53 protein-coding genes and 2 pseudogenes (1 of these 55 running past the window's edge) are annotated in these 57,671 nt (G+C 57.5%); 34 read left to right on the forward strand and 21 right to left on the reverse strand.

The genetic code is table 11. The annotated features are described in order from the left end of the window. On the forward strand, positions 1 to 519 hold a 519-nt coding region (locus FHT29_RS32130; RefSeq protein WP_168600992.1), incomplete at its 5' end, for a hypothetical protein. Between the two features lie 670 nt (positions 520 to 1,189). Here FHT29_RS32130 and FHT29_RS32135 read toward each other — a convergent pair. Then, entirely contained in the window at positions 1,190 to 2,200 is a 1,011-nt protein-coding gene (locus FHT29_RS32135) for a zinc-binding alcohol dehydrogenase family protein (RefSeq protein WP_168600993.1), read from the reverse strand. A gap of 156 nt (positions 2,201 to 2,356) precedes the next feature. Further along, positions 2,357 to 3,493, reverse strand: coding sequence for a mannitol dehydrogenase family protein (locus FHT29_RS32140; RefSeq protein WP_168600994.1), 1,137 nt, complete (start codon positions 3,491 to 3,493; stop codon positions 2,357 to 2,359). Between the two features lie 493 nt (positions 3,494 to 3,986). Between FHT29_RS32140 and fba the strand changes: the two genes are divergently transcribed. Then, a complete protein-coding gene (fba, locus tag FHT29_RS32145; protein WP_168600995.1) occupies positions 3,987 to 5,051 on the forward strand; it encodes a class II fructose-bisphosphate aldolase in 1,065 nt (354 codons plus the stop codon). Positions 5,052 to 5,061: 10 nt separating this feature from the next. Here fba and FHT29_RS32150 read toward each other — a convergent pair whose 3' ends face one another. The 7 genes from FHT29_RS32150 to FHT29_RS32180 all read right to left on the reverse strand — a co-directional run bounded on the left by FHT29_RS32150 (position 5,062) and on the right by FHT29_RS32180 (position 13,800). Then, the gene (locus FHT29_RS32150) at positions 5,062 to 6,804 is read right to left on the reverse strand and encodes a glycerol-3-phosphate dehydrogenase/oxidase (protein WP_168600996.1); all 1,743 of its coding nucleotides are present in this window, start codon (positions 6,802 to 6,804) and stop codon (positions 5,062 to 5,064) included. A 61-nt stretch (positions 6,805 to 6,865) separates the two neighbouring features. After that, a complete protein-coding gene (locus tag FHT29_RS32155; RefSeq protein WP_168600997.1) occupies positions 6,866 to 8,395 on the reverse strand; it encodes an FGGY-family carbohydrate kinase in 1,530 nt (509 codons plus the stop codon). A 53-nt stretch (positions 8,396 to 8,448) separates the two neighbouring features. Continuing rightward, on the reverse strand, positions 8,449 to 9,291 hold the full coding sequence (locus FHT29_RS32160; RefSeq protein ID WP_037201257.1) for a DeoR/GlpR family DNA-binding transcription regulator: 843 nt from the start codon (positions 9,289 to 9,291) through the stop codon (positions 8,449 to 8,451). Positions 9,292 to 9,475: 184 nt separating this feature from the next. Then, complete coding sequence (locus tag FHT29_RS32165) at positions 9,476 to 10,423, reverse strand: D-ribose ABC transporter substrate-binding protein (RefSeq protein ID WP_037201256.1); 948 nt, start codon at positions 10,421 to 10,423, stop codon at positions 9,476 to 9,478. A gap of 104 nt (positions 10,424 to 10,527) precedes the next feature. After that, positions 10,528 to 11,580 carry an ABC transporter permease gene (locus tag FHT29_RS32170; RefSeq protein ID WP_037201255.1) on the reverse strand — a complete coding sequence of 351 codons (1,053 nt, stop codon included), beginning with the start codon at positions 11,578 to 11,580 and terminating at the stop codon, positions 10,528 to 10,530. Between the two features lie 22 nt (positions 11,581 to 11,602). Continuing rightward, positions 11,603 to 13,147, reverse strand: coding sequence for a sugar ABC transporter ATP-binding protein (locus FHT29_RS32175; protein WP_037201253.1), 1,545 nt, complete (start codon positions 13,145 to 13,147; stop codon positions 11,603 to 11,605). Continuing rightward, complete coding sequence (locus tag FHT29_RS32180; RefSeq protein ID WP_168600998.1) at positions 13,144 to 13,800, reverse strand: DUF2291 domain-containing protein; 657 nt, start codon at positions 13,798 to 13,800, stop codon at positions 13,144 to 13,146. The genes FHT29_RS32175 and FHT29_RS32180 overlap by 4 nt, the downstream gene beginning before the upstream one ends. 921 nt (positions 13,801 to 14,721) lie before the next feature. On the opposite strand from FHT29_RS32180, the gene FHT29_RS32185 reads away from it, so the two are divergent. The 7 genes from FHT29_RS32185 (at position 14,722) to FHT29_RS32215 (ending at position 22,012) form a co-directional block, all read left to right on the forward strand. Beyond that, a complete protein-coding gene (locus tag FHT29_RS32185) occupies positions 14,722 to 16,272 on the forward strand; it encodes an FGGY-family carbohydrate kinase (protein WP_168600999.1) in 1,551 nt (516 codons plus the stop codon). A 68-nt stretch (positions 16,273 to 16,340) separates the two neighbouring features. Beyond that, positions 16,341 to 17,852: a glycerol-3-phosphate dehydrogenase gene (locus tag FHT29_RS32190; protein ID WP_168601000.1), complete on the forward strand. Its 1,512-nt coding sequence runs from the start codon at positions 16,341 to 16,343 to the stop codon at positions 17,850 to 17,852. A 31-nt stretch (positions 17,853 to 17,883) separates the two neighbouring features. Continuing rightward, positions 17,884 to 18,816 carry a TIM barrel protein gene (locus FHT29_RS32195; protein ID WP_168601001.1) on the forward strand — a complete coding sequence of 311 codons (933 nt, stop codon included), beginning with the start codon at positions 17,884 to 17,886 and terminating at the stop codon, positions 18,814 to 18,816. A gap of 127 nt (positions 18,817 to 18,943) precedes the next feature. After that, positions 18,944 to 19,882: a sugar-binding transcriptional regulator gene (locus FHT29_RS32200; protein ID WP_168601002.1), complete on the forward strand. Its 939-nt coding sequence runs from the start codon at positions 18,944 to 18,946 to the stop codon at positions 19,880 to 19,882. A 119-nt stretch (positions 19,883 to 20,001) separates the two neighbouring features. Then, complete coding sequence (locus FHT29_RS32205; protein ID WP_168601003.1) at positions 20,002 to 20,778, forward strand: DeoR/GlpR family DNA-binding transcription regulator; 777 nt, start codon at positions 20,002 to 20,004, stop codon at positions 20,776 to 20,778. Further along, entirely contained in the window at positions 20,775 to 21,545 is a 771-nt protein-coding gene (locus FHT29_RS32210; RefSeq protein ID WP_168601004.1) for a triose-phosphate isomerase, read from the forward strand. The genes FHT29_RS32205 and FHT29_RS32210 overlap by 4 nt, the downstream gene beginning before the upstream one ends. A gap of 11 nt (positions 21,546 to 21,556) precedes the next feature. Further along, positions 21,557 to 22,012 carry an RpiB/LacA/LacB family sugar-phosphate isomerase gene (locus tag FHT29_RS32215; protein ID WP_047639603.1) on the forward strand — a complete coding sequence of 152 codons (456 nt, stop codon included), beginning with the start codon at positions 21,557 to 21,559 and terminating at the stop codon, positions 22,010 to 22,012. Positions 22,013 to 22,099: 87 nt separating this feature from the next. On the opposite strand, the gene FHT29_RS32220 is transcribed toward FHT29_RS32215, so the two are convergent. Then, positions 22,100 to 22,978, reverse strand: coding sequence for a glycerophosphodiester phosphodiesterase family protein (locus FHT29_RS32220; protein ID WP_168601005.1), 879 nt, complete (start codon positions 22,976 to 22,978; stop codon positions 22,100 to 22,102). A 370-nt stretch (positions 22,979 to 23,348) separates the two neighbouring features. Continuing rightward, complete coding sequence (locus FHT29_RS32225) at positions 23,349 to 23,558, reverse strand: helix-turn-helix transcriptional regulator (RefSeq protein WP_168601034.1); 210 nt, start codon at positions 23,556 to 23,558, stop codon at positions 23,349 to 23,351. 350 nt (positions 23,559 to 23,908) lie between these two features. Here FHT29_RS32225 and FHT29_RS35125 point away from each other — a divergent pair. The 5 genes and pseudogenes from FHT29_RS35125 to FHT29_RS32245 all read left to right on the forward strand — a co-directional run. After that, positions 23,909 to 24,025: pseudogene (locus FHT29_RS35125) on the forward strand (helix-turn-helix transcriptional regulator); the annotation flags it as partial. Positions 24,026 to 24,031: 6 nt separating this feature from the next. Continuing rightward, positions 24,032 to 24,322: a hypothetical protein gene (locus tag FHT29_RS32230; RefSeq protein WP_234903897.1), complete on the forward strand. Its 291-nt coding sequence runs from the start codon at positions 24,032 to 24,034 to the stop codon at positions 24,320 to 24,322. A 38-nt stretch (positions 24,323 to 24,360) separates the two neighbouring features. Further along, on the forward strand, positions 24,361 to 24,552 hold the full coding sequence (locus FHT29_RS32235; protein WP_047639680.1) for a hypothetical protein: 192 nt from the start codon (positions 24,361 to 24,363) through the stop codon (positions 24,550 to 24,552). A gap of 469 nt (positions 24,553 to 25,021) precedes the next feature. Further along, entirely contained in the window at positions 25,022 to 26,149 is a 1,128-nt protein-coding gene (locus FHT29_RS32240) for an ROK family transcriptional regulator (protein ID WP_168601006.1), read from the forward strand. Between the two features lie 143 nt (positions 26,150 to 26,292). Further along, positions 26,293 to 26,832 carry a hypothetical protein gene (locus FHT29_RS32245; protein WP_246703198.1) on the forward strand — a complete coding sequence of 180 codons (540 nt, stop codon included), beginning with the start codon at positions 26,293 to 26,295 and terminating at the stop codon, positions 26,830 to 26,832. Positions 26,833 to 26,947: 115 nt separating this feature from the next. Here the strand turns inward: FHT29_RS32245 and FHT29_RS32250 are convergent, their stop codons facing one another. Further along, entirely contained in the window at positions 26,948 to 27,913 is a 966-nt protein-coding gene (locus FHT29_RS32250; RefSeq protein ID WP_168601007.1) for a DUF1402 family protein, read from the reverse strand. 146 nt (positions 27,914 to 28,059) lie between these two features. On the opposite strand from FHT29_RS32250, the gene FHT29_RS32255 reads away from it, so the two are divergent. After that, entirely contained in the window at positions 28,060 to 28,449 is a 390-nt protein-coding gene (locus FHT29_RS32255) for a hypothetical protein (RefSeq protein WP_348644915.1), read from the forward strand. Here FHT29_RS32255 and FHT29_RS32260 read toward each other — a convergent pair. Further along, entirely contained in the window at positions 28,437 to 29,108 is a 672-nt protein-coding gene (locus tag FHT29_RS32260) for a transglutaminase-like cysteine peptidase (RefSeq protein ID WP_168601008.1), read from the reverse strand. The genes FHT29_RS32255 and FHT29_RS32260 overlap by 13 nt on opposite strands. A 732-nt stretch (positions 29,109 to 29,840) precedes the next feature. On the opposite strand from FHT29_RS32260, the gene FHT29_RS32265 reads away from it, so the two are divergent. Genes FHT29_RS32265 through FHT29_RS32310 form a run of 10 tightly spaced genes read left to right on the forward strand, consistent with a single transcriptional unit; the run spans position 29,841 to position 40,534 of the window. After that, positions 29,841 to 30,920 (forward strand): class I SAM-dependent methyltransferase, encoded by a 1,080-nt coding sequence (locus FHT29_RS32265; RefSeq protein WP_168601009.1) that lies wholly within the window; start codon positions 29,841 to 29,843, stop codon positions 30,918 to 30,920. Positions 30,921 to 30,933: 13 nt separating this feature from the next. Then, positions 30,934 to 31,851 (forward strand): hypothetical protein, encoded by a 918-nt coding sequence (locus FHT29_RS32270; protein WP_168601010.1) that lies wholly within the window; start codon positions 30,934 to 30,936, stop codon positions 31,849 to 31,851. 9 nt (positions 31,852 to 31,860) lie between these two features. Beyond that, positions 31,861 to 33,033, forward strand: a complete 1,173-nt coding sequence (locus FHT29_RS32275) for a glycosyltransferase family 1 protein (protein WP_168601011.1) — start codon at positions 31,861 to 31,863, stop codon at positions 33,031 to 33,033. A 24-nt stretch (positions 33,034 to 33,057) separates the two neighbouring features. Then, on the forward strand, positions 33,058 to 34,353 hold the full coding sequence (locus FHT29_RS32280; protein ID WP_168601012.1) for a glycosyltransferase family 4 protein: 1,296 nt from the start codon (positions 33,058 to 33,060) through the stop codon (positions 34,351 to 34,353). Next, positions 34,350 to 36,029, forward strand: a complete 1,680-nt coding sequence (locus FHT29_RS32285; protein WP_168601013.1) for a hypothetical protein — start codon at positions 34,350 to 34,352, stop codon at positions 36,027 to 36,029. The genes FHT29_RS32280 and FHT29_RS32285 overlap by 4 nt, the downstream gene beginning before the upstream one ends. 48 nt (positions 36,030 to 36,077) lie before the next feature. Further along, entirely contained in the window at positions 36,078 to 36,845 is a 768-nt protein-coding gene (rfbF, locus tag FHT29_RS32290) for a glucose-1-phosphate cytidylyltransferase (protein ID WP_037199665.1), read from the forward strand. Between the two features lie 2 nt (positions 36,846 to 36,847). Next, positions 36,848 to 37,924, forward strand: coding sequence for a CDP-glucose 4,6-dehydratase (gene rfbG, locus FHT29_RS32295; protein ID WP_210255614.1), 1,077 nt, complete (start codon positions 36,848 to 36,850; stop codon positions 37,922 to 37,924). Further along, positions 37,921 to 38,472, forward strand: coding sequence for a dTDP-4-dehydrorhamnose 3,5-epimerase (gene rfbC / locus FHT29_RS32300; protein ID WP_168601014.1), 552 nt, complete (start codon positions 37,921 to 37,923; stop codon positions 38,470 to 38,472). The genes rfbG and rfbC overlap by 4 nt, the downstream gene beginning before the upstream one ends. Further along, the gene (locus FHT29_RS32305; RefSeq protein WP_168601015.1) at positions 38,469 to 39,695 is read left to right on the forward strand and encodes a class I SAM-dependent methyltransferase; all 1,227 of its coding nucleotides are present in this window, start codon (positions 38,469 to 38,471) and stop codon (positions 39,693 to 39,695) included. Before rfbC ends, FHT29_RS32305 begins: the two co-directional genes overlap by 4 nt. After that, positions 39,692 to 40,534 (forward strand): NAD(P)-dependent oxidoreductase, encoded by an 843-nt coding sequence (locus tag FHT29_RS32310; protein ID WP_168601016.1) that lies wholly within the window; start codon positions 39,692 to 39,694, stop codon positions 40,532 to 40,534. The genes FHT29_RS32305 and FHT29_RS32310 overlap by 4 nt, the downstream gene beginning before the upstream one ends. A gap of 86 nt (positions 40,535 to 40,620) precedes the next feature. On the opposite strand, the gene FHT29_RS32315 is transcribed toward FHT29_RS32310, so the two are convergent. Together FHT29_RS32315 and FHT29_RS32320 are read right to left on the reverse strand one after the other, a co-directional pair. After that, positions 40,621 to 41,364, reverse strand: coding sequence for an ABC transporter ATP-binding protein (locus tag FHT29_RS32315; RefSeq protein WP_168601017.1), 744 nt, complete (start codon positions 41,362 to 41,364; stop codon positions 40,621 to 40,623). 37 nt (positions 41,365 to 41,401) lie between these two features. Further along, on the reverse strand, positions 41,402 to 42,223 hold the full coding sequence (locus FHT29_RS32320; protein WP_245297543.1) for an ABC transporter permease: 822 nt from the start codon (positions 42,221 to 42,223) through the stop codon (positions 41,402 to 41,404). A gap of 310 nt (positions 42,224 to 42,533) precedes the next feature. Between FHT29_RS32320 and FHT29_RS32325 the strand changes: the two genes are divergently transcribed. Continuing rightward, positions 42,534 to 45,005: a glycoside hydrolase family 3 C-terminal domain-containing protein gene (locus FHT29_RS32325; RefSeq protein WP_168601018.1), complete on the forward strand. Its 2,472-nt coding sequence runs from the start codon at positions 42,534 to 42,536 to the stop codon at positions 45,003 to 45,005. Between the two features lie 45 nt (positions 45,006 to 45,050). Here the strand turns inward: FHT29_RS32325 and FHT29_RS32330 are convergent, their stop codons facing one another. Next, the gene (locus FHT29_RS32330) at positions 45,051 to 47,129 is read right to left on the reverse strand and encodes a bifunctional diguanylate cyclase/phosphodiesterase (protein WP_168601019.1); all 2,079 of its coding nucleotides are present in this window, start codon (positions 47,127 to 47,129) and stop codon (positions 45,051 to 45,053) included. Positions 47,130 to 47,664: 535 nt separating this feature from the next. Here FHT29_RS32330 and FHT29_RS32335 point away from each other — a divergent pair. Further along, entirely contained in the window at positions 47,665 to 48,930 is a 1,266-nt protein-coding gene (locus FHT29_RS32335) for a pilus assembly protein TadG-related protein (protein ID WP_168601020.1), read from the forward strand. A gap of 365 nt (positions 48,931 to 49,295) precedes the next feature. Here FHT29_RS32335 and FHT29_RS32340 read toward each other — a convergent pair whose 3' ends face one another. After that, positions 49,296 to 49,703, reverse strand: a complete 408-nt coding sequence (locus FHT29_RS32340) for a helix-turn-helix transcriptional regulator (protein ID WP_113119592.1) — start codon at positions 49,701 to 49,703, stop codon at positions 49,296 to 49,298. Positions 49,704 to 49,950: 247 nt separating this feature from the next. Continuing rightward, a complete protein-coding gene (locus tag FHT29_RS32345; RefSeq protein ID WP_168601021.1) occupies positions 49,951 to 50,862 on the reverse strand; it encodes a LysR family transcriptional regulator in 912 nt (303 codons plus the stop codon). A 133-nt stretch (positions 50,863 to 50,995) separates the two neighbouring features. On the opposite strand from FHT29_RS32345, the gene FHT29_RS32350 reads away from it, so the two are divergent. The 5 genes and pseudogenes from FHT29_RS32350 to FHT29_RS32370 form a co-directional block, all read left to right on the forward strand. Then, positions 50,996 to 52,102 (forward strand): aldo/keto reductase, encoded by a 1,107-nt coding sequence (locus FHT29_RS32350; protein ID WP_168601022.1) that lies wholly within the window; start codon positions 50,996 to 50,998, stop codon positions 52,100 to 52,102. Positions 52,103 to 52,271: 169 nt separating this feature from the next. Next, positions 52,272 to 52,982, forward strand: a complete 711-nt coding sequence (queC, locus tag FHT29_RS32355) for a 7-cyano-7-deazaguanine synthase QueC (RefSeq protein WP_113108449.1) — start codon at positions 52,272 to 52,274, stop codon at positions 52,980 to 52,982. Continuing rightward, positions 52,982 to 53,338: a 6-carboxytetrahydropterin synthase QueD gene (queD, locus tag FHT29_RS32360; RefSeq protein ID WP_037199635.1), complete on the forward strand. Its 357-nt coding sequence runs from the start codon at positions 52,982 to 52,984 to the stop codon at positions 53,336 to 53,338. Before queC ends, queD begins: the two co-directional genes overlap by 1 nt. Further along, positions 53,335 to 54,063 carry a 7-carboxy-7-deazaguanine synthase QueE gene (queE, locus tag FHT29_RS32365; RefSeq protein WP_168601023.1) on the forward strand — a complete coding sequence of 243 codons (729 nt, stop codon included), beginning with the start codon at positions 53,335 to 53,337 and terminating at the stop codon, positions 54,061 to 54,063. Before queD ends, queE begins: the two co-directional genes overlap by 4 nt. Before the next feature lie 285 nt (positions 54,064 to 54,348). Continuing rightward, positions 54,349 to 54,620, forward strand: a pseudogene (locus FHT29_RS32370) (response regulator); the annotation flags it as partial. A 119-nt stretch (positions 54,621 to 54,739) separates the two neighbouring features. On the opposite strand, the gene FHT29_RS32375 reads toward FHT29_RS32370, so the two are convergent. Beyond that, positions 54,740 to 55,093, reverse strand: a complete 354-nt coding sequence (locus FHT29_RS32375) for a metalloregulator ArsR/SmtB family transcription factor (RefSeq protein WP_051964083.1) — start codon at positions 55,091 to 55,093, stop codon at positions 54,740 to 54,742. A 334-nt stretch (positions 55,094 to 55,427) separates the two neighbouring features. On the opposite strand from FHT29_RS32375, the gene FHT29_RS32380 reads away from it, so the two are divergent. Further along, on the forward strand, positions 55,428 to 55,661 hold the full coding sequence (locus tag FHT29_RS32380) for a hypothetical protein (RefSeq protein WP_037199625.1): 234 nt from the start codon (positions 55,428 to 55,430) through the stop codon (positions 55,659 to 55,661). Between the two features lie 135 nt (positions 55,662 to 55,796). Here FHT29_RS32380 and FHT29_RS32385 read toward each other — a convergent pair whose 3' ends face one another. Next, positions 55,797 to 56,687: an SMP-30/gluconolactonase/LRE family protein gene (locus tag FHT29_RS32385; protein ID WP_168597795.1), complete on the reverse strand. Its 891-nt coding sequence runs from the start codon at positions 56,685 to 56,687 to the stop codon at positions 55,797 to 55,799. A 90-nt stretch (positions 56,688 to 56,777) separates the two neighbouring features. On the opposite strand from FHT29_RS32385, the gene FHT29_RS32390 reads away from it, so the two are divergent. Further along, positions 56,778 to 57,197: a heme-binding protein gene (locus FHT29_RS32390; RefSeq protein WP_113108452.1), complete on the forward strand. Its 420-nt coding sequence runs from the start codon at positions 56,778 to 56,780 to the stop codon at positions 57,195 to 57,197. 62 nt (positions 57,198 to 57,259) lie between these two features. Here FHT29_RS32390 and FHT29_RS32395 read toward each other — a convergent pair whose 3' ends face one another. Further along, positions 57,260 to 57,671 carry the 3' end of an L-idonate 5-dehydrogenase gene (locus tag FHT29_RS32395; RefSeq protein WP_168601025.1) on the reverse strand. Its footprint extends 620 nt past the window's final position, so the window shows 412 of its 1,032 coding nt (coding positions 621-1,032); its start codon lies off the right edge, out of view — the gene reads right to left on this strand; it ends in the stop codon at positions 57,260 to 57,262.

The following is a 57,671-nucleotide window of genomic DNA, read 5'->3' on the forward strand; positions in this document are numbered from 1 at the left end:
CGCTATCCCACGACATCCGATATCGATCTCATCGCCTTGCGCCGCGAGCTCACGCGGGTGAGACAGGAAAGACAGACCGCAGCGGAAGATGTCGCAGCGCTTTCCAATGATGTTGCAAGGCTCTCCCAAGAGCTTTCATCAAAAATACAGGAAAAGGAACTGCTGTCCGCGACAAACGCAAGCGCGGCCTTACAATTTAGCAACATGGAGGCAGAGGTGCAGCGTCTTCATGCGGAGCTGGATACCGTCGCCCAAAGGTACCAAGAGGAAAACGCAGCAGAGATTTCATCAAAGGCTAGGGAAAATGAGCTGCTGTCGGAGGCAAATTCCAACATCGCTCTGCAATGCCGCAATCTGGAGGCGGATGTGAAGCGCCTCGAGGCAGAGTTGGAGGCAGCCCAAAAGTATCAAGTGGAAAACACAATCATCCTCAACCGTCTCAACAGCCTGTTGAGCAGCACATCATGGAAATTGACGGCACCCTTGAGGAAGTTACTTGATACTGAGCGCAGTCGATAAATTCCGCTCAGCTCTCTGGGCTCGGTTTCGTCGCGTTGATTTGACCCTCCAACTCCAAAGAGCACGACATATGATTTGGGCTATCACTTCAGTTCTGGCATTTTATCTCGGAGCACTAAGCACTTTGCTTGCCCGAGTGGCGGGGACATGCACCCAAGGAGAGGCGGACCGCCTTTGGGGCGTGGTGATATCTATTCCTTTCTATCTCGTCGCAGTGCTTGGTCTGTTTCAGACAAAATACCTCAGAGCGGCAACGATTGCTTGCAGCCCCGTTTTCCTCTTCACACTCTGGCAAGCTGCCTTCGCCGTCAGACTCTCATTTGACATTCTCGTTTACGATGCCAGTGCTTGCGAGGTTCTCGAGGGCATGCCTTATCCGAATAGCGGAGCGGAGATCGCATTTGCTGTTCTCTGGCCTCTCGTTGGATTTGGAACCCTCGTGGCCTCAACGTTGGTCTACATCCTACGCCGAACGCAGAGCGGTCTCGGTCAAAGATAAAAGCCGACCGACATTTCGCAATTGTAACGACAGGGCGGTCTTCACCGAAGGGTTACAGTTGGAGCAGGGCCGAATGGGATTCTCGGCTTAAGACGCCATCGGCGAGCTTCGGGCGTAGATGGGGACATCGTCAGCATCGCGAAGGCGAAGCGCACGCTGCGCGGCCATTCTCTAAACCTCCAAAATTGCCTTAATCACTCCGCCTTCAGGCCGCAGCCACTCTTTAAACAACGCCGGCCCATCCACGAGTATGCCGCGATGGGTGTTTAGTGCTGCCGCCGGAACCTGGCCGCTTTCCATTTGCTTCACCACTTCGGCAAAATCGTCCGGCTGCGCATTGCGGCTGGCAAAAAGCGTGGTTTCGCGCTTGTGAAATTCCGGATCGGAAAAGGTGATGTCGTCGCGAACGACGCTGACGAGCACGTAGCGTCCGGCGTGGGCGACAAAACCGAAGCCGCGTTGCATGGCACGGGCATTGCCGGTCGCGTCGATCACCACGTCGAAGAAATCGCCGTCGGTGAGGCGTTTTGCATGGGCTTCGGCCTCGTCATTGGCGAGCAGCGTCCGGTTAGCACCGAGCGAGGCGATCGTGAAATCGAGGCGATCCTCACGCATGTCCATGACGGTCACGTCGGCGCCGCGTGCCTTGGCGAAGATGATGGCGGACATGCCGATCGGGCCGGCGCCGACGACGAGAACGCGGTCGGTCGCGGTGACGCCGCCACGCTTGACGCCATGGGCGCCGATCGCCAGGAATTCGATCATCGCGGCTTCGTCCAGCGAGGCCTTGCCGGCAGAGACGACATTGGGCTCCGGCACGCAGATGAATTCCGTCATGCCGCCGTCACGATGCACGCCGAGGACGGCAAGGCTCTGACAGGCATTGGTCACGCCGCGCCGGCAGGCAACGCATTTGCCGCAGGCAAGATAGGGGACGATGTAGACATTTTCTCCCTTCTTGAGGCGGTCCGAACCATTTGCATCCTCGACCGTACCGGAGAGCTCATGGCCCATGACGCGTGGATATTCGAGGAAGGGATGCTTGCCCTGATAGATGTGAAAATCCGTCCCGCAAATGCCGATGCGTCTGATGCGCACCAAAACCTCGCCTTCCGCAGGGATGGGAACATCGCGCTCGATCAGGGATAGGCGGCCGGGTTCGTCACAGATCAATGTTTTCATGGTGATACGCTCTCGATGGGCCGGCGACGCCGACCATAGCTGTTAGAATGCCGTGTCCTGTTGATATCGCAAGTCGGATGCTCGGCGGCTGCTTAGCGTCCGGAATACGAGCCTCACTCGTCTGACGCTCACTTAGCATCTGAATGTCCTGCAGTCTCACGACGCTGTCTCGTTCAAAGGATAACGGGCTGCAATTTGCCTCAGTATGGGCGCCTCCGATACGCTGCCCGCTTTCTCGGCCCAGTTCAGGAAAGCTTGGATGCGTCGAGCGACTTTTTCAGGGTGATGCTGGGCGATATCGGCGATGCGATGATCGAGGAAGGGATTAAGGAAACGATCGAACGTCGTTGTCACATAGCTCGTCGCCTCATCGCCCATGCCGTTTGCGACAAAGCCGGGCAAGACTTCGTTTCGATAGAGTGCGTCCAGCCTTGCGCGAATGCCGGCATCGGCAAGGATGGCGCGCACGGTCTCGTCGGATGGCCGGGCCTCTCTTTGCCAGGTTTCAGCAAGGAACGTATGGCCGAGATTGAGAATATGCAGCTTGAGGCGCTCGTAGGGCTCAAGATCCTCGGTCAGTATGATGCTCTCATGTGTACAAGGCAGCCGGACGCCCGGCGCGCGCTTGATCGCCCAAAGCGCATAGGGCTCCGCGACGGCGCCGATCGGCTCGATCGGCTCGGAGACGATCCGGTCGACCAGGGTCTCGGCGAAGGCGACATTGTCGTCCAGCCAGGCAAGAAAGTCGGGTGCCACGCCGTTCTGTTTGGCGCAATCGACGACGGTTTGCTTCAGGACGCGGCCATTCCCGGTCATCAATTCGCAGGGAAGAATCACCAGCGGGCGGCCGGATGCCTGCCAGCGCTTGACGAGAAGTGCTGCAAGCTTGGCCGGAAACGAGCGTGGAATTCGACCGTCCTCGCCGAAGCCATCCTCGTCGGGCCAGGTTTTATATCCCGTTTCGCCGGTGTTGGAGATGATGAATTCGGCATCTTCGGCGAAGAGCTGCGAAAGCTCTTCCCAATGATCAAGGGCGGACATGCCACGATCGACGCTGGTGACGCGTACCGTGCGGTCGACAGCTTGGCCGTTCGACATGCCGCGGATGATGACCGGGTAGCCCTCTGGATTTCCGAATGCGCCGACGCGCCCGCTTCTATTGCTGGAACCCGAAATCTGGACCACAGTGATCGGGCCGACATCTTGGCCGGATTGCCTGGCCTCGTGCACGAAGAATGCCGCATGCGCCTGTAAAAAACGGCTGGTGCCGAACTGGATGATCCGCGAGCTCACGCCACGGTCTCCGTGCCTTCGGGGCAAGTCACTGTCATTCGCGTGCTGTGTTGAGACGTGGACATCCATCGATCCTCCCGGTGAATGTTTTTTATCTATAGAAAACAGATTGCGTCGAACGTCAAGGGTTTTTAGATGAATAAAGCAAACGCAATGATGTTGAGCTCAGTAGAGGGGACCGAGGTGAGGGACAATCACGACATGCCGGCAATGGAAGCAAACCTGCAGCCACAGCGATCAGCAATTCTTCATTGAAATCACAACAAAATGTCATAAATTATGTGATTTTGTCGCTACTATCCGTTATGAACCAATCGAGATGATGCGTCGCACTATGGAAGCTTCGCTTATGAAACAGACGGCGTCCGATACTTTCCAAATATTGACGATTTTTCGACGCCAGAGACTCCGTTCCCGTGTCGTAAAACAGCGCGCCGCTCAGGGGCATCATCCACGCGATCTTAGCCACCCATCATGACCAGGAGAGAGTTGAATGGCACGTATCACCTTGAGGCAACTGCTCGATCATGCCGCTGAAAACGGCTACGGCGTTCCTGCTTTCAATATCAACAATATGGAGCAGGCGCTCGCCATCATGGAAGCGGCCGATGCCGTTGGCGCACCGGTGATCATGCAGGCGTCGAGAGGGGCCAGGGCCTACGCGAACGACATCATGCTGAAGCATATGATGGACGCCGTTGTCGAAATCTATCCGCATATTCCGGTCTGTGTGCATCTCGACCATGGCAACGATGCCTCAAGCTGCATGACGGCGATCCAGGCCGGCTTCACCTCCGTGATGATGGACGGTTCTCTCGAGGCCGATGCGAAGACGCCCGCGGATTGGGACTATAATGTCGGCGTGACGAAGACGGTCACCGACATGGCGCATCTCGGTGGCATATCCGTCGAAGGCGAACTCGGCGTGCTGGGTTCGCTGGAAACCGGCATGGGCGAGGCCGAGGATGGCCATGGCGCCGAAGGCAAGCTTTCGCATGATCAGCTACTTACCAATCCGGACGAGGCCGTCAAATTCGTGCGGGAAACCAAGGTCGATGCGCTGGCGATCGCGATGGGCACCTCGCATGGCGCCTATAAATTCACCCGCAAGCCTGACGGTTCGGTGCTGGCGATGAACGTGATCGAGGAGATCCACCGCAAGCTGCCCAACACGCATCTCGTTATGCACGGCTCTTCGTCGGTTCCCGAGGAGTTGCAGGCGATCATCAACAAATATGGTGGCCAGATGAAGCCGACCTGGGGCGTGCCCGTTGAAGAGATCCAGCGCGGCATCAAGAATGGTGTGCGCAAGATCAACATCGATACCGACGGCCGCATGGCGATGACCGGCCAGATCCGCCGCGTGCTGCAGGAAGACCCGAGCGAATTCGATCCGCGCAAATATATGAAGCCGGCCATGGCTGCGCTGACGAAGCTCTGTAAGGAACGTTTCGAGCAGTTCGGTACGGCCGGTCACGCCTCGCGGATCCAGCCGCTTTCCGTCGCCGAAATGGCGAAGCGCTACAAGTCCGGCGCGCTGGACCCGATCTTCTCCTGAACTTGAGCGATCAGCGTGACGCCGGGCTCGCGGCCCGGCGCGCGCTTTCCTCGGTCAGGGTCCGGCCATGGAATTTCGACAGCGAGGTGACGACATCGTCGATCTCCTTGGCCAGTCGTTGCGCATCCCACTGCAGGGCTGCCGCCGCGATCGCACCAATCTCGTGCAAACCCTGCATGGTGAGTAATCCCTCGATCGCCATGGTCGTGCGGCGGAAGACGATGTCGGACAGATGCACGACAAGCTCCTGGCGCGCGATCCAATCGATTTCGAGGGCGCTGTGGCGCGGCGCTCCGCTGATGCGCTGGCTATCCGTGTAGTCCGAACGATGGGCGAGGATCGCCGCCGCGGTCGTGCCGTATCGACTCAGCAGCTCGTCGACCCTGCTTGCCTCCACACCGGTCTTTGCGGCGATCGATCGGATCCAGCCCGCGCGCTCGCTGGAGCTTACCGGGAAATTCGATCCGCCGCCGATGGCCAGCCGCTCGGTGGATGTCTTGCGCGTGCGCTGAAGGCGCTTCAGCACGGTATCGGACACTTCCTCGGCGAAACCCCGGAAGGTCGTCCACTTGCCGCCAACGAGGGAAATAACGGGGAAGGGCCGTCCGGCCTGCGCTTCGACGACCGGTGCGGAGTGGTCGCGGCTGATCAGGCCCGGCGACGAGGCGTCCGAGGCGGGCAGGGGGCGGATGCCGCTATAGCTATAGGTCACCTGTTCCCGCTCGAAGTGAAGACCCGGCAAAAGCGCTCGGACGCTATCGAGGAAATATTCAATTTCCGGCTCTTCGCAGCGCACATTGTCGGGGTCGTCGCAGGGAATGTCGGTCGAGCCGACCAGCGCCTGGCCGAGATAGCCATAGACCAGGCAGATGCGGCCGTCATCGGCCTCGAAATAGATCATGTGGCCATTCAGGCTGCGCACCAGTTCGGGGTGATCGAGCAGGATATGCGATCCCTTTGTTCCGCCGATCAGGTGAGAGGGAGCGCCGAGCGCCGCATTGACGTGATCGATCCACGGGCCAGCGGCATTGACGACAAGCTTCGGCTTCACCGAAAAGGCATATCCGTCCGAGCGTTGGAAGGTGAGCAGGCCGTCGGTCGCAGACACCAGCTTCGTGGCGTTTGCCGCCAATGACTTCTCATTGGCCCCTAGTCCGTCGCTGACCAACTCGTAGACCAGCCGTTCCGGCCGGCTGATCTTGGCGTCGTAATAGATGCCGCCGGCGACGATCTCAGGCGTCACATGCGGCATTTCCTTGAGCGCGCGGCTTTTCAGCAGGAACCTGTGGCGCGGCATCACCCGGTTGCGCGAACCGAAGAAATCGTAGAGCGCAAGCCCGATCTTGACGAGGACGGCGCCGCGGCTTCGGGGAGCGGTGGTCGAGCCCGTCAGCGTGCGAAGGGCTGCCCATATGCCGCGCGTCCAGGAGAAGATCGGCACGAATGTCGGCAGCGGTTCGACGCAATGCGGCGCGTTCTTCAAGAGCAGATTGCGCTCGAGCGCCGACTGCGCGACCAGCCCGAATTCGCCGGTTTCCAGATATTTCAGGCCGCCGTGAATGAGGCGCGATGGCGCAGCACTCGTTCCCGAGCCGAAATCGGATTTATCGACGATGAGGCAGTTCACGCCCTGGGCGCAAAGGTCGCGAAACAGCCCCGCGCCATTGACTCCAGCGCCGAGGATGACGACGTCGACATCTCCGTCTTGAAGTCGGGAAAAGCGTTGTTTCAGATCGGCGGCCATATCGGTCATAACATCATGGTCCTGGTGAACGGCCGCGAAAACAGATCGTTCGCGCAGCCCAATTGGCTGTCTAGTCTTGGGAGGGTTGAGCTGCGAGATTGCCGAGCCTCGGCCAGAGCGGCATCATGGCGTCGGCGATGTCCTTGAAGAGTTCATAACGCACGCGGTAGTCGGCGCTGCGGGCGGAATCGGGGTGATAGGTCGTGGCGATCCTGCCGACATCGCGTGGGTCGCTCTGCGGATCGGCATAGATCCCGACGCCAGCGCCGGCGCAGAGAGCAGCACCCCAGGCGGCCGCCTCATCGGTTTCCGTCACAGTGACGGGAATTCCAAGCACGTCGGCAAACATCTGCACGACGATCGGATTGCGCGATACGCCACCCGCAAGCCTCGCCTGATTGAAGGAAAAACCGTCACTTAACGCATCGACATGGATCTTGTGGTTGAAGGCGATGCCTTCGAGAACGGCGCGCAGCATGTCGCCGCGGTCGTGCCAGCCGCCAAGCCCGAAGAAGCCGGCGCTCGCCGCCGCACCGTAGGGGGAGCCGAACAGGTAGGGATGGAACAGCGCGCTCGAGGGTCGGTTGAAGGCGGCCTCGATTTCCGGTGCCAGCAAGGCGTGGATTGAATGGCCAGTGGCTTCGGCGCCCGTGCGTTCGTTGGAGCAGAGCTGGTCCAGAAACCAGTCGTAGTTGGCTGTCGATGCCGGCGAGATCGACATATTGTTCCATTGGCCCGACACGATGGCGTTGCGGCAGAACCAGCGGCGATCGACGCGTGGCTCCGACGACAGCGTTTCGTTGATCGAATAGGTGCCGGCGATGACGGCGACGACACCTTCGGCATAACCCCCGGCACCGAGCGCGGAGGCCGTTACATCGTGGAGGCCGGCGACGACAGGTGTTCCCTCGGCAAGGCCCGTGCGTTTGGCGACCGCTGCCGTCACATGGCCGACGACCTCATCGGATCGCGAGGCGTGCGGCAGCGCGCCCACCAATTCGCCCACGCCGAAAAGCTTCAGCGCATCCGGCGAATAATCCTGAGTCGAGACGTCGGTAAAGGAGGTGCTGGCCTCGGTGCGGTCGGTTCCGGCGACGCCGGTCAGGCAGAAGCGCAGCCAGTCCTTGCAGCTCAGGATATGGCCGATCTCAGCGAAGCGGGCCGGCTCGTGCTCCTTGATCCAGGCGAGCAACGCCGAAGGGGCTGATACGTGCGGCACCTGGCCTGTGAGCACCAGGGATTGGTCGGCGACCGGCCCCGTCAGCCATCGCTCCACGATCGATCCGGCACGGCTGTCCAGCGAAAGAATGGCGCGTCCGAGCGGCTTCTTTGATCTGTCGAGTAGATAGATCCCGTCGCCATGCGCAGTCGCGGCAATTGCCTGAATGTCGCTTGCGGGGCGATTGCTGAGCTTGATCGCCTCGGCTATGGCGTCAGCCGTCGCCGTCCAGAGCTGGTCCATGTCGCGTTCGACATGGCGGGCCTTGGGCATGAATTGCGTCACGCGGCGGCGGGCGGCGGCAAGCGGCGTTCCGTCGATGTCGAAGATCACCGCCTTGGTGACGGTGAGACCGCTGTCAATTCCGAGCAGACTCGGCATTCCTGTTACTCCTGATGGTGGACGATCTCAGGCCGCCCCGCGGGGCTCAACCGTCAGGATCGCTCCTTGTCGCTCCTGGCGACGACCACATTGATATTCTTGTTCTGCATGCGCTCGAGATGGGCAGCGGGGGTCTTTTCATCGACGATGACGACATCGAACTCGCTTAAGGACGCGAAACTATGCAGCGCCCGGCGGTCGAATTTCGTGTGGTCGGTGAGCAATATGCGTTTGGCGGCACTGTTGAACATGGCCCGCTTGATGTCGACGATCTCGGGAGACTGGTGAAACACCACGTCGTCGATGATGGCCGACATCGAAATGAAGGCAACATCGGCTCGCAACCGATTGATCTCGTTGATGGTCATACGCCCCATGAAGGCGTTGCACCAGTTATAGTACTGCCCGCCAAGCGCCAAGAGCGTCACGTCGTGCATGTCCTTCAATGCGTTCATCAGCGTCAGAGAATTCGTGATCGCCGTCAGCGGCACCTTGGCCGGCAGTTGCGAGGCCATCTGCAGCACGGTGGTGGAATCGTCGAGGAAGATCGCCTGGCCCGGTTCGATGAACTGGATGGCGGCCGCGGCGATCAACTTCTTTTCGCTCGCCTGCCGGTTGGCGCGATAGACATCGCTCGATTCGATCAGGCTGGTGGCGGTCGCCGTGACGATGCCGCGCGTCTTGCGGAAGAGACCGCGAGCCACCAGTTCGTCGACATCGCGATGCGCCGTCATCAGGCTGATGCCGAAGCGCTCGGTGAGATCCTCGATCCGCATCGACCCCTCAGCCATGACGGCCTCGGCGATCAACTGGCGCCGGGCGAGCTGGCGGGAATGCCGGCTGTCGCTAGGCAGTTCGTCTTGCAGGAATGATGCGGGGCTTGTTTTCTGGGTCACTTTGGCCTCTGAGGCTGAGCCTTACGGGTGTCCGCTTGGTGCCATGAATATCATGTCAAGGCAAAAAGACTATAGAGAACAATTTGCTATTTGGTTTACCGAAAGTTCTGCTTGATGTCCGGTAGGGTCTTCAAGCTGTAACGACGCAAAGGTGGGGACGCCGTTGCCGGCGTCCCCGATATCATTACTGCGACAGGACGAACGGTCCGGTGTACTTGTCGACATTGTCCTTGGTGATCAGGATGCAATCGAAGAGCTGCTTTTCGCTCGTGGCGCCGGTCTTGCCCGTCTTGATGAAGCTGTCGGCTTGCTTGACGGCCTCTGCGGAGAAGACGGCAACCGGCTGCAGAACCGTATATTGCAGTTCGCCGGCCTTGATGGCGGCAACTGCGTCCGGGGAACCGTCGAAGCCGCCGACCTTGATGTTGGCGAGCTTGCCGGCTTCCTTGAGGGCCGCAATCGCGCCGAGCGCCATTTCGTCATTGCCGGAGATCACGCCGATGATATCGGGGTGAGCCTGCAGCATGGACTGCATCTTGTTGTGGCCCTGGGTGCGATCCCAGTTGGCGACTTCCTTGGCGACCTTCTTCAGATCCGGATACTGCGTCAGAACGGTTTCATAGCCGTTAGAGCGGGTGGCGGCGTTGTTGTCGGAAGGCGCACCGAACAGTTCGGCATACTTGCCTTTATCGCCAACAGCTTCGACCCACTGCTGTGCACCGATAGCGGCACCCTGGGCGTTGTTGGAGACGAGCTGTGCCTTGGCGAGGCCTTCCTGGTTGATTTCAGCATTGACCAGGAAAACCGGGATGCCGGCAGCAACGGCCTTCTTGACCGCACCGACGGAACCATCGGCATTGGCCGGGTCGAGAATGATAGCAACCGACTTGTTGGTGATGGCCGTGTCGATCAAGTTGCTCTCGGTGTTGGTGTCGCCCTTATGCGCACCGACCGTTGCCGTATAGCCGAGCTTTTCGGCTGTTGCCTTGGCGACATTGCCTTCCGTCAGCCAATAGGGGTTGGACGGATCGTTGACGATGATCGTCATCTGGCCGGCGGCCCATGCTGCTCCCGTCAGAAGCGGTGCAACCGCAACCGCTGCCATGATAATTCGCATACCTTTTTTAAACATTAGTCTCTCTCCCTTTTGATGAGCTTAGATGTTACCGGCGAACCGGCGGTGCTTTCTCCGATCGGTTGTAATCACCGATCGGTGACAAGTTGGAGTGCAATGCGTCAGCCGGATTTGGCCCGACGTCCGTATTGGATGCTGTTCATAAGCACTGCGAGCACGATGACCGCGCCGGTGAAGACGGTCTGCCAGTAGGCCGAGACACCGATGATCACCAGGCCGTCCGAAAGGAATCCGATGACGAAGGCGCCGAGCATCGTGCCGCGCACCGTGCCGCGACCGCCTGTCAGCGCCGCGCCGCCGATGACGACAGCGGCAATCGCGGTCAGTTCATAGGTGGTGCCGGCTGTCGGGCCGGCCGATGTCAGCTGCGAGGACAGCACCAGCCCTGCAATGGCGGCGCAGACGCCGGAAAACACGTAGACGAGAATCTTGACCTGCTTGACCGGGACACCGGAAAGATCGGCGGCGCGCTCATTGCCGCCCGAGGCATAGAGCCAGCGGCCGAAGGCGGTGCGGCTGAGAACGATCCCGCAGATGATTGCAAGCGCGGCGAGCACGATGACGCCGATCGGGACGCCGGCGAGACGATTGAAGCCGAGCCAGTCGAAGCCGGTATTGCCGAGCTCCGGCCGACCGCCGAGATTGTTGTAGGTAAGACCGTTGGTCATCAGCAATGCGATGCCGCGCGCAACATAGAGGACGCCGAGCGAGGCGACGAACGCCGGAACCTTCAGGTATGCGATGAGCACGCCGTTGACAGCGCCGACGACGGCGCCGAGCGCGCAGGTCAAGATGACGACGGCCCAGACCGGCGGATAGAGAATGACGCCGAAGCTCGAAATGGTGACGCCCTGCATCAGGAAGCCGGCGATACAGCCGGCAAGGCCCAGGGTAGATCCAACAGACAGATCAATGCCGCCATTGAGGATAACCAGCAACATGCCAATGGCCAGAATACCGAAGATGGCGACATGCGAGGCCATGGTCAGGAAGTTGCTGAGCGAGAAGTAATAGGGCGACAGGAAGGAGAAGACCGCGATGATGACGATCAGCGCGAAGAAGGCGCGCCCTTCCAGGATCAGCCGCACGAGATTGAAGTTTCGCCGCTGTCCGTTCGAAATGGGTTTCTTTTCAGTGATGTTCGTGACTGACATAATCAGTGCTCCATGAATGCGGCTAGTGCGCGACCACTGCTTCGCCGGAGGCGGCCATGATCTTCTCTTTGGGGACGTCGGGACCGAATTCGGCTGATATCTTGCCGCGGTGCATGACGATGATGCGATGGGCGATGCTGAGGCACTCGGCGACTTCCGACGTCGAATAGATCACCGCCAGGCCTTCCTTGGCGCGCTCGGCCAGCAACTTGAAGACTTCGGCCTTCGCGCCGATATCGATGCCGCGGCTCGGCTCGTCGAGCAGGATCACCTTCGGCGCCGTCGCCAGCATCTTGCCGATGACGACCTTCTGCTGGTTCCCGCCCGAAAGTGAACCGATCGCAGCGTCGCCGCCATCGGTCTTGATGTGAACCTTGCGGATCGAGGTGTCCACCAGCGCCCGCTCGCGGCCGCCGGACGTGAAGAGACCCTTGGTGAAGGCGCCGATACTGGCAAGCGACAGGTTTGAGCCGACGGTCATCGTCTGGACGAGACCGTCCCGCTGCCGGTCTTCCGGCACCAGAACCAAGCCTTGGGCGATGCGGCCGGCAATGCTGAGATGGCCGACGTCGTTGTTCCCAAGCAGAACGTGGCCGCCGCTCGATCTCAGGCGTCCCGCGACGCATTCGAGCAATTCCGTGCGTCCGGCCCCCATGAGCCCGTAGATGCAGACGATCTCGCCGGCCCGGACCTGAAGCGACATGCGGTCGACGGCGTTGTAGGCAGCACCAGACGGGCCGGGAACGGTAAGGTTGTCGATCGTCAGCGCGACGTCGCCCATCTTGTGGCCGGTCGGCGGGCTGCCGAGATCGAAATTGTCGCCGACCATGTTGCGCACGATCCATTCGAGATCGATGTCCTTGCGCTCAGCGTAGGCCGTCATGTTGCCGTCGCGTAGCACGACGGCATGGTGGGTGATCTGCAGCGCCTCTTCCAGATGATGCGAGATGTAGACGATCGACACGCCGCGGCCCGTCAGGTCACGAATGACCTTGAACAGAACCTCTACTTCCGTAGCGCTGAGTGCCGACGTCGGTTCGTCCATGATCAGGATGCGCGAATTGACCGAAAGAGCGCGGGCGATTTCGACGATCTGCTGCTGGCCGAGGCGCAGATCCTCGACAGGCGTCATCGGGTCGATATGCTCTTCGAGTTCCTCCATCAGCGCCCGTGTTTGGCGCTCTTCCTCGGCGAAATCGACGACACCGCCCTTCATGATCTCGCGACCCATGAAGATGTTGTCGCGCACGCTGAGATTGGGCGCGAGGCTCAATTCCTGATGGATGATCGAGATGCCGCAGGAGCGCGCATGTGTCGACGAAGCGAAGCTGATCGGGTTGCCGTCGAGGATGATTTCGCCTGATGTCGGCTGTATGACCCCGGAGAGGATCTTCATCAGCGTCGACTTGCCGGCACCGTTCTCACCAAACAATGTCGTGACTTCGCCGCGCCGAATATCGAAATTCACACCCTTCAGTGCGTGGACGCTACCATAGGACTTGGCGACGTTGCGGGCGGCGAGAACGACTTCGCCTGTGCCGGCTTCTTTTTCCTCTGCCTGGCTCATTTCAGTTCGACCTTCACGGGGGTGACCAGCCAGTTCTTGGGATTGATGAGCTTGAACACGCCGATAACCGTTGCCGTCTTGCCCGTCAGCTTCTCGGGATCAAGACTGCCGAGGGTCGCCTTCTTCATCTCGTTGTTGATGGCGGAGCCGGCATCCTGATATTCGATCTGGTTGGTGAACTGGCCGAATTGGATCTTGCCGGTCGCATCGCGAAGATCGGTGCCGTTGATCGCCGGGCCGGTCTGTACTCGAACGGTGATACCGTCAGGCAGGCCCTCCACCTTGAAATCGTTGAGGTTGGCCTTGCGGTCGCCAAATGTACCTGACAGCGAGACGGGAAGCACGGGGCCGGTGCTGGTGGCGACACCATATTTCGTGCCGGCGGCCTTCTTGTCGGCCAGAACGGCATTGCCGAGCGTCACCGCATCGACAGCTCGCTGCTGGACATCTGCCAGAACCTTCGGAAATTCCTGGGCGCCATAGGCTTCCGGCGAGAAGGCCTGCTCGCGCACGTCATGCGTGGAGCCGATCTTGACCACCTTTGTATCGGCGGCAATGGCGCCGATCACGATCACGACGGCGGCAATACCGGCGACGATCTTGAGCTTGGAGCCGGTCGGCTTGGCGGTTGCGTATTGAATTTGCGTATTCATGTTCAAACGACCTTCGGCATATCAGCCGGATTGCCTGATGGAGAACGAGAAGAAAGGCGCTGCGATCGTGGCAACGATCTAGCGAGGGCCTAGCGCGCCACATCGGGCACGCAGACGCTCCGCTCGGTTTCGGGACAGGCCGTCACCGGAAGGAAAATTCAACATCAGGAGCCTCCTCAGCATGCGGGCGTCCGTCTCCTCCAGCCGCCCAATGGAACCCACAATCATCTCGTTTCCGTAATAATTGTGATAGAAGTGTGTTAATAACTGCAAATCATATGTTATAAATTTCAGAGCGTGTCAACTGCCATCTGTTGCGTTTCGTGAGCCGGCCATCTCCCCATACGCTGGCGTTCCGTACTTCGAGTATGCCGCAACCCCTCTTTAATGAACCAGTTTTGCAGCCACGCCGAATTGTCTGCATATGAGACGCGTTCTCAAAAGAAAGCCGTTACAAACAATTGATAAATATGAACATTATTCGTGCCCGTGTGAATGAAGGCTATGCATCGCTTCTTGCGGTACCGACTCTGTTCGCGGGTAGGCGCTCCTCGCATTGCTCTCGCCCAGCTCACTTTCGTAAGCCCTCCTCGGTGCAGCTGGGGAATTGACAACGTTCATTTTATATGAAAAAAATTACAATACCAGAAAAATATTACGACATATGTGATATCTCTGTGGTATAACGTGGCTGTTTATAAACAGGCGCTGTTGCACGATGGTCGGGCGATATGATTTGTGGATTCGAGGGTGAGGTTCTCTTGGTCCGGGATAGTCCGCTTTTCGGTGCTGAAAGTAGCCGTGGTGCAGGCGGCTTGGAGCAAACCCTCAGGCTCTGGGTCGATCGGGGAGGAATGAACGTGCTTTTTGTCGATGCGAACGTCCCAGTCGCGGGGCAGGTTGTGGCGGAGCCGGCGCACAATGCCTAGGAGCGACGGGATCATTATCGGGATCGATGCCGGAACCTCCGTTCTCAAGGCCGTTGCCTTTGAATTATCAGGCAGGCAGATCGCTTCAGCTTCGGCGCGAAATCGATACCAGACAGGCGAAGGCGGCTCGGTCACGCAGTCGCTCGGCCAGACGTGGTCGGACTGCGTCAGCGCGCTGCTTGGCCTTAGCGATAAGGTGTCGGATCTCGCCTCCCGCGCGGTTGCCATTGCCGTTACGGGGCAGGGGGATGGAACCTGGCTTGTCGGTGCCGGCAACGCCCCGGTTGACGATGCCTGGCTCTGGCTCGACGCCCGGGCTGCGTCGACCGTTACGCGCCTGAGCGCTGAGGCGAACAACCGTGCGCGTTTCGAGGCGACCGGCACGGGTCTCAATACCTGCCAGCAGGGTGCGCAGCTCGCCCATATGGATCGCTTCATGCCGGAGCTGCTCGATCGGGCTGAAACGGCGCTGCATTGCAAGGACTGGCTCTATCTCAACCTGACTGGCGTGCGTGCGACCGATCCATCGGAAGCAAGCTTCACCTTCGGCAATTTTCGCAGCCGCCAGTACGATCCCGTTGTTATCGATGCGCTCGGCCTTGGCCGCCGCCGCTCGCTTCTTCCAGAAATCATCGACGGCACCGAAATCAGCCATCCCCTGACCGGCGAAGCGGCCAAGGCCGTGGGGTTGCTCGCGGGAACGCCGGTCTGCCTCGGATATGTGGATATGGTGATGACCGCGCTCGGCGCCGGCGTTCGCACCGGCGGCCAGAATGCTGCCTGCTCGACGATCGGGTCGACGGGCGTGCACATGCGCGCGAAGGCTGTGCCGGACGTCCATCTCAATGACGAGGGTACCGGTTACGTCATCGCCCTGCCGATCCCCGGGATCGTGACGCAGGTTCAGACCAATATGGGCGCGACGATCAATATCGACTGGATCCTGCGGATCGCGGCGGATCTGATGTCCGATGGCGACCGGCAGGTCTCCTATTCGGACCTTATTCCGCGCATCGATGCCTGGTTTGCCGAAAGCCGCCCGACGAACCTTCTCTATCATCCCTACATTTCGGAGGCGGGTGAACGGGGCCCCTTTGTCAACGCGCATGCCCGCGCCGGGTTCACCGGGCTTTCCACGCGTCACGGCTTTGCCGACATGCTGCGCGCCGTGGTCGAGGGGCTCGGCATGGCGACGCGCGATTGCTATGCGGCCATGGGAGATATGCCGTCGGAACTGCGCATCACCGGGGGCGCCGCCCGCTCGCGCGCCTTGCGCAGCTCCCTGTCTGCTGCCGTCAAGGCGCCGGTGCGGATTTCGGATCGCGAAGAGGCGGGCGCTGCCGGGGTGGCGATGATGGCGGCGGTTGCTATCGGCGCCTATCCGGACATGGACAGCTGTATCGCCGAATGGGTGACGCCTTTGCTTGGCGAAGCCGAGGCACCGAATGTCGAGGACGCCGAGCGCTACGACCGGCTGTTCGACGCCTACAAGGATATACGAGAAGCGATCGCGCCCACCTGGGACAAGCTTGCACAGCACTAGCCCGACATGGAGCTGAGGCGCCCTTGAAATTTGATTTGATGATGCCGAGGCATCCGAAGGAGCATGACATGACTGAACCCGAAATCTTGGATCTCTTTGTGATCGGCGGCGGCATCAATGGTGCCGGCATTGCCCGCGACGCAGCCGGCCGGGGTCTTTCGGTCATGATGTGCGAGAAAGGCGATCTGGCGGAGGGAACATCCTCGCGGTCCGGCAAACTGGTGCATGGCGGTCTGCGCTATCTCGAATACTACGAATTCCGTCTGGTGCGCGAAGCGCTGATCGAACGCGAAGTGCTCCTGAATTCGGCAAGCCACATTATCTGGCCGATGCGCTTCGTGCTGCCGCATAGCCCAACGGATCGTCCCGCCTGGCTCGTTCGCCTCGGTCTTTTCCTCTACGACCATCTCGGTGGCCGCAAGAGGCTGCCGGGCACGCGCTCGCTCGATCTGCATCGCGATCCCGAGGGCGCACCTATCCTCGACCAGTATTCCAAGGGGTTCGAATATTCCGACTGTTGGGTTGATGACGCGCGGCTTGTCGTCCTCAATGCACTCGATGCGGCCTCCAAGGGCGCGCAGATCCTGACGCGCACGGCCTGTATCAGCGCCCGGCGCGATAAGGGAGGCTGGATTGTCCAGACGCGCGACCAGCGCTCCGGCGAAGTGCGCACGGTGCGCGCCAAGGTTCTGGTGAATGCATCAGGCCCATGGGTCAACGACATCATCAACCGTGTTGCCGGCTCCAACAGCCGCCGCAGCGTCCGCCTCGTCAAGGGCAGCCATATCATCGTTCCGAAGTTCTGGAGCGGGCAGCAGGCCTATCTGGTGCAGAACCACGACAAGCGTGTGATCTTCATCAACCCCTACGAAGGCGACAAGGCGCTGATCGGCACGACCGACATCCCCTACGAGGGCAAGCCGGAGGAGGTGAAAGCCGATGAGACGGAAATCGACTATCTGATCGCCGCCGTAAACCGCTACTTCAAGGAAAAACTGCGTCGTTCCGATGTGATCGAAAGCTTCTCCGGCGTCCGGCCGCTGTTCGACGACGGCAAGGGCAATCCTTCGGCCGTAACACGCGACTATGTCTTCGATCTCGACGAGACCGGCGGCGCGCCGCTTCTCAACGTCTTCGGCGGCAAGATCACGACGTTCCGCAAGCTCTCGGAGCACGCGATGCAGAAGCTTGCCAAGTTCTTTCCGAAGATGGGCAGCGACTGGACGCGCGACGCCAAGCTTCCGGGCGGCGATATCCCGAATGCCGATTATGTCGCTTTTGCCGATTCCCTGCGTTCGGCCTATCCCTGGATGCCGCGCGCGCTCGTGAACCATTACGGCCATCTCTACGGCGCGCGCACCAGGCAGATTGTCGGTAATGCTACGTCTCTTGCTGGGCTCGGTCGCCATTTCGGCGGCAATCTCTATGAGGCGGAAGCTCGTTACCTGGCGGCTTCGGAATGGGCGCAGAAGGCGGAAGATGTGCTCATGCGCCGCACCAAGGAAGGGCTGCGCATGACGGCCGAGGAAAAGGCGGATTTCTCCGCCTGGTTCGACGCCGAATTGGCGTTGGCCGCCTGAACCATTCGATCATTGCCGGGAACCGATATCCATGCCCTTGACCCTTTCACTCAACACCAACCCGCTGGTAAACCGCTTCGCCGAGCCGGCTGACCTGATCGAAACCGTCGCGCGCGATCTGCGCATCCGCGATCTGCAGCTGACGCATGAGTTCATCAATCCCAGCTGGCAAGCCCCCGTCATCCGCCGTCTGACGCGCGATATGCAGGCCGCGTTGAAGCGCACCGGCGTTCGCGTGACCTCGGGCATGACCGGTCCATACGGTCGCCTCAACCATTTCGGCCATCCGGACAAGGATGTCCGGCGCTACTATATCGATTGGTTCAAGACCTTTGCCGACATCACCGCCGATCTCGGCGGCCATTCCGTCGGCACGCAATTCGCGATCTTTACCTACAAGGATTACGACGATCTCGTCCGGCGCGAGGAACTGATCAAGATCGCGATCGATTGCTGGGGTGAGGTCGCGGAGCATGCCCGCGCGGCAGGCCTTTCCTATGTATTCTGGGAGCCGATGAGCATCGGCCGCGAATTCGGCGAGACCATCGAGGCATCTCTTGCGCTGCAAGACCGCTTGACGAAGGCGCGGCTTGCCGTGCCGATGTGGATGATGGCCGATATCGATCATGGCGATGTCACCTCGGCCAATCCCGACGACTATGATCCCTATGCCTGGGCGCGCGCCATCCCCAAGGTTTCTCCGATCATCCATATCAAGCAGAGCCTGATGGACAAGGGCGGCCACCGGCCCTTTACTGCGGAGTTCAACGCCAAGGGCCGCATCCAGCCGGCGCCCTTGCTTGAGGCTTTTTCAGAAGGTGGTGCCAAGGACAACGAGATCTGCCTGGAGCTGTCGTTCAAGGAGCGTGAGCCCAACGATCGCCAGGTTATCTCGCAGATTGCCGAAAGCGTCGCCTTCTGGGCACCTCATATCGACACGGGCGTTGGCGACTTGCATATCTAGCCGCGGAAACAGCTGAATCTTGATTCTGCAGCCAAATCAGCCACGAGGCGATGTTAGAGGCGTTAAATCGAGATCGGAAAACGAATAGGCGGACCTATATGCGTGATGAAGTAGGGTGGAGCGGCCGATGACCGATGCAGATGCTTCGCTGGCCGTGCGGGCGGCCTGGCTGCACTATGCCGGAGGATTGACGCAGTCCGAGGTGGCCAAGCGTCTTGGCGTGCCCTCGGTCAAGGCGCATCGACTGATCGCGCGGGCGGTTGCCGATGGCGTAGTCAAAGTAACGATCGATGGCGATATCGTCGAATGTGTCGAGCTTGAAACGAAGATCGCTGCACGTTTTGATCTGCAATATTGCGAGGTTACCCCCGATCTCGGCGAGGAGGGGTTCGCCTTCCGCGCTCTGGGCCAGGCCGGCGCCGGCTTCCTGCGACGTGAAATCGAGAGCGGCAACAACAAGGTCATTGGCCTCGGCCATGGGCGCACGCTCTCGTCCGCGGTTCACCACATGTCTCGCGTCAGCGCCAAGGATCTGCGCTTCGTCTCGTTGCTCGGTGGATTGACCAGAAACTATGCCGCCAACCCCTATGACGTGATGCATCGCATCGCCGAAAAGACCGGCATGCAGGCACATGTGATACCGGTGCCGTTTTTCGCCAACACGCGCGAGGATCGGGATGTGCTGTTGGCCCAGCGCGGCGTCAAGGAAGTGTTCGACCTGGCAAACGGCGCCGAGCTGAAGCTCGTCGGCTTGGGCACGGTCGATACCAATGCACAACTCGTGCTCTCGGGCATGGTGGAGCCGCACGAGATCAAGGAGGTCACGGCTGCCGGCGGTGTCGGCGAAATTCTCGGTCATTTCTTCGATGCGGACGGCAATATTCTCGAGACGACGTTGACGGCGCGCACGCTGTCGGCATCGCTGCCGCGTTCGAAGAAAGAGCGGCTGGTGGCGCTTTCGGGCGGCCTGCCCAAAGTCGAGGCCATTCGGGCAGTTCTGAAGAGCCGCTGTCTATTCGGTCTGATCACCGATGAGAGGACAGCACAGGCGCTATTGAAGGATTAGCCCTGGCTCACGTCGAGCGAAACACAAGACCGCATCAACATAACAGAAAAAATGTTGAATTGTTAGATTTTTGTGTTATATTCTATTTGGTTCCATCCGAGTGAAAGCTGGAGTGCAAGGTGAAGCGGGAAGAGCGCCAGCAATCGATCATCAATCTGCTCGTCGAGCAGAAGACCGTCGATCTCGACGATCTGGCTGATCGCTTCACCGTGTCTAAGATGACCATTCATCGCGATCTCGATGATCTCGAGCAGTCAGGCGTGCTGCGCAAGGTTCGCGGCGGTGCGACGATCGATGCCGGCACCCAGTTCGAAAGCGATTTCCGTTTCCGCGAGCGCCAGGGGCACGAAGAAAAGCTCAGCATGGCGCGCTGCGCGCTCGCTCTGGTCGAGCCCGGAATGACCGTTATGGTCAATGACGGATCGATGGCGGCCGTCCTCGGCGAGATGCTGCTGCAGAAGCGGCCATTGACGCTGATCACCAACAATGCTGCGATCATAGACCGCCTGAAAAGCGAAAGCGGCATCACGCTGATCGCGCTAGGCGGCATCTATTCCGCGAAATTCAATGCCTTTCTGGGCGTTGTCACCGAGGAGGCGCTGTCGCGGCTGAGAGCCGACATCGCGTTCCTATCGACACCTGCCATATCAGGCAGGCTTGCCTACCACATGGACGATAATGTCGTGCGCACGAAACGGGCCATGATCGCTTCGGCCGCCAAGACCTGCCTGCTCGTCAGCCATCAGCGCATGGGGCATACGGCTCTGCACGTGATGGCCGATCTTGCCGATTTCGACGCCGTGATCACCGATCGCGCTCCCGATGCCGCGATTCTCGAGCAGTTCCGCCGAGACGGCATCACCCTCACCATTGCTTCTACCCAGGATATGACATGACAGATACGCCTCGCTATTGGATCGGCACGAGCTGGAAAATGAACAAGACGCTGGCGGAGGCGCGCGCCTTTGCCGAAGCCTTGCGTGCCGCCGACGCGCCGAGAGATCCGCGCATCCAGCGCTTCGTCATCCCGCCGTTCATCACCGTGCGTGAGGTCAAGGCAATCCTGTCTGACAGTTCCGTCAAGGTCGGCGCCCAGAACATGCATTGGGCCGACCAGGGCGCCTGGACAGGGGAAATCTCGCCGCTGATGCTAAGGGATTGCAATCTCGACGTCGTCGAGCTCGGCCATTCCGAGCGCCGCGAGCATTTCGGCGAAACCAATGAAACCGTGGGCTTGAAGACCGAGGCGGCCGTCCGCCATGGGCTGATCCCGCTCATCTGCATCGGCGAGACGCTGAGCGATCGCGAAAGCGGACGCGCGACGGAGATCTTGAGCGAGCAAGTGGTCGGCGCGCTTTCGAAGCTTGCAGCCTCGCAGAAGCAGGCGCAGATCCTGCTGGCCTATGAACCAGTCTGGGCGATCGGCGAAAGGGGAATTCCCGCCGAACCTTCCTATGCCGACGCACGCCAGGCCGAGATTATCGCCGTCGCGCAAAACGTGCTCGGTCGAAAAATTCCATGCCTCTACGGCGGATCGGTCAATCCGCAAAATTGTGAAGAACTCATATCCTGCCCGAACGTAGACGGGCTTTTCATCGGGCGCTCCGCCTGGAACGTCGAAGGCTATCTCGACATCCTCGCCAAGTGCGCCGCCAAACTCTGAGGAGACATACAATGAAGCTTGCAATTGCTGGAGATAGCGCGGGCGAGGGCCTGGCCAAGGTTCTCGCCGATCATCTGAAGGACCGTTATGAGGTGAGCGAAGTGTCGCGCACGCAGGACGGCCCGGATGACTTCTATGCCAATCTCGCCGACCGCGTCGCTTCCGGCGTCATCGACGGCACCTACGACAAGGCAATCCTCGTCTGCGGCACCGGCATCGGCGTCAGCATTTCCGCCAACAAGGTGCCGGGCATCCGCGCGGCCCTGACCCACGATACCTATTCGGCGGAACGTGCCGCACTGTCGAACAACGCCCAGATCATCACCATGGGCGCCCGCGTCATCGGCACTGAACTGGCCAAGGCCATCGCCGACGCCTTCCTGGCCCAGACCTTCGACGAGAAGGGACGGTCAGCCGGAAACGTCAATGCCATCAACGAGGTCGACGCGAAGTACAACGCTCGCTAAGGCCTGTCTCCCAAGACGCGGCAAGCCCGGCTAATCCCTGTCGATCGGCCGGGCTTGTCTGTATCTGGCGGCAAGGTGACCGGGCGTTTATCTGGCGCGGCGGCCTGCCAGCCATTGCTTGAACTCGACATTGGTATCCGTCTGGATGGCGCCGACGCCGGCCTCAACAAGCGCGCCCCATACACTTTGCGGATCCTTGACGGCGCGGCTGTCGTTGAAATCGAGATTGTGGGCGACGTCGAGTGTGTTGACCCACAGCCGGATGTTTTGACGCTCCAATTCCTCGCGGCCAGCCGCAAGATCGGCGATATTGGCGAATTTCACCTCGACCATCGGCACGCGCAGCGGCTCGATCAGCTGAAGATCCTCGGCGAACTTGCCGGGCCGGGCGCGGAACATCGGCATATATGGGATGGAGCCGAACCAATCGGCATCGAGCACCGGGAAGTTGCCGGTCTCCGGCTCGACATCGGATTTGATGATCACGTGACCTTCTGCACTTAGCCGCCGGACCGTTGCAATCACCAGCGGGAGTTCGCGTGGAAATTTCGTGTCGATATTGACGAAGACGCGCCCACGCGCCTCCTCGATCGCTTCCTCCAGTGTCGGCATGCGCTCGTCGGTCAGCGGCGCCGTCTCGCCGCCTGCGCCTGCGCGAAGGCGTGCATCGCGCACCGTCGCGAAGTCGGTTGCGCCGACGATACCCTTACCGGATGTGGTGCGGTCAAGCGTTTTGTCGTGGATGACGACAAGCGTGCCGTCCGCGGTTGCCTGGGTATCGATTTCGACAAATTCGACGCCCAGCTCCGCGGCAGCGCGGATTGCCGCCAGGGAGTTTTCCGGCGCTTCCGACCACAATCCACGATGCGCAATGGTAAGAACGTCTGCGTTGGCACGCGACAGAAGCTCGTAAATATCGTCTGGGCGGGACGAGGGCCACGGCGAGGCGGCGTTCTGGCGGGGCATGAGGATGACTTTCGTGGGCTGGATGGTTCTTGTGACGCAATGCATGCCTTGATGTGTCCGAAGAATGCAAACGCGAATGGCTCTGACGTCGACTGGATGCCCTTTGGACATGACGGCGCAGTCATTCAATAATACACATACAGTGTATTATTTGTGACGAGTCGAATAGAAAAAGGGGGCGAGCTGGGAAGGTGGCAAGATCGTAGTAAGGCACATTGCTCAGGGTGCTGCTTATCACCGATAGAGATAACACCATGAATTTTCCAAGCAAAATCGACGGTCGCCAGTTCAAATCCGGCCCCCGCAACCAGTTTCTGCACATCGGGCGTACATACTAGCCAACTGGGAAGAATCCGCGAGCCACGCCAACTCAGTGTTTCTGCAATAGGTCTGTGATTTCAATGCCCAGTGCCTTCGCCAGACGGTCCAGGACTTCGATGCTAGGGCTATAGACGCAGCGTTCCAAGGAACTGATATAGGTTCGATCAAGGTCAGCTCGATGCGCCAATTCTTCCTGCGACATCTTCTTTGCTTGCCGCAGCTTTCTCAGGTTTTTCGCAAACGTCTCCCGTATGTCCATGGGTACGAGAGAAAACACTTGTAGAGTATTCATCCACGGAGTATTCTCTACAATCGTATCATCAGTACGCCTAGCTGCGACGTTGCCAGAGTTGGGTTTACAGAAAAATGATGCCGGGACGGGAGCTGATGAAACTCCTCCACCTGACCTATTCCGTTAAGACTACAGAGAAACCCGCCCGGGGACTGGTATATGCCGATGAAAGCGGGGTTCGCTGGGAGATAATGAGCAACGCGGAGACGCCCGGCAATGCATGATCGCGTGATAGCAACACCGATAGAAGATGTGCAACGCCGATCCTTCCCAGGCAGGGTTGGCGTTCCAAACGCACAATCGATCCGCCTGATCGAGTGCCAGTCGACGAGCAACTTCGGATCATCCGGATCCATTCGAACCGGTCACAGACCGAGTTTGGCCAAAAGTTCGGCTTGAGCTATCAGCAAATCCAGAAATATAAGAGCGGCAAGAATATCATGAGTGCCTCATTCCTCTACAAGGTCGCCAACTGCCTGAATATTCCGATTGCACGCTTTTTCGTGGCTCTGCCGCAAGTTGGGTCGGCATGGTCGGATTGCTGCTTGCCTGAGATAGGCGAGCGTATCGCTTACCTCGCGTCGAGCGGAGGCCGCCGCTTTGGGGAGGAGATTCTGCGTCTTCCTCCGCAGCTCAGAACCCGCACCCTTGCCCTAATCAAGCTCGCGGCTGGCGATGACGATGACGCGACAAAGCCGCGAGACGTTGCCGACGCGGAAACGATCGATTGACAGTGAGGAAGCAAAACATGAGCACGGACTACATCGTGATTGAGGATTGGTACATCCTGACCGAAGCCGAAGCGATCGAGGTTGCAGTCGACCGGCATGGCGAAGATGAAACCACGTCGGTTGCCTATTGTGCGTTTGAGACCTGGGGCGATCGTAACGACCCCGAGTACCAATTTTGGTTCGGCCTGTTTCTCAAACTGATACAACAGAAGCATGTCGGCTGGGCCTAGAGATCAGGACGCCCGCTGCCGCTCTCGTTCACTAGACATGTCACGGACATCGCGCATCAATGCGACTTCTGCATTCCCCTAGGCTTTACAACTGCTGCAAGAGAACGCCGGATTCCAAGCTCCACCCTTGTCGCAAGCAAATCGCCGATGGAATCGGTAGACGTGCAGGATGTTTGCACGAGCAAAGCAGCTATACCTAGCAGCGCTGTCGATTTCATGCGTTTTGCCTGGATCTGCCTTCCTGGAATGGTCAGTAGACACGAGCACGCGATGGCAGCTGAATAGTATTGCAAGCAGGTTCCAAACCATTCGAGGCCGAGGTAATGGATCGTCTCGAGAGATCTGTTTTGAAGCGTTCACGCTTCGAGAAAGCAGCCAAAAACTACTAGGTTGTTGTGACTATCGCAGCAATCGTCCTATGGATCAGGTAACTGTCCACACGACCTAAGGCGGGATCGGGATTGAATTCATGGCCGCGTTTGAGAAATCTCCGTTGGCGAGCGAGAACGAACGCCTCATCCTCGATATCGTTCGTCGGCACGAGCCGATCGCGCGCGCGATGATCACCGCGCACACCAATCTGACTCAGCAATCCGTGCATCGCTTGGTCGAGATGCTGATAGCAGGCGGCTTGCTCCGCGCGGCGGCACCGCTCAGGGGCACGCGCGGTCAGCCAAGCCCGACGATCAAGCTGGTGAAGGAGGCGGCCTATTCCGTCGGCATTTCCGTCAACACCGACGCCGTAACCCTATCTCTCGCCGACTTTGGCTGCAACATCATCGCACAGCAGACGTTGGAGATGGTTCCGAGCGATCGCCGGGTAACGCTTGCAGCACTGTCGCAAACACTTCAGTCCCTTCTGAAGGAGCATGCCGTATCGCGTGATCGTCTTATCGGGCTTGGCTTTGCCATGTCAGGCTTCTTCGTTTCGGACAATCGCGCTTTCAACGCTCCGGAACCCTTAAGGGACTGGTCGCTGATCGACCTGCGACCCGAATTGGAAGGGGTCTTCGAGCTGCCCGCTTGGCTGGAGAACAATGCCACGACAGGCGCTATCGGCGAAAGCTTGCGCGGGGTCGGACTGTGGTGCTCCACCTTCGCCTACCTCTCCTTCAATTACGGATTTGGCGGCGGTCTTGTGTTGGAGGGTAAGCCCTATCTCGGCTTTCACGGTAATGCCGGAGAACTCAGTGCCATCTACACGTCCGAAGGGGCGCCACGACGACCGGCCCTGCAGTACCTGATCAACAGCTTGCGGAAGAATGGTATCGAGATAAGCTCCATCGAAGAGCTGCGGCAAAACTTCGATCCGACCTGGCCGGGCGTGGAAAGCTGGCTCGCCGATACCATGCCGACCCTCGATCGATTGATCGCGACGTTGATTGGCGTGCTCGATCCGCAAGCTATCGTCTTCGGCGGACAATTGCCACCGGAGCTCGGGCGGATGATGATTTCCCGCGTGAGCATGCCCTCCGAACGTCGTCATCGCTACGGAGTCGCCCCTGGCGAGGCGCAGTTAATCCTCAGTGAAACGAAAGGGGATGCTGCCGCCATTGGAGCGGCACTCCTGCCGTTGAAATTCCGCTATTTCCTGTAGCGCGCGCCTCGATTGGCTCATACTTTGCCGGGCAATCTGGCTTTGGCACCCTGCTGAAGTGCTGAGGGGAGACGGCCGTAGCCAACCGCTTGAAGCTATAGCCTCGGTACTCGGCGCAGCCGGATTTTGCTGGACGATCACAATTGACACGCAAGACCGCAGTTCTTGTTGGTAACGGAAAACTGGAAAGTGATCTTTCGGCAGTCGTGGAGAACGCGCAGTTTATGATGCGTTTCAACGAGCCGAGTCTCGCTGACGACATGCGGCCCGCGCACGGACATGCTCATGCTGGCCGCATCGAGCACGGCGCTGCATCAGCGTCTGGCCAATCCGGCCCTTCTGGAGAATGCGGTGCTCAAGTCCACAAAAGTGATGATGCTCACCTATCATCCCGAGATCACCCGCAAATTTCATCCTTGGCCCAACATCCTGCAACGCTTGACGGTGGAGGGGCCGATTGGGCGATGCAAACGATCAAGCGCACGGGTATTACCGCCAAGGAGATCCGTATCACGCCGCCATTCCATGTTGGCGCTTCCATGGGGCTCGGGCTTGCCCAATCCCGAACGCGCAAGGTCATTCCGAGCACCGGCTTCCTCGGCATCTATCATGCACTCGCAAACTGTATCCGAACGGGATGCGAAATTATGCGGTTTAAGCTGGGAAGGAGGGAGGCGGCGTGACTGGCAAAATGAGCGCTCGTGGGCCGAGAACAAGATAATGACGAGCCGCGTCAGCCTGATGGCTTAAACCACGCGACGTTAGCCAGCGGTAAATGCGGGCAGCCTGCGTTTGCCTCTACTGTCCCAGCAATGCACGCAACTCCGATAGCCGGTCATTGACCAGCCAGCCGTAGTAATTCTCCGCCGGCAGCTTCTTGCCGCCGGGAGCGTCTGCCGCCTGCCGCAAGGCCAGCGCCCGGCGCCGCGGCTGACCGACGTTATAAAGCGTGGCCGTCAGCCCGGGATTGTCCGTGATGTCGAAGCCCTCGTCACGGTAGGCGTCTATGGCATCCCTGACGATCGCTGCGATGTAGACGACGCTGCGCTCGGGATCCATGATGTCGCGATAGATTGCCTGCGGATCGTCGGCGGATAGTTTCGGCAAGCCACTGGTCGCGTGCACGAGGTCGGTGACTTCGAGTGCGGTCAGCGGACTGATCTGTCCGAGACCAAAGGTCTGACCCGCAAAGAAGGGCTGGAAGAAAGCACGCTGGAACGTCATGTTGTCATAGGTGACGCCGTCGATGACCCTACCGCGGAAGCTCTTGTCCCAGGTCTCGTCGCGGCATTCCCACAATTCGGCGCTGCCGGTGAAGGCATCGCAATGGGCGAATTCCGGCTTTTTCACAAAGGACTGGACGCTTACGTCCTTGTAGCTGAACTTGAAGTCGGCCTGGGAATAGGCGAGGGCCTTGACGTAATAGGACTTCACCCTGTTGACGATCGTGATGTTGTACGTGTGTTCGCCGACCAGCGCGCCGACGATGTGGATGGGGTCGATCTGATAGGTTTGCGCGGCCTTCTTGATCGAGGCCATCAGCTCTTTATCCTCGCGAAGCACGCCGACGATCTTTTGGTACTTCTCTTCGTAGGTCGTATCGAAAGCCTTCGCTCGCAACGCCGATGTGTTGGGTATCGGCGGCTGTACGCTGTTGCGATTGCCTGGGGGCACCCGGACCAATTCGTGCCCGAGGCAGGCGCTTGTCAGCGTCAGAATGACAAGAAGGCTAAGCGCAGGGATTTTCGACAGGCTTGTTCGCATTCGCAATGGCTTTCAAAATAGTCCCCAGCACCGGGATGATCTTCATATTCGATCGGCTCGCGAAGGCAAGGACACGTGCTTCTTCCACCCGCCGAATCACAATAAACTTTCCGTAGATCAGCTTCCCGCTGCAGAGGCGCGTAGCAGTGCTGCTGGAGCGCGCTGTAAACCCGCCGCGGTGGTTATTGGAGAGGATGCCGGTGAAACATCTTTTAATGGCCGGAGGTATCTTGCTCGCGGCGGCGCCAGGCGAGGCGGTGCCGACGATGGCCGATGTTCCGGCTCTTGCGAAGGCCGCGGTCGCGAGACGCATCGACGCGCCGGCTTCCGCCATTCACATCTTGGCCGCCAAGCCGAGTTCGAAAATGCCCGGTTTCGTCGTCTGCGGCCGCGTTGATGGCACTTCCGACGCGGGAGGGGAAAGCACTCCGGAAGCGGAGCGTTTTTTTGTCATCATACCCGGCGATTTCGCCATATTGGATCAGGACGGCAAAAGCCTTGTTGACACCTATTGGTCCGAAAGTCACTGCGAATGAGTCGTCAGCGCCTTGCTGATCATGGCGAGTTCTTCGGGCGTGCGGCCCGATTCCAGCCGGACCCAGCTGTTCGGATTGGCGGCGGATTGGCGCTTGATGAACGTATAGCCGGTTCCGTCCCAGGTTTTGATGGAGTCGGTGAGATTGTCCAGGATCAGATCGCCATTATTCGTCCGGGCCATTAGCACGAGATGTCCCTCATTGTGCGTGTCGAGGACGACGGTCAATAGTAGCGCCGAGCGCGACCAGCCGGCCTCCACAAGCAGCTTCTTTTTCAGAAGGACATAGTCGTTGCAATTGCCGGCGCCATCGTCTGGGTAGGTCCACCAGTTGATGATGCCGAGTTTGTAGATTCCGTAATGATCGTTGTCGCCGATGCCCTGGATTTCGTGATTGATCAGGCCGTTGATCTGTCGCAGTTGCGCCCGACGCTCCTGGTTGATCGTGATAAATTCTTCGCTCTTCTGGCCGGGCACGCATTCCGCCGGCTGCGCCGCGCAGAAGCCGGTCCAGCCGACGGGTGCACTGGCGTCGGTAATGATTCGGGCAAACTGATGCGCCTCTGTGGCCGCATTCGCGACGGATTTCGCGGTGGTTGCCGTCGAAAATAGCAGGCCGGCCACGAAGAGAAAGCTGGCAGCGACGAGGAATGAACGCATATTCGGCTCCATGAATGCGGTTCATGAAATCCGATGCAGTCAAATTTATTCAGAAGAAGATTATTCGCATTTTAGCAAAGCTGCGTTTTTTGCGATCTTGGCTGTCGTATGCTTGGGTTGGAGCGACGCGGTTGCAATATTGTGAGCCCTCGCGGAGAGGGACATGAGATCCGACGCGCCCTAGAGTTATGTTCCTAGTTGCTTAAGCAGTCAGTCGGAGGGACCAAACCGTTGCCATTCAGCACCGACCGAGGTTGGCAGATCTCTACCCCACATGCCAATCCTGCGAACCGCTGCGCGGCCGGGAGAAATTCACATTTCCGACATGGTGGAGACATATTTCAAGTTGTTAAACCCTCGAAGGTACGCCCAATTCAAAGTGCCATATTTATTTCCTGAAAGGCCGATGCGTGTATGCTGCGATCGCATGGGCTCTAAATTTGAGCCGGTATCTTACACGACGGGGATTCTTATCCACAGTGAAAGCGGCGTTTGCAGATAACTTCAGTTCGCCGGTACAATATAGGATAGGCATGAGCTCGCGTCTAAGGCCGTGTCCGAAATGAACCTTCCATGCTTCCCAACGAGGAATATTTGGTTATGGTCGCAAATGGTCTTGTCGCGCGATGTTGCGTAATCTTTTGAAGGTGAGTGCATGGAGACGCCGTTTCAGTAAAGTGTGCTTGTGATGAAAAAAGCCGCACCAAAATGTACTCTTTATGGTTGTAATAGATGAAAAACGAATCACTACAACATATTTTCTCCAACGGCGAAAAGTCTTCGGACAAATGGGCTCTTTACCTGGATGTTTACGAGAATCTGTTCGCGTCGTTTCGCGATCGACCAATTTCAATTTTGGAGATCGGGATTCAAAATGGCGGTTTTACAGAGGTTTTGGCTGCGTATTTCCCGAATGCGACGCAGATTGTGGGATGTGATATCGATCCGAAATCTGGGGAGCTCGCGTTCAGTGATCCTCGCATATCGGTCGTTGTCGGTGACGCTTCCAACGCCGAGACGGCTGCACGCATAGACTCCATCTCAGCGGAGTTCGATATCATAATCGATGATGGGTCACACACCTCGAAAGACATAGTTGCCGCGTTCAGCCACTATTTCCCAAAGTTGCGTGAAGGCGGTCTATTTGTCGCCGAAGATCTACATTGTAGCTATTGGTTTGAGTATGAAGGTGGACTTGCTCATCCGTTCTCATCGATGAGCTTTTTCAAGCTTCTTACCGATATTATTAATTTCGAACATTGGGGTATCTCACAGCCAAGGACCCGTCTTGTGCAGGATATGCTGCATCATTATAGTCTCGAGATTGCTGAAGACGAGCTTGCAAAGATATCTTCTGTCGAATTTTTCAATTCTATGAGCATTGTCCGAAAGAAGGCTGCCTCGTCAGTTACGCTTGGGAAACGCTTTGTGAGTGGAAACCAGTTTTCCGTTGCAGATAACGCGCGTTTCAATCTGAGCGATGCTTTGCGAAACGATCAGCACGGCAACCCTTATTCTGATCTCGATTTGATAAGCAATAAGCACGTTTTTGGTATTCTTGCCGGCGTACTTTTACACTTGGATGCTTCAAAATTTGAGCGGGCGCAAATTGTGGAGCGTCTTGGTGCTATCGAAAGCCAAATGGTGGCACGCCTTGGCGGTATGGAAGATAAGGTTAGGCAGAGCACCACAATACAACATGCCGAAATATTAGAGAGACTGGCTGCGCTTGCAGCTGGAATAGAAGAGTGCAAGCGCCCGCGGACATTTTTCGAATGGCTGCGCGTAAAGCTTCGACAGGTGCCCCGCTAAAGGTTGTTATGACGTGATTCATATTCCAGTTCAAATATTATCGAATGCGATAGAGTTCGAGCGTTACATCGAGGATTGCGTTCTTGCTCTGCGCCAGCAAAATGGAGTTGGCAAGCAATACAAACTTACCGCCAATATCGTCGTATATGAGCCGGTGCAGCCAGCTACGATTGCGCGAGTCAAGGCGCTCTCAAGCGATCATTTTATAGCGAATGTGATCAGCATAGACAGAAATTGCGGCTATGGCGAAAAGCAGAATTTGATTTGGAAAGAGTACACGAAGAAGCTGGTCGAGCCCTTTGACGCATTCATAACCATGAATCCGGACATGATCCTCATGCCCGATGTGCTCGATAAGCTATATTCGACCTTCATCAGTAGCGCTGGTCGCGCAAATATCGTCGAAGCCCGACAGTTTCCAATTGAGAATCCGCCAAGGGCCTTTGACCGCGAGACGCTGGAGGTCAATTGGTGTAGCGGAGCCTGTATATTGATCTCGGCTGCTTTTTTTGAGCGCGCCAAGGGCTTTGATGAGGCGATCTACCTCTATTGCGAGGATGTCGATCTTAGCTGGCGGGCCTGGCTGGATGGGGGATTGTGTCTCTATCGCCACGATGCCGTTGTTGCGCACATGACGCGTGGGATCTTCGAGGCACGCTACAATTCTCATTCGGTGGCCACTCATGAATTCAACATGGCATTGAGCCATCTGATCCTCACGTGGAAGTATTTTTCGGCGAACGAAGCGGTACATGAAGCCAAGATGAAATTGTTCTGGGATAATCAGTGGATTGCGCGTCATACGAAGGAAGCCGCACTTGCCCAACTCGAGGCCATCAAGCCAAGAATAGAGCGTTTTGCCAAAAGCCATCCGAGAATTGATATCCTTGATTTTGGCCTATATTCCGACATGAGACCCAATCTGATCTGAGGTACGCCATTGAAAATCTCGTTTGACGGCTATGCCCTCAGATTTCCACGCACCGGCATAGTAAATTATAGTTATGCTGTTGCTCGCGGCTATCGTGAACACCTTGCTCCTGAAGATTTCAGGATTCTCATAGGGGATCGTAATGTCACGGACCCAGAGATTGCAGCGTTTCTGCAACGCGGCGACGTCGTTGCCATCTTGGAGGGGAATAAAGAAACGTTCATTGAGAAAATCAGACGTAAGTGGGCCGGAAATTCCTTTCGAAATTATATGCCCGGCGTCGGTTCGGCAATCGCCAAGGCGACAGAGCATTCTGATGTTTATCATTGCATTGATTGGTTTTTCGAACCTCCGTCAAAGACGAGATTCAATGCGATTACTTACTTCGACTTAACGACGACCTTATTTCCTCAATTTCATGAGGAACTGAATATCACAAAAGAACGCATGAAAATGAAGCGTTTGGCGGACTTCGATCATATATTTTGCATTTCCGCAGCAACAAGAAATGATCTTTTGAATCATGCCGATGTAAGTCCAGACAAAGTGAGCGTGAACTATATCGATGCTGATCCGATATTCGATCGGGGTGTATTCTCTGATCGCGAGCCGTTTCTTACGAAGTTCGGCATTCCGCCAGGTCATCGCTACTTATTGTCCGTATCGACAATTGAACCACGAAAGAACTTCCAGCAGGTCCTGGATGCGTTTGGGGCGTTCGTTCGTGCCAATCCTAGAGAGCCATATGTTTTGGTCTGCACAGGCATGTGGGGTTGGAAAAACGACGATCTGAAAGATTATCTTGCAAAATGTGGGTTTGCGGACCGCGTGATTTTTACCGGTTTTGCTGATCTGGCGGACTTGCCGTCCTTATACCATCATGCCGACTGCTTTCTATATCTTTCCCTTTATGAAGGATTTGGTCTGCCTATTTTGGAAGCCATGAAATCGGGATGTCCTGTGATTTGCTCTGATACGTCATCTATGCCGGAGGTTATTGGAGATGCGGGAGCTCTAGTCTCGCCATCTGACGTTGAAGGAACGGCGAAGGCGATTGAAGCGATCGTGCATAGTCCCGCAAATGCCGACAAGATGAGGGCTGATGGTTTGATCCGAAGCAGGAATTTCTCGTGGGACCATCATCTTGATCGCTTGATGCAAGTATATGCTCAGGCCTTGTAAGTCCTACAAGAGAGGTGTTTACAGATGGCCTTGAAGATTGGTTTCCTGACAGAAAGATTGCTTTTGGGCTACGGTGTCGATCTCGTAGTGCACGAGTATGCGTGCCTTCTTGCCAAAAAAGGCTATGACGTAAGCGTCTTTTGTCAGCGGCTCGATAGTTCCGTTCGCCGACCTTATAAGGTGGTCGACCTATCGGCTAAAAAAGAACTTGTCATGACCAGCTCTGCGTCTCGCAACACGGTGACCTTAGCGGACTATTTCAACCAATCGGACAACGACGTCTGGGTCGTCAATACATCGCCATTCTATGACGTCATGCCACTATTGCGCGCGCCTGTGGTGGCTATCGAATACGGAACTCCACCGGGCCGTTTTTTTGGACTGGAAATTGGCCGCAATCTTGACGCTTCCGTCTCATATCGTTTCCAGAACGTATTTCCTAAACTTCGTGCTCAGGACAAAATCCTATGCATTTCCCGCAGCATCCAGGACTGGTTGCCGGAAAGACTGCGCGGCTTGTCAGAGGTCGTGTATCTCGGGTGTGATCACTACGAAAAGGCGACGCCTGAACAAGCTCGCAAGTTCCGTGAAGATCTGAAACTCGAGGCTGATAGTGTCTTAGTTCTCTGGGTTGGGCGTGTTCAGGCCAAAAATGACGAACAGCCATATAAGGGATTCTCTGAATTTCTTGAGCTTGCCGCTCGCGCAAGATCTCGACAGCCGACGCTTCGATTTGTCGTTGTTGGCAGAGGAGGAGATGACGAGGCGAAACTGCTGCGTTCCCGCGGCATCGAGCCTTGTCTCAATCTACCGGCTAGTCGCATGGGGGCGGCATTTGCTGGCAGTGACATTTTCGTCAGTACGTCACATTGGGAAGGGTTGAATTTGCCCCTGCTCGAGGCTCAGTATCAGGGCACGCCCGTGATGGCATACAAGCATGGTCCCCATACCGAGGTCGTTTGCGACAACGAGACGGGTATCCTCGTTGATAGTGCTGAAGACCTGCTGGAGAAGTTATTGTTGCTTGGTAACGACGAGAACTTGCGACAGCGGTTGGCGTCACGCGCACAGGCCTTTGCAGCGGGTTTTCCCTGGAAAAAGAGTGCTGTTGAGCTGGAGACTGCACTGCGCGCTGCGGCTTATTCTGATAAGAATAGTGGGACAAACCAACCGGCCATTGATCTACGTGGGCGCGGGACCTTCTCATTTTTGCTGAGAGACACTTATAATCGTCATGGATTTTTGTTTTTCTTGAAAAGAGCTGCTCTTTCGCTCCGCGTCCGCCTGCGGCGATTTCTTAGATTCGGGAGTAGCTTTTGATATCCATATCACTCGATGATTTCGTGCTTTCCATTCTTGTTGGAGAGCACCATCAAGCAACGGCGGCGACACTAGAGTGCCTAGAGCAGTGGCGAGTAAGAAGCGCGATCACAGTCGATCTCGTCGTCAACCACAATTCTCAGCTCGACTACTTCACATATTTGGAGCAGGTGAGGGAGCGCCATCCAGGCAAGCATCTGCTTATTATGCATGCCGATATCTATTTCGCAGAGGACTTTCTGTATCGGTTGATCGAACAGATTGCCCTGATCGAAGAGGCGGGTTTGACGTGGGGACTGCTGGGTCCGGCGGGCGTCAGCTATCCATATTTCAAAATTGTTCGAAATATGGTCGATTATCATGGAATTCTTTATCCTTTCCCACATCCATTGCCGGCAGTACACCTCGATGGTCACCTGCTCGTAATCCACAAGGATCTCGTTTTCGACTTCAATAAGGATTATCGAGGCTTCCATCACTACGACACGTTGCTTTGCATCCGCTCTTGGTCCCAGAGCTTACCCGTTTTTGTGATCAATCTTCCGCTTCGACATCTCGGCCAGGGTAATGTCGCTGAATGGCAGGAGCGTTCTAAGGCGCTTGGTCGGGACTTGGGAAGAGCCTATGGCAACAAGACAATTGTAACGTCGATGGGCCCGGTGGAGCTCGATGTAGAACCCGGCGTAACGCGTGATTTCTACAAACAAGAGGTAGACTCTACCCTGACTCACCTGTTCCATCATAGAACGTTACGTGATGTCACGCTCGTTTTGCGCTGCGACGATGCGAGCGAAAGCAGCTTCCGGGAGGCATTACTCAGCGTTTGCGGTCAGTTTGATAAACCATCACGGGTGGTCGTGGTCTGTTCAGACCGGCTACGCAAATCTTTGGAGCTGGAGTGCGGCTACTTCGGCATGTTTGTCGACATTCGCATCTTGTCAGCAAATCCGGCAACGATCGTATCTTCCGAAGACGTGTTAATGGGATGCGGCGACGAAATAGCGGCGCTATTGCCGACGTCTGGGCTGGTTTCTTTTCTTGATGCTACGACGTCTTTGTTCCCGAATTACGTTCGGGACGCGCGCCAATTTTATGTCTTGGGCGCGGGTGTTGAGAATGTCGTCGCTGTCCTCGACATGAATTATGCAGTTCTCGAAAGCAACAGACAGGGTGCTGAGCTCGAGGCTAGGCTCATTGAGGGGTGGAAGACCGAGACCATTGAAGACATCGTTTCCGGCGGGGTCATCCCGCTGGCTTCCTTCGTTATGCCAATCGGAACCTTCCGTTCCGTTCTTAACGATCATAAGGGCGGCGCGCTCAGCGAAAGGGTCTTTGTATTTAGGCTAGCCGCGCGCGCACCTGTCTTTTTCTTAAGGAGGCTTGGTGGTTACTTGCGAACAGCTGTCAAACAGTTGTCCGCCGACGCGGGGCCACTTGCCGAGATTGCAATCCAGGGCGAATTCTTACGCTCTTCCTATCCCTTTGCTTATCTCTGGATGAAGCAGCACGTTAAAGCAGCGTCGGTACCTGTGCAGGTACCCACTTTTGGAACCGTGCATCTCTCTCGAGAGCAGTTGCTCGTAAATAAAATCGTGCAGTATCCACGCATCGTCGATGGCATTTTCATGCTCCACGGCTTATTGAAGCGCTTGCGAAAGCGGGTCCTTATGAGATAAGCGCGAAGTGCAAACACCAGCGGCTATGGGACAGACAGGGGATATTTGATGAAAGCGGTCATTCTGGCGGGCGGATTTGGAACGCGAATAAGCGAGGAGTCGCACCTGCGTCCGAAGCCGATGATCGAGGTCGGTGGCAAGCCGATCTTGTGGCACATCATGAAGATGTATTCGCACCATGGCATCAATGATTTTATTATCTGCCTTGGATACAAGGGATATGTGATCAAGGAGTATTTCTCCAATTATTTCCTGCATATGTCGGATGTCACATTCCGCATGCAGTCGAATGAAATCGAAATACATCAGCGCAACGCTGAACCTTGGAATGTCACTCTTATCGATACGGGTGAAAAGTCGATGACGGGGGGGCGCTTGAAGCGTGTTGAGCGCTATTTGCACGACGACACCTTCTGCTTTACTTACGGCGATGGTGTTTCGGATATCGACATAACGGCACTTATTGCTCATCACCGCGCCGCCGGCCGTAAGGCCACGGTGACCGCCATTCAGCCGCCCGGCCGCTATGGCTCGCTACTGATCGAGAATGGCGCAGTTCACCAATTCCAGGAAAAGCCAGCCGGCGACGGCGTTTGGATCAATGGCGGCTTCTTTGTGTTGGAGCCCTCGGTCATCGATTATATCGAGGGTGATCTCACGGTATGGGAACAGGATCCCCTGCAGGCACTTGCACGCGAAGATCAATTGTCTGCCTACAAGCACACCGGCTTCTGGCAGGCCATGGATACGCTGCGCGAAAAGAATTTGCTTGAAGAAATGTGGGCGTCTGGTCAGGCTCCCTGGAAGAGCTGGTAGGCATGTTCGACAACGTTTATAGGAACCGGAAGGTTCTGGTTACGGGCCACACCGGCTTCAAGGGCAGCTGGCTTTGCCTGTGGCTGCGTATGCTTGGTGCTGAGCCGGTCGGTCTTGCTTTGCCACCCGAGACCCAGCCAAGTCACTGGGATCTGCTGGGTTTGGACATGCGATCCGAGTATGTCGATATCCGAGATCGCGTCAAAGTTCGCGAGATCGTTGAAGACAGCCAAGCCGAGATTGTTTTCCATCTTGCGGCACAGCCTCTCGTTCGACGCTCTTACCGTGAGCCCATTGAAACATGGGATGTCAACGTCACGGGAACGGTCAATGTTCTTGACGCGTGTCGCAATAGCAGCGCCGTCAAAGCCATCGTCTCGGTAACCACCGATAAGTGCTATGAGAATAACGAATGGGTTTGGGGATATCGGGAAACCGATCGATTGGGCGGGCACGATCCGTACAGCGCCTCGAAAGCAGCCGCTGAGATTGCGGCCGCGAGCTACCGCCGGTCATTTTTGGATAAGGGCAATCAGCTGCTTGCAACCGCGCGTGCGGGCAATGTAATCGGCGGCGGCGATTGGTCGGAGGACCGGCTTATTCCTGATTTGGTTCGTGCGGTAAAGTCAGGCCAGACCCTGGAAATTCGCTCTCCGGCTGCGACCCGCCCGTGGCAGCACGTTTTGGAATGCCTATCCGGCTACCTCATGCTCGGTGAAGCGTTGCTGTCAGGCGAGCGCAAAGCGGCGGAAGCATGGAACTTCGGCCCTGAGAAAGAGGGGAACCGCCCGGTGGAGCAGGTGCTCCAAGCCGTCAAGGCAAAGTGGTCGGCAGTGGAGTGGCATCGTTCAGCGTCGCCACAGCCGCATGAGGCGAATCTGCTTTATCTGGACAGCAGCAAGGCGCGTGAACTGCTGCGATGGCGGCCGGTTCTTTCCTTTGAGGAAACCGTTGAGATGACAGCTTCCTGGTATCAGGAGTTCATCGAAAATGAAGCGGTATCCTCGATCCGGCAGCTGGAGCAATATTGCGCGCTTGCCTCGCAGAGGGGCGTTGCCTGGTCTGAGGCTGTTGCATGAAATTGATCGAGACCGAGATTGAAGGACTGTTTATTGCCGAAACTACGGTCATTGGCGATGAGCGTGGGACGTTTTCGCGGGTCTTCTGCCAAGACGAACTTGATGACGCGCTTGATGATCGGGTCATCCGCCAGGCGAATATGTCGATGACGGCTGCCGTTGGTACGGTGCGTGGCATGCATTTTCAGTATGCGCCACGTGCCGAGACAAAAATTGTCCGTTGCATTGAGGGGCAGGTTTACGATGTCGCGGTCGACTTGCGGCGCGGATCCCCAACATTCTTGCAATGGCATGGCGTCGAGCTTTCTCCTGAGAATGGTCTCGCTTTCATAATCCCCGGGGGATGTGCACATGGATTTCAAGTGTTGAAAGCCAATTCGCGCCTTCTCTACCTGCATACAGAGTTTTATTCTCCGGCACACGAAGGCGGCGTTCGCTATGACGAGCCGCGGGTCGGTATAGCATGGCCATTGCCGCCAGCTCACCTTTCATCCAGGGATGCCAGTCATCCCTTTCTTGACGCAAATTTCGACGGAGTTGACCTATGAAGTGCCGCCATTGTGCAAACGAACTCAAGTTTGTCTTCCTTGACCTTGGTCACGCTCCGGCCTCGAACGACTATCTCAGTGTCGCAGACTTGACTCGCTCAGAAATTTACAACCCGTTGCGCCTTTTTGTCTGTGACGAGTGCTGGTTGGTCCAGACCGACGACTATAAGAAGGCCGAGGATCTCTTTGCTCGTGACTACGCGTATTTTTCCTCAACGTCGCAAAGCTGGCTGCGTCATGCGCAAGCCTACAGCGATGCTGTCGAAAAGCGCCTTGGATTGTCGTCGAACAGCTTTGTTATCGAAGTTGCGTCCAATGATGGGTATCTTCTGAAAAACTTCGTGGCTAAGGGAATCCCGTGTCTCGGTATCGAGCCGACGGACAGCACTGCGGATGCTGCCGAGAAGCTCGGCGTGCCAACGCTTAGGCAGTTTTTCGGCGCTGAAACGGCACGGACTTTGGTGAAGGAAGGCCGATCCGCCGATCTGATTTGCGGCAATAACGTTTATGCGCACGTGCCCGATATCAACGATTTCACGGCTGGGCTTGAAATCGTTCTCAAGCCCGGTGGAACGGTAACGCTCGAGTTTCCGCATTTGATGCGGCTCATGGAGAGCGTTCAGTTTGATACCGTGTATCACGAGCATTTTTCGTACCTTTCGCTTGGTGCCGTAAAGCGAATTTTTGAGCGCGCCGGGTTGCGGCTGTTCGACGTGGAGGAAATTCCCACCCACGGTGGAAGCTTGCGAGTCTATGGTTGCCGCACTGCGGACACGCGCGATACATCGCCTCACGTGGCTGAAGTGCTGCGGCGCGAGGAAGAGTTTGGTTTAAGCAAAGTCGACACCTATTTGGACTTCCAGGATAAAGCGAACGCCATCAAGGATGAGTTCCTCTCCTTTCTGCTGGAGCAGAAGAAAAAGGGTAAGATTGTCGCTGCCTATGGTGCCGCCGCAAAGGGCAACACTTTAATGAACTATGCCGGGCTGAAGACGGACCTCATTCAGTTCGTATGTGATGCTGCGCCGTCGAAGCAGGGGAAGTTCATGCCGGGCAGTCATATCCCGATACTTCATCCCGACGAGCTGAAGGCCCGCAAGCCTGATTGGGTTGTAATCCTGCCTTGGAACATTGCCGAAGAGGTGGCTGGAGCGCAGTCTGTTATTCGTAGCTGGGGTGGTCGGTTTGTGGTGGCCATTCCCAAGCTGACTGTGCTGCAGTGAAGATCGCCGTATCTGGGGCCACTGGCTTTGTGGGCGGGCATGTCGTAGCCCGCCTCCTTGCCGAAGGGCACGAGATCACAGCTATCGCTCGAGATGCGAGCAAAGCTGCGAAAATGTCATGGTCGAACAAGGTCAAATTCGTGAGCTGTGATCTGTATATCGATCCGGAATCGCTTGCTGCGAGGATGGATCGGCCCGACGTATTTGTTCACCTCGCTTGGCCTGGTCTTCCCGACTATCGTGGGCTGTTCAACCTCACGCATAATCTTGGGGCCGAAATAGCCTTGTTCCAGAGGCTTGTCGAATGGGGTTTGCCTCATTTGGTCGTCGCCGGGACTTGCCTTGAATATGGATTGCAGTTCGGTCCTTTGGCTGAAGACGCGGAAACAAGGCCGACTACACCCTACGGGCTGGCCAAGGATACGGTTCGAAAAACCCTTCAGCTGATGCAAAAAACGCAGCCGTTCACATTGCAGTGGATGCGTCTGTTCTACATGTATGGGCCAGGCCAGTCGGAAAGAAGCCTCCTATCGCAGCTTGATAAAGCGCTCGCGGAAAAGCGGCCGTCATTCGATATGTCACCAGGCGATCAGCTTCGTGATTACCTTCCGATAGAGGAGGTTGCCGAGCGTTTTGCGCGTGTGATCATGCGACCAGACGTTTCGGGTGTGATAAATTGCTGTAGTGGACGTCCCACTTCAGTGTTCGACTTGGTTGATCGACATCTACGGGCGAATTCAGGCTCCATTCGACTGAACCGTGGTGTTTATGGCTATCCCGATTACGAGGCACTTGCCTTTTGGGGAATGCCCGACAAATTGAGAACGCTTGGTTTTTGAACAATAAGATCCAAGCTTTGCCCTAGCGAGCTAATGTACTTTCTCAGCGGCGACGGCTGCGGACTTCGCCGAAGAGACGCGCTTGGTTACGGGCCGAAATAGGCGTCCAGCACTTCGCTCGGTACGCCATCCATCCGCACTTTGCCGTGTTCAAGCCACACCACTCTGTTGCAATTTTTTGCCAGAAGATCCTTGGCGTGACTAGCGATTACGAGAATCTGGGTCTTTTCAACAAGCTCGTTTAAACGCTGGTTGGCTTTGGCCTTGAATCCCTCGTCGCCTGTCGCCAGCCATTCATCCATGATCAGGATTTCGGGTTGAAGAATGGTGGAGATAGAAAATGCCAATCGCAATTGCATGCCTGACGAATAGGTGCGAACCGGCATTTCAAGGAAATCACCCAACTCGCTAAAGTCCTCGATTTCCTGCAGCCTTTCCTTCATCTCTTCCTTTTTGAAGCCCAATAGAGCGCCCCGAAGAAAAATATTCTGACGCCCTGTGGCTTCTGGGTCGATCCCGAGAGAGATGTTGATGAGCGATGTGCATTTGCCTCTTATGTCGACCTTGCCCGAAGTCGGTGCATAAACGCCCGTCAGCACGCGCAGAAGTGTCGTCTTGCCCGAGCCATTGTGGCCTATGAGACCAATCCGGTCATGCCGGCTCAGTTCGATATTGATATTGTCCAGTCCGCGGACGACGACGACACCGCCACTTTCAGAGTTGATCGAGCCACCAGTCGCCATTTTCATAACGCGATTTTTGAGCGACCTGCCGCGCGCGTTATAGATCGGGAAGTCGACTGTGACATTCTGTAGAGAGATGGATGTCATAATTGCCTGCGTTTTCTGAGATGTCTGGTTTCTTTGCTCACAGCCAGTAGGCAATGCGGGCTCTGTATTTTTTCAATAGAAGAAGCGCGAAAGACCAGCCGACAATCGCTATGCCGATAGCAACAACCCAGTTTGCTGCTGTAACAGTTTGCCCAAGAAGCGGATTTCTGACGACCGAAATCATGTGAAAGAAGGGGTTGTAGTCGAGCATGACGTGCGACGCACGTTGCGGCAAATGGTCCGGCATCCACATGATCGGCGTGACGTACATCATCACTTGCATGATGTTCTGCACAATTTGGGTCAGGTCGCGATAGCGAGTGCATAGGATCGCCAGCGTCAATGCGATCCAAGTCATATTTAACGTCACGATGAAGAATCCTGGCACTATCAGTAGTGCCGAAAGCCCTATAGATTTCCAGAATATTAGCAGAACGATCGGAAATATAACCAGGTTGTGCGCAAGTATTACGGAATTTCGATACCATACTCTCAAAATGTATGTGAAGAATGGCAGATCCAATTGCAGTATTATATCGCTATTGGATATAAATCCGGAGCACCCCTCGCTGACGATCTGCGTGTAATAACCCCAAAAAATCAGGCCAACGCATATGAAGGGAAGAAACTCGCTCATAGGAGTATTGAAGATCGTGCCGAAAACGAGACCTAGTGCTCCGATCAAGACGCCCATGTTGATGGTGAGCCAGAACGCGCCGATCCTGGATCGTCTGTAGCGCTGCGCCACATCTTGCCATCCGAGCAAAGCAGCCAGGCGGAAATTCGATAAGGCTTCCGTAATATCCCACACGGCGCCGTGATAAGGCACTTCGTTACTTGCGATTTTCAGATTTCTCACCGGCAATCCATTTTCATCTTCGTCTCCTGCTTCAGCAACAAAGACATGCGATCATTTTAAGGCGAACCCCTAGCAAAGCATGGAAACCGAGAATAGCCCCCTTATGCAAATTTACCCAAAACGGGTCTCGCGACGCCTCATTGAGGACGACGGTTAGAATAAGGTTGCTGGCGGCCAACTCAGAGAGCTGTTCTCTGTTGCGCTGTTGCCTGCTGGCGATTTGAACCAGCCAGTGTTATTCGACAAGCACAAAGGCAAAAGAGAGTGGCTGTCTTAAAGCCGGCGAGTGCAGAAAACTTCGGGAGGTTTTATGATCGACGATATTCTTGACCGGATGACGCTTGAGGAACAGGTTTCGCTGCTTGCGGGTGCCGATTTCTGGACCACCGTGCCGGTTGAGCGTCTCGGCGTCCCGAAGATCAAGGTCACGGATGGTCCGAATGGCGCGCGGGGTGCCGGCTCGCTGGTCGCCGGCGTCAATGCGACCTGCTTTCCGGTTGCCATCGCGCTTGGCGCGACATGGAACCCGGCGCTCGTCGAACGCATGGGTGTGGCGCTGGCCGGCCAGGCGAAGAGCAAGGGCGCTGCCGTCCTGCTGGCGCCCACGGTTAATATCCATCGTTCAGGCCTGAATGGCCGCAATTTCGAGTGCTATTCCGAAGATCCGATGCTGACGGCAGCGCTCGCGGTTGCCTATATCCAGGGCGTGCAGAGCCAGGGCATCGCGGCGACGATCAAGCATTTTGCCGGCAATGAGTCCGAGATCGAACGGCAGACGATGTCATCGGATATTGACGAGCGCGCGCTTCGCGAAATCTACCTGCCGCCGTTCGAACAGGCCGTGAAGAAGGCCGGCGTGATGGCGGTCATGTCCTCCTACAATAGATTGAACGGCACCTATACCAGCGAGCACCCCTGGCTGCTGACAAAGGTCCTGCGTGAAGAATGGGGTTTCGACGGTATCGTCATGTCCGACTGGTTCGGTTCGCATTCGACCGCAGCAACGGTCAATGCCGGGCTCGATCTGGAAATGCCGGGGCCGACGCGCGATCGCGGCGAAAAGCTCGTGAAGGCGGTGCGGAACGGTAAGGTCAAGCCCGAGACCGTCCGTGTGGCCGCCGGGCGCATCTTGACGTTGCTTGAACGCGTCGGCGCCTTCGAGAACACGCCGGATTTGACGGAGCATGCGTCGGATTTGCCCGAGGATAGGGCTCTGATCCGTCAGCTTGGTGCCGAAGGCGCGGTTCTCCTTAAGAATGATGGAATTCTACCGCTGCAAAAACCAGGGCTCGGGCATGTGGCTGTTATCGGGCCGAATGCCGCCGAGGCGCGCGTCATGGGCGGCGGCAGTGCCCAGATTGCCGCTCATTATAAGATCAGCCCGCTTGAAGGCATCCGCGCGGCGCTGTCGAATGCCAACAGCATCCGCTATGCCGTGGGCTGCCGCAACAATCGTCTGATCAATGTCTTTTCCGGCGAGATGCGAGTGGAATACTTCAAGGGTCAAAACTTGGCCGGTTCGCCGGTGGCGGCGGAACCTGCGAGTAAGGGTGAGTTTTTCTGGTTCGACCTGCCGTCACCCGAACTTGATCCGAGTGACTTCTCCGCGCGCATGACGGCTTTCTATACACCGACGGAAAGCGGCGAGCACATCTTCGGCATGACCAATGCCGGCCTTGCCAAGCTCTATGTCGACGGCAAACTGGTCGTGAACGGTTATGACGGCTGGACACGCGGCGACAATTATTTCGGCACGGCCAATGTCGAGCAGCGTCAGGGCGTACACCTTGAGGCCGGCCAGCAATATCAGATCGTTGTCGAGTATTGCTCTTCCGCGACGGTCGAGGAGGGGATCAATCTGACGGCCGTCCGCTTCGGCGTGGAGAAACCTCTCGGCGAAGCGGACATGGCAGAGGCCGTCGAGACGGCACGTGCCGCTGATATCGCGCTGCTGTTCGTTGGCCGCGATGGGCAATGGGACACCGAAGGGCTCGATCTGCCCGACATGCGCCTGCCTGGCCGGCAAGAAGAGCTGATTGAAAGGGTGTCGGCGGTCAATGCCAATACGGTCGTCGTGCTGCAGACGGGCGGACCTATTGAGATGCCATGGCTCGACAAGGTCAAGGCTGTGCTGCAGATGTGGTATCCAGGCCAGGAACTTGGGAACGCCGTGGCCGATGTGCTGTTCGGCGACGCCGAGCCCGGTGGCCGCTTGCCTCAGACTTTCCCGAAGCACCTGGCGGACAATTCCGCGATCACGGACGATGCCGCGATCTATCCCGGCAAGGACGGACATGTGCGCTACGCCGAAGGCGTTTTCGTCGGCTACCGTCACCATGATACGCGCGGCATCGAACCCTTGTTCCCCTTCGGTTTCGGTCTCGGCTATACGCGCTTTTCCTGGGGCGAGGGGCGGGCGTCGATGACGGAGATGGAACCCGACGGCATAACCGTCACGGTCGACTTCACCAATGTCGGCGACAGAGCCGGATCGGAACTGGTGCAGCTTTATGTGCGGCCGCTTGCCGCGACGGTAGAGCGACCGGACAAGGAGTTGCGCGCTTTTGCCAAGCTTCGGCTTGCTCCTGGAGAAACGGGCAGGGCGTCGCTGCTCGTCAAGCCCCGCGATCTCAGCTATTTCGATATGGAGACGAAGGCGTTCCGCGCCCCTGCCGGCCACTACCAGCTTTTGCTGGCTGCCAACGCAACGGATATCCGCTCGGCGATCATGATCGAAAACCCCAGGGAATGGATCGGCAAAACCTCGGATCGCTCCATCTGACGTCGTAACAGGGTTGCCGTTAGTGGTCAGGCCATACAACTGCCGCTAACGACGGCGCATGCGCACGGGCGGGATACGCCCCGAAAATGAGGAGCCAAGCCCGTCGTCGGCAGCATGGTCCGGCTGAAAGATCTGTCCGACCGGTTTTGGCCGTCCAAGAAAGAAGCCCTGGGCCTCGTCACAGCCTTCGGTGCGAAGAATCTCGAGCTGGTGATTGGTCTCGACGCCCTCGGCCAGAACGGGAATTTCGAGGCTCTTGCCGAGCGCGAGGACGGCGCGGACGATCGCCTTCGCCTGGATGCTGCGCTCCACCTCGCTCATGAAGGAGCGATCGAGCTTGATCTTGTCGAAAGGGAACGAGCGTAGCGTGTCGAGTGACGAATATCCCGTTCCGAAATCGTCGATTGCAATGGTGACGCCAAGCGTTCGGATCTGTCGCAGCACATGCAGGGTGCGGCTCTTGTCGGCGATGATGGTGGATTCGGTGATTTCCAGTTCGAGCCTTGCCGGAGACAAGCCAGTTTCAAGCAGGATCGAATGGATAAGCTTGGCAAGATCCGCATGGGCGAACTGCACAGGCGAGAGATTGACGGCGATCTTGTAGGGCCTGTCCCATGAGGCTGCCTGCCTGCAGGCTGTTCGCAACACCCATTCGCCGATCATGAGGATGGTACCGCTTTCCTCGGCGATCGGGATGAATTCCGATGGCGGAACCTGGCCATGTTCGGGATGGTTCCAGCGCGCCAGCACCTCGTAGCCGCAGATCTCGCCGGTGCTGACCGAGGTTTGCACCTGATAGTGCAGTTCGAGCTGATCCAGTTCGACGGCACGGCGCAGATCCTGGGCCAGCGTGTGTCGGGCGCGCGCTGCCTCGTCCATTCTGGATTCGTAGAAACAGACGGCGCGGCCGATATCGGCCTTGGCACGATACATCGCGAGATCGGCATTGCTGACAAGGCGCTCCTGGTCGATGCCGTCATCGGGATAAACGGCGACGCCGATGCTTGCTCCGGTCACGGTCTCGAAATCGTCGATGCGGATCGGCTCAAACATGGTCTTTTCCAGACGCGCCACGAAATCCAGCAACTCGCTCTGGTTCAAGAAGCGCTTGGCCGCCGCAAACTCGTCACCGCCGACGCGCGCGACAAACTCGCCGTCCTTGATGAGGCGAGCAAGTCGGCGTCCGATGGCCTTCAGGGCCTGATCGCCCGCCTTGTGGCCGCGCAGGTCATTGATCTCCTTGAAGCGGTCAAGATCTATGCCGATCACGGCGAGTTTTGCGCCGTCTTCCTTGGCGCGCTCCATCTCGCCGCGAAGATAGTCGCTGAAGCTGCAACGATTGGGCAAGCCGGTCAGCAGATCGTTGAGCGCCATATGCTGAAGCTTCTCGATGGATTCGCGCGAGGCGCGTTCATCGATCATGTAACTGGCGACGCCGGTGCCGATGATAAGCAGGCCGCCGCCGGCGACCGCAACGGCCATGGCCCTCAGCGCGTAGGAATCGGCAAGGCCGGCGTCAGTTGCCAATGGTGTGACCGATACGGCGCTCATCGCGGTAAAATGAAGTGCGACGACCGCAAGAACGAGGAGGACAAGAGCAGCCTGCGGCGCAAGACGCCAAGGTCGACGGATCGCCTGATTGAAGGCAAATGCCGCCAAGGTGACCGAAAGCACGACGGAGCTGATGACATAGCTTTGGTTCCATTCGACGATGCCATCGACGTGGTAAGCCATCATGCCGGTATAATGCATCGTCGCAATGGCAAGGCCGACGCCGGCGCCACCCAATTCCGGCGCTAGCCGCGGTGTGCGGGACAGCATCACTGCGAAACCAACGCTGGAGCCCGCCGCGGCCAGCAGAAATGATGCCATCGTAAGGATCGGATCGAAGGTGACAGGAGCGCCGACCTCATAGGCCAGCATGGCAATGAAATGCGTGCACCAGACGGAGGAACCGGCGGCGACTGCTGTCAGGAAGATCCAGCCGCCGCGCTGCAGTCCTTGCGTTTTTTCTGCTCGCTGCAGCAAGCCGAGCGTGATCCATCCACCGCTGATACAGACGAATGCTGCAAGAAGAACGAGCCACAAATTATGTTCTGTGACGATGCATGAAAGAACGCGCACGCAGAAATCCCAAATCTATTTTGTGGCAGCGACAGATCCTTAATAGGCCGTCGTCGCGCCGGAAATCGCCGCGCAGATCCTTCGTGGATGAACACTGAAGATCGCGTAAAGACGCTTGCTACAAATCGCGTGAAACTGCGCTTCCGCACTGGTTTGTGATCTCATCATCACGTCGCGGATCAGCCGTTAGAGCCGCGCTTCCCGCCATTTCAACGATCGGCTCGAATTTGGCAAGCAGCGATGGTGATCTCTCGTCAGAACTCTGATCCGAGAACTGACTCCAATATTCGAAGCTTAAATTTGGTTTCAAGTAACTCTGTTGGAAATACAGCAAATCCTAAAATGTAATGCTGGATATTAGCCGAATATCAATCTTTATCCGCGACAATGTATTTAAGTATATTTGAAAATTATACTAAGCATGGATTGTGCTTAGTATGTTATGCAATTTCCATTATATGAAAGCTCGTTCGTGAAGAGACCGAAAGCCCGCATCAGACCCTTCCGCAGACTTCAGCAGCTATCGCGAAAGCTGATGGCTGATCGAGCCGGGAACTTCGCTACGGTCACGGTCTTGCTTGCGGTTCCCCTGATTGCCGCTGCCGGAATGGCAATAGACATCACCAACGCGCTGATGGCCAGAACCGAGCTTTATAATGCGGCGGATGCTGCAGCGCTCGGCGCGATTGCTGACTCGTCGCCAGCGGTCGCCGCCGCGCTGAAGATGACCAGCGACGGCACCGTCAGCGTCGGTCAGGATGATGCACGGAAACTCTTCTTCGGCCAGACGTCCGGCGACCTGCAAAATGTGCCTGTCAACGTGAATATTTCGGTCAACAGGGTTTCGAATGTCGTCAAGTCGACGGTGAACTTCTCCGCCAGCGTGCCGACGACTCTGATGCAGATCATGGGGCAAACCTCGATCCCGATCAGCGGCACGGCTTCCGCGCAATATCAGACGGCAAGCTTCATCGATTTCTACATGTTGTTGGATAACACGCCTTCGATGGGTGTGGGCGCCACTTCGGATGACATCGCGATGATGCAAAAGAACACCACCGACACCTGTGCTTTCGCTTGTCACAATCTGGATACCACTAATAATTATTATAACTTAGCGAAACGTCTTAATGTCAAGATGCGTATCGATGTGGTACGGCAGGCAACGCAATCGCTGACGGATACGGCTGTCACTAACCGCTCGACCCCCGACCAGTATCGCATGGCCGTCTACACGTTCGGTACCAAGGCGGAAAGCGCGGGTCTGACCAGCGTGTCCGCTCTGTCTTCCGATATGGCTCAGGTTAAGACCTCCACCGGCGCGGTCGATCTGATGACCACGCCCAAACAGAATTACAACAACGACCAGGACACGAGCTTCGACACGATGTTGACGCAGCTCCAGCCGATCGTCGGCACGGGCGGCGGCGGAACGACAAGCTCGGATCGCGCTAAAGTGCTGTTCTTTGTGACCGATGGGGTTGGCGATAGCTACAAGCCCAGCACGTGCACCAAGCCGACGACGGGTGGTCGCTGTCAGGAGCCGCTCGATATATCCTTCTGCAAGCCACTGAAGGACCAGAACGTCAAGATTGCCATTCTTTATACGACCTATTTCCCGCTGCCGCAGAATGCTTGGTACAATACCTGGATCGCGCCGTTCCAATCGCAGATCGGCACGAACCTGCAAAACTGCGCGTCGCCCGGCCTCTATTTCGAAGTCAGCCCGACACAGGGTATTTCAGATGCGATGAATGCACTGTTCCTGAAGGTCATTCGGACGCCTCGACTGACAGGCTGACGGCTGCATCCGATGACCGACCAGGTCGTGCCGTCGCACGATTGTCTGCGCGGCCGCGCATGCGAGGGTGGCTCCTGGCTCCAACGCGATAGAACTCGCTCATCATGCGGGTGCTTCGGGTTCGAGACGGAGCTGGTTTCAACGAGCCTCTTATTTGCAACGACTGTGACCTGCTCGCCATCCATCGCTCACGATGAAGGAATTTCGATTTTCTGAAGGGCTTATAGCGCGCCACTGAGCATCGCGACGCGATTTGCGCTCGCAGATGAGCTGCTTCTATCGGTCTCTCAAGCGGTTGGCTGCCGCCCGGTCAGAGCATCGCGTGGAGCGCGCGACGGCATATGCCGCTTAGGGCCACGGGTGGGCTACGCCGCGACCAGCGTTTTGACCAGGCCTATGATCTTCTGCCGCGTCTTTGTGTCCTTAATCTTCGCAAAGGCGCGATTGAGTTCGGCACCTTCATCAGATGAAAGGAAGCTGACGAGGTCATTCTTGACGCCCATTGCCTCGTTTACCGAAGCATTGGAATGGGCTACCGGGTTGTCGAAGAAATGCGAAATCGACACGCCGAGGCAGTCTGCAACACGCTGCAACCGGCTGGCGCCGACGCGATTTGTGCCCTTCTCATATTTCTGGACCTGCTGAAACGTCACGTTCAGCCCTTCGGCAAGCGCCGTCTGGCTCATGCCCAACATGCGCCGTTGCATCCGGATGCGTCTTCCGACCTCGATATCGATTGGGCTGGGTGGCTTTCGCTTCGACGTATCTTGCATAGACCCTCTTTCTGGCGATGGTGCCGCCCATCGAACTGCGGGGGGCGACGGGCGGGAGGCTGCGGGATCCTGGACATCATGTCGGCAGAGCCCTCGACTTATGACTGCCGGGTGTCATATGAGACGGCAATGTCAATTCATCCCGGCCGTCGTCACAGCATCCGATTCTTGCGCATTTGGTACAATGTTTGCGCTATCTGAACATTGCGAAGGGCGTCAAGTGGACACCCCTAGCCCGATACGCGGCCTAGTTTGCAGCCGATTCGCGGCCGATTTGCCTTATCGTATCGATAAAGGCCCTGAGTTTTGGCGCCAGCTCGGCTCGACGCGGAAAGTATAGAAAGAGGCCGCCCTCGGTGACGGCGTAGTCGGCCAATACATGAACCAGTCGGCCAGCCTGGATGTCCGCCTGCACCAACGGTTCGAAGGCATAGGCAAGTCCGATGCCTGCCAGTGCAAGCTCTATCGCCGAATGCGCTTCTGTCACGATCGCTTGACCGCCGACCGTGACGGCCACATCCCGGCCGTCCTCGACGAATTCCCATTGATAGAGACCGCCGGAGCGGATGAGCCGGTAACCAATGCAATTATGATTGGAAAGTTCTCCCAGTGTCGCCGGTCGTCCATGGCGGCTGATATAGGCGGGGGAGGCGACCACGACCGAGCGAAAGGGAGGGGTGAGACGGATCGCCACCATATCCTGAGCAATCATTTCGCCGATACGTATACCGGCATCGAAGCCCTCGGAGACGATGTCGGTCAGTCGCTCGTCGGAAAAGATTTCCACCTCGACCTCGGGATATCGTTCGGCCATCGCTGCGATCACCCGCGTGACCGCAAGCGGCAGGCAGACGCGCGCGGCATTGATGCGCAAAAGGCCGCTTGGCCTTCCCTTGACGGCGCGGATGCGCTCGATCCGTTCGTGAATATCCTGCAAAGCTGGCGTCACCGTGCCGATCAGGCTCCTGCCTGCTTCTGTCAGCGCCACGCTGCGGGTCGTCCGCGCGAAAAGCGGCTGGCCGAGCCGTTCTTCCACTAATCGGACGGCATGGCTGACAGCAGATGCACTCATCCCCAGTTCACTGGCAGCGGCGGCGAAACCGCCGCGGCGAGCCACGGCGACGATAATGGGAAGGTGAGGCAGCAGATCGCGATCCATTCATGAACTGTATCGCACAATGCATGCGAATTAAATGATCTTATCGCAGGGCGGAAAAGGGGGGAATCCTCTGCAAGTGAAATCGCCGACGGGCTTCATCGACCATCCGGACGCGGCAATGAGGAGCACATCCATGAGCATGGAATTCTACACTCTCGGCAATAGCGGCCTGAAAGTAACGCGGCTTGCCCTCGGCACCATGACCTTCGGCACGGAATGGGGCTGGGGGTCGGACAAGGCGACAGCTCGCGCCATCTTCGACGCCTATGTCGAGGCTGGCGGCAATTTCTTCGATACCGCGGATGCCTATACCGGCGGCACGTCGGAAACCTGGCTCGGCGAGTTCATCGCCGAACGCGGACTGCGCGACGAGGCGGTGATCGCGACTAAATTCAGCATGAACCTTCAGGCACACACACCGAACGCCGCCGGCAATGGCCGCAAGAACATACTGCGCGCCGTCGAGGGCTCGCTGAAGCGGCTCAACACCGACCATATCGATCTTTACCTGATGCACTGCTGGGACCGCCTGACACCGCCCGAGGAGGTCATGCGTACGTTTGACGATCTCGTCCGTTCGGGAAAGGTGCTTCACGTCGGCCTGTCGGACGTGCCGGCCTGGTACGCCAGCCGCGCCCAGGCCATTGCCGAACACAGAGGCTATGCGCCAATATCGGCATTGCAGCTCGAATATTCGCTGGCGGAGCGCAATATCGAGAATGAGTTCATCCCGTTCGGCACGCGCTATGGCGCCGGCATCATGGCGTGGAGCCCGCTGGCGAGCGGCCTTCTGAGCGGCAAGTACCGCCCGAGCGCGGCGGAGCCGACGGGCGGTCGGCTCGAGACCGTGCGAGGGACGACAAATCCGGGCTTTCAGAAATTCAACGAGCGCAACTGGGCAATCGTTGCCGAACTGGAAAAGGTATCCGCCGCGCTTGGGCGCAGCATGGCACAGGTGGCGGTAAACTGGGCAATGACCCAACCGGGCGTGGCCTCGATCATCATCGGCGCCACGAAGCTGGAGCAGCTGAACGACAACCTCGGCGCATTGGATTTCGAGATTCCCTCGGAGTTGCGGCAGAGGCTCGACGATGTCAGCGCCTTGCAGCCGACCTTCCCCTATTCCTTCTTCGGATCTGAGATCCAGGGCGCTATGACCGGCGGTCAGACGGTGGGCGACAAGCCGGCCGGTTATTATCCGGATCTGAATATTTCGGGGAAGTTTGCCGGCGTCAGCTAACGTTGCAGGTTAGGGCCTGCCTTGGGCCGGCAGCGATGCCGGCCCAAAACCGTTATAGTGCCAGAGTCCTTGTTTCCGCCGAGTTCTGCTGCTACTGAGCGCGCCGTAGCCCGTAAGGGCAATGAAATCCGGTCGCAGCCCACCCGGTCAAAACAAGGGATCCTGAATTATGAAGACTATCGTCGTCTGCTCCGGCGGATTGGACTCCGTTTCGCTCGCCCACAAGGTGGCGGCCGAACATCAGCTCATTGGCCTCGTATCCTTCGATTACGGCCAGCGGCATCGCAAGGAAGTGGAATTCGCCGCAGCCTGCGCCAAGCGTCTCGGCGTACCGCATGAGATCATCGACATCACCGCCATCGGCAAGCACCTGACCGGATCGGCGCTCACTGACGACATAGATGTGCCTGATGGGCACTATGCCGAAGAGACCATGAAGGCGACCGTCGTGCCGAACCGCAATGCGATCATGCTCGCAATCGCTTTCGGGCTTGCGGCGGCGCAAAAGGCGGATGCTGTCGCTGTCGCTGTCCATGGCGGCGATCACTTCATCTATCCGGATTGCCGGCCGGGCTTCATAGATGCCTTCCAGCAGATGCAGAACCATGCTCTGGAAGGCTATGCCAGCGTCTCGCTCTATGCGCCTTTTGTGACTATTTCGAAGGCGGATATCGTCACGGACGGCGCGCGGCATCAGACGCCCTTTGCCGAAACCTGGTCCTGCTACAAGGGCGGCACTCGCCATTGCGGGCGCTGCGGCACCTGCGTGGAGCGGCGCGAAGCCTTCCATCTTGCCGGCGTCGAAGACCCCACGGATTACGAGGATCCCGATTTCTGGGTAGCCGCGACGACGGGTTTTTCGGCGCAGGAGGTGAAGTGATGTTCCGCATCACCAAGGAGTTTCATTTCTCCGCCTCGCACCAGCTGGCGCATCTTCCCGACGATCATCAATGCGCGCGGCTGCATGGGCACAACTACATCGTCGTGGTGGAGCTTTCGGCCGCCGAGCTCGACGGCAATGGCTTCGTGCGTGATTATCATGAGCTTCAGCCGCTGAAGCGCTATATCGACGACAATTTCGACCATCGCCATCTGAACGACGTTCTTGGCCATGGCCGCGTCACCTCGGAATGTCTCGCCAGGCATTTCTACGATTGGTGCAAGGCCCGTCTGCCCGAGACGTCGGCGGTGCGCGTCAGCGAGACGCCGAAGACCTGGGCGGAATACCGGCCATGAGCGAGGCGCGAATTCGCGTCAGCGAAATATTCGGACCGACGATCCAGGGCGAGGGTATCCTGATCGGCCTCCCCACGATTTTCGTGCGCACCGGCGGCTGCGACTACCGTTGTTCGTGGTGCGATACGCTGCACGCGGTCGACAGCGATTATCGCGATCAATGGCGGCCAATGTCGGTCGAGGAGGTCTGGCTGGAGGTGACGAGGCTTTCCGGCGGCAGGCCGCTGACGATATCGCTCTCGGGCGGCAATCCGGCCATCCAGCCACTCGGTCCGCTGATTGCGCACGGTCATAGGGAAGGCTATCGCTTCGCGCTGGAAACACAGGGGAGCGTCGCCAAGGAATGGTTCGCTGAGCTCGACACGCTGGTGTTGAGCCCGAAGCCGCCATCAAGCGGGATGGTGACGGATTGGGACGCCTTCGACGACTGTCTGCGCATGGCAGCGGAAAAGCCGCAGGTCGCGCTGAAGATCGTCGTGTTTGATGATGTCGATTATGCCTATGCGCGCTCGGCTGCCTCTCGCTATCCGCAACTGCCTGTTTATCTGCAGCCCGGCAACCATACGCCGCCGCCGCCCGATGCCGACGATGCTATCGTCGACATCGAGGGTGTCATGGAGCGAATGCGCTGGCTCGTGGACAAGGTCAGCGATGACAGGTGGTTCGAGGCGAGGGTCCTGCCGCAATTGCATGTGCTCATCTGGGGCAACAAGCGCGGTGTTTGAGCAGGGCCGGAGCCGGGGAGGCGGTCGCCTTCTCTTCTGCCGCCGCAACATAACTCAACATTTTCGAACACAGCTTCACGAGGCACCTGCTATTTTCCCCTCGCTTCAACTTTTGGAAAGGCATCGTGTCGGAAAAATCCAATGGCCGAGCATCGGTAGCGCTTGTCACCTTCTCGTGGGAGCTACATTGCTGACGTGAACGTGGCAGATCAGCGGTCCGGTGAGATAATTTTGTGCGCGAAGGATCGCGCGACCGGCATTCCAGCGAAGGCAGCGACCCGCGACATAGCGTTTTCCGCACAATCTCATATTCTTATCGTCGAGGACGACACGATATAGCGGGCATGCTGGTCGAGCTCATAACCAGCAACGGTTTCAGGGCAATCTCCGCGCCAGACGGCGCTGACATGGATCGCCTGCTTGCGCGCCAAAAGTTCGATCTCATCGTGCTCGATGCAATGCTTCCCGGCGAGGACGGTTTCAGCATCTGCCGGCGGCTGCGCGCGGATCGAACCGTTCCAATCCTTATGCTGACCGCCCTGCACGAGGACGTCGACGGCCTCCAAGGTCGGCATTCGCAAAGGCGCCGATGCTTTGCTGGCGGAGATGAAGTGACCTGATGCCTGCGCTCGCCGCTATCATCCGATCGGCTTGCGCAGCAATTGCCCGCACAGCCTCAAGATTTGCTGCGCTCGGAGCTATCGGCGACGTCTTGCGCCGTGCGGTCCGGATCGGCTTCAAAGATCTCCGATAGGGTCTTCAGGATGCGCTGCACGCCCGGATGGTCGCAGGTATAGTATCGGAATTGCGCTTGACGGCGCACCTTGACGATTCCCGACTGATGAAGCCGCGTCAAATGCTGGCTGAGAGCCGATTGCGATATTCCAAGCCTCTTGGCGAGGCTGTTGACGTCCTCCTCGTGATCCGACAGGTGGATACAAACCTCCAGGCGTTTCGGATTGGAGAGTTGGCTTAGAAGATCTGCATGGTAAATGAGGCGCTCATCTTCTTTTGTCTGATCTGAATACATGACGCGACCGATCGTTATTAGCGAAGCTGTTCAATCTTCGGAGGTCAGGCGACATGCGATAATAAACGCGAACGTTGCAAAATTATATTCTGATTTGTTGCAAAACGTTGCGCCGACGCGGAGCAACCGGACCTCCCACTCAGGCCAATTGTCGTTTATCGGCCTTTCGTGACGCGACAACTAGGGCCTGAGCGCAATTTGGGAATATGTGCGCAAGTCGTTTTGCAATTATTCTGTAACAAAATCGAACCGACTGCCTTGTTTTTGTCCGGCTTTTGACATCGCAATGCTAATTAAGCGGTTTATCTTCTGCTCTAACGAACAGGAGCAAACCATGACCCACAGGGACTTGACGATCGCTGAAGTTCTTGAAGATCCGCTGATCCGACAGGTCATGCGCGCGGATCGCATATCTGTCGCCGGAATGGCGAACCTGTTGCAAGATGCGGCACTCAGACTTCAGCGCGCGGAGACGGTTGGACGCGATGCCGGCCAGGACCTGTCGGTCGGCCTGAAGCCGATGGCTCGCATCCGCCTGCGTTCTGGCACGCAGGCCGATCTGCGCTGAAGCCATGAGTTGCGTGTGGCGACGACAATCGCCTCGTAATCGGCGATTGTCGTCGCGAAGATTCAATTCTCTGTAGTTGAGTAAACAGGCGGCCCACGGCCCAGGATCGAGAGCCTGTCTACCGGCGGCCGTTTATTAAAGCGTCCCGCTGCGGTTGAGCGAAATCGCATACACGCTTGTGGTCGCTGTTATGAACAGCCTGTGCTTGCCGCGCCCGCCGAAGCAAAGGTTGGAAACCGTTTCCGGCACCAGGATCTTGCCCATTACATGCCCGTCCGGCGCGATGCAATGCACGCCGTCGGCCGCCGACGACCAGAGATTGCCGTCGGTGTCGAGCCGCATGCCGTCGGCGCAGCCTGGCGAAATCGCATGGAACACTTCTCCCCCCGATAGGCGCCAGTTTTCGCCGACGCTGAAGACGCGGATGTGCTGCGGATCACCGCTATGCATGCGGCCAGTATCGGCGACATAGAGCTTTTTCTCGTCGGGGCTGAACGCGAGCCCGTTCGGGCAATTGAAGTCCGTCAGCACCGCCTGCATCGCGCCGGAGGGATCGACGCGATAGACGTTGCAGTGCAGTTCCTGCTCGCTTCTATGCCCCTCGTAATCCGTCGCGATACCGTAATGGGGATCTGTGAACCAGATGGCGCCATCCGAGGCGACGATGACATCGTTGGGCGAATTCAGCCGCTTGCCCTCATAGCTGTCGGCGATCACCGTGATCGATCCGTCGAACTCTGTGCGCGTCACGCGCCTGCCGCCGTGCTCACAGCTGACGAGCCGACCCTGCCGGTCGCGCGTATGGCCGTTGGAGAAATTCGACGGCTCACGAAAGACGCTGGTGCCGACACCCGGGATCCAGCGCATGATGCGATTATTGGGGATATCGGAGAACAGCAGGCAATTCAGGTCTCCGAACCAGACCGGGCCTTCCACCCAGTCGAACCCCGTGGCAATCTGCTTGACGGGAGCGTTGCCGAGGACGAATTTCCCGAAGGCCGGGTCGATGATCTCGAAGAACGACATTGTGACAATACCTCCCATAATGTTACATCGCCTAATCGATGTGTTATCGATAACATATCCAACTCAGTCCGCAAGCAGGGAGGATTGTGCATGAGCCACATTCTGGCGTCGAGTATCTTGAGCGATGAGGGTGTGATGACATTGCTGACGTCCGCAATTTCGGCCGCCGCCGCGATGGGTCAACCGCAATGCATCGTCATCGTCGATCAGAGCGGCGTGACGCTCGGCTCGTTCCGCATGCGCGGCTCGCGTTTCCAGTCGCTGAAAAGCGCGCTTGCCAAGGCGCGGACCGCTGCCTCGATCGGCGCGCCGAGCCATTCCCTGCCTGAGCATGCTAGGTTGCTGCTGGCTGCCGCAACGCAAGGGGAGGCGACGGGATTACGCGGCGGACTGCCGATCCGCTTTTCGGGTACGGTCGTTGGCGGGATCGGTGTCGGATCGGGCTCCGGCGAGCAGGATGAGCAGGTCGCCCTTGCTGCCCTTACGGCGATTGGTGCCGATCTCGAATAAGATGAGCCTGTCGGGTGAGATCCGCCCTCGTCTTGGACGGATATCAGGCCGTTCCTCGTCGGTCAGGCAAAGACGATCTGTGCCTTCATAGCCTTGCTGCGATCCGAGGCGATCTCGAATGCGCTGATCGCATCGGCAAGCGGCACCGAATGGGTGATGAGCGGGCGCACGTCGATCAGGCGCTTGCGCATCAGGTCGACGCCGACAGCAAATTCCTCATGGAAGCGGAAGGAGCCGCGCAGTTCCAGTTCCTTGGCCGTGATCGCCATCATCGGTAGCGTCATGTCGCCGCCGAGACCGAGCTGCACGATAATGCCGCGCGGCCTCAGCGCCGCGATCCCACCGACAAGAGCGGCAGCAGCGCCCGAGCACTCGTAGAGTACATCGAAAGTACCCTTGTCGGCCGAATAGGCGGCAAGGGCCTCAGGCTCGTCCTTGGTGTTGATGATCCTGTCGGCGCCCACCTGCTTTGCG

The sequence above is a fragment of the Rhizobium sp. SG741 genome, assembly GCF_012275435.1.
GTDB classification, from domain to species: domain Bacteria; phylum Pseudomonadota; class Alphaproteobacteria; order Rhizobiales; family Rhizobiaceae; genus Rhizobium; species Rhizobium lusitanum.

What these genes read in the sequence shown, in the direction of transcription:
- rfbG (WP_210255614.1), top strand. Translation starts at nt 36,848, where the DNA reads ATGTTCGACAACGTTTATAGGAACCGGAAGGTTCTGGTTACGGGCCAC.
- FHT29_RS32215 (WP_047639603.1), top strand. Translation starts at nt 21,557, where the DNA reads ATGAAGCTTGCAATTGCTGGAGATAGCGCGGGCGAGGGCCTGGCCAAG.
- queE (WP_168601023.1), top strand. Translation starts at nt 53,335, where the DNA reads ATGAGCGAGGCGCGAATTCGCGTCAGCGAAATATTCGGACCGACGATC.
- rfbF (WP_037199665.1), top strand. Translation starts at nt 36,078, where the DNA reads ATGAAAGCGGTCATTCTGGCGGGCGGATTTGGAACGCGAATAAGCGAG.
- FHT29_RS32135 (WP_168600993.1), bottom strand. Translation starts at nt 2,200, where the DNA reads ATGAAAACATTGATCTGTGACGAACCCGGCCGCCTATCCCTGATCGAG.
- FHT29_RS32375 (WP_051964083.1), bottom strand. Translation starts at nt 55,093, where the DNA reads ATGTATTCAGATCAGACAAAAGAAGATGAGCGCCTCATTTACCATGCA.
- FHT29_RS32165 (WP_037201256.1), bottom strand. Translation starts at nt 10,423, where the DNA reads ATGTTTAAAAAAGGTATGCGAATTATCATGGCAGCGGTTGCGGTTGCA.
- FHT29_RS32170 (WP_037201255.1), bottom strand. Translation starts at nt 11,580, where the DNA reads ATGTCAGTCACGAACATCACTGAAAAGAAACCCATTTCGAACGGACAG.
- FHT29_RS32180 (WP_168600998.1), bottom strand. Translation starts at nt 13,800, where the DNA reads ATGAATACGCAAATTCAATACGCAACCGCCAAGCCGACCGGCTCCAAG.
- FHT29_RS32190 (WP_168601000.1), top strand. Translation starts at nt 16,341, where the DNA reads ATGACTGAACCCGAAATCTTGGATCTCTTTGTGATCGGCGGCGGCATC.
- FHT29_RS32385 (WP_168597795.1), bottom strand. Translation starts at nt 56,687, where the DNA reads ATGTCGTTCTTCGAGATCATCGACCCGGCCTTCGGGAAATTCGTCCTC.
- FHT29_RS32250 (WP_168601007.1), bottom strand. Translation starts at nt 27,913, where the DNA reads ATGCGAACAAGCCTGTCGAAAATCCCTGCGCTTAGCCTTCTTGTCATT.
- FHT29_RS32200 (WP_168601002.1), top strand. Translation starts at nt 18,944, where the DNA reads ATGACCGATGCAGATGCTTCGCTGGCCGTGCGGGCGGCCTGGCTGCAC.
- FHT29_RS32155 (WP_168600997.1), bottom strand. Translation starts at nt 8,395, where the DNA reads ATGCCGAGTCTGCTCGGAATTGACAGCGGTCTCACCGTCACCAAGGCG.
- FHT29_RS32280 (WP_168601012.1), top strand. Translation starts at nt 33,058, where the DNA reads ATGGCCTTGAAGATTGGTTTCCTGACAGAAAGATTGCTTTTGGGCTAC.
- FHT29_RS32260 (WP_168601008.1), bottom strand. Translation starts at nt 29,108, where the DNA reads ATGCGTTCATTCCTCGTCGCTGCCAGCTTTCTCTTCGTGGCCGGCCTG.
- FHT29_RS32225 (WP_168601034.1), bottom strand. Translation starts at nt 23,558, where the DNA reads ATGGACATACGGGAGACGTTTGCGAAAAACCTGAGAAAGCTGCGGCAA.
- FHT29_RS32380 (WP_037199625.1), top strand. Translation starts at nt 55,428, where the DNA reads ATGACCCACAGGGACTTGACGATCGCTGAAGTTCTTGAAGATCCGCTG.
- FHT29_RS32240 (WP_168601006.1), top strand. Translation starts at nt 25,022, where the DNA reads ATGGCCGCGTTTGAGAAATCTCCGTTGGCGAGCGAGAACGAACGCCTC.
- FHT29_RS32340 (WP_113119592.1), bottom strand. Translation starts at nt 49,703, where the DNA reads ATGCAAGATACGTCGAAGCGAAAGCCACCCAGCCCAATCGATATCGAG.
- FHT29_RS32315 (WP_168601017.1), bottom strand. Translation starts at nt 41,364, where the DNA reads ATGACATCCATCTCTCTACAGAATGTCACAGTCGACTTCCCGATCTAT.
- FHT29_RS32390 (WP_113108452.1), top strand. Translation starts at nt 56,778, where the DNA reads ATGAGCCACATTCTGGCGTCGAGTATCTTGAGCGATGAGGGTGTGATG.
- FHT29_RS32305 (WP_168601015.1), top strand. Translation starts at nt 38,469, where the DNA reads ATGAAGTGCCGCCATTGTGCAAACGAACTCAAGTTTGTCTTCCTTGAC.
- FHT29_RS32350 (WP_168601022.1), top strand. Translation starts at nt 50,996, where the DNA reads ATGAGCATGGAATTCTACACTCTCGGCAATAGCGGCCTGAAAGTAACG.
- FHT29_RS32210 (WP_168601004.1), top strand. Translation starts at nt 20,775, where the DNA reads ATGACAGATACGCCTCGCTATTGGATCGGCACGAGCTGGAAAATGAAC.
- FHT29_RS32345 (WP_168601021.1), bottom strand. Translation starts at nt 50,862, where the DNA reads ATGGATCGCGATCTGCTGCCTCACCTTCCCATTATCGTCGCCGTGGCT.
- queD (WP_037199635.1), top strand. Translation starts at nt 52,982, where the DNA reads ATGTTCCGCATCACCAAGGAGTTTCATTTCTCCGCCTCGCACCAGCTG.
- FHT29_RS32335 (WP_168601020.1), top strand. Translation starts at nt 47,665, where the DNA reads ATGGCTGATCGAGCCGGGAACTTCGCTACGGTCACGGTCTTGCTTGCG.
- fba (WP_168600995.1), top strand. Translation starts at nt 3,987, where the DNA reads ATGGCACGTATCACCTTGAGGCAACTGCTCGATCATGCCGCTGAAAAC.
- FHT29_RS32150 (WP_168600996.1), bottom strand. Translation starts at nt 6,804, where the DNA reads ATGACCGATATGGCCGCCGATCTGAAACAACGCTTTTCCCGACTTCAA.
- rfbC (WP_168601014.1), top strand. Translation starts at nt 37,921, where the DNA reads ATGAAATTGATCGAGACCGAGATTGAAGGACTGTTTATTGCCGAAACT.
- FHT29_RS32265 (WP_168601009.1), top strand. Translation starts at nt 29,841, where the DNA reads ATGAAAAACGAATCACTACAACATATTTTCTCCAACGGCGAAAAGTCT.
- FHT29_RS32185 (WP_168600999.1), top strand. Translation starts at nt 14,722, where the DNA reads ATGCCTAGGAGCGACGGGATCATTATCGGGATCGATGCCGGAACCTCC.
- FHT29_RS32195 (WP_168601001.1), top strand. Translation starts at nt 17,884, where the DNA reads ATGCCCTTGACCCTTTCACTCAACACCAACCCGCTGGTAAACCGCTTC.
- queC (WP_113108449.1), top strand. Translation starts at nt 52,272, where the DNA reads ATGAAGACTATCGTCGTCTGCTCCGGCGGATTGGACTCCGTTTCGCTC.
- FHT29_RS32175 (WP_037201253.1), bottom strand. Translation starts at nt 13,147, where the DNA reads ATGAGCCAGGCAGAGGAAAAAGAAGCCGGCACAGGCGAAGTCGTTCTC.
- FHT29_RS32325 (WP_168601018.1), top strand. Translation starts at nt 42,534, where the DNA reads ATGATCGACGATATTCTTGACCGGATGACGCTTGAGGAACAGGTTTCG.
- FHT29_RS32220 (WP_168601005.1), bottom strand. Translation starts at nt 22,978, where the DNA reads ATGCCCCGCCAGAACGCCGCCTCGCCGTGGCCCTCGTCCCGCCCAGAC.
- FHT29_RS32230 (WP_234903897.1), top strand. Translation starts at nt 24,032, where the DNA reads ATGAGTGCCTCATTCCTCTACAAGGTCGCCAACTGCCTGAATATTCCG.